The 57,671-nt window shown below is 69.2% G+C and carries 43 protein-coding genes and 4 tRNA genes (1 of these 47 running past the window's edge); 32 read left to right on the forward strand and 15 right to left on the reverse strand.

Features of this window, described 5'->3' with window-relative positions; translation table 11 throughout:
- The first annotated feature begins 11 nt into the window (after positions 1–11).
- Together HV824_RS05045 and rsmI are read left to right on the forward strand one after the other, a co-directional pair.
- Positions 12–350, forward strand: coding sequence for a YraN family protein (locus tag HV824_RS05045; protein ID WP_176422792.1), 339 nt, complete (start codon positions 12–14; stop codon positions 348–350).
- 12 nt (positions 351–362) lie between these two features.
- A complete protein-coding gene (gene rsmI / locus HV824_RS05050) occupies positions 363–1,193 on the forward strand; it encodes a 16S rRNA (cytidine(1402)-2'-O)-methyltransferase (protein WP_176420936.1) in 831 nt (276 codons plus the stop codon).
- 42 nt (positions 1,194–1,235) lie between these two features.
- On the opposite strand, the gene HV824_RS05055 is transcribed toward rsmI, so the two are convergent.
- From HV824_RS05055 to encB, 5 genes are all read right to left on the reverse strand, one after another.
- Positions 1,236–2,531, reverse strand: a complete 1,296-nt coding sequence (locus tag HV824_RS05055; protein WP_176422793.1) for a hypothetical protein — start codon at positions 2,529–2,531, stop codon at positions 1,236–1,238.
- A 96-nt stretch (positions 2,532–2,627) separates the two neighbouring features.
- Positions 2,628–3,794, reverse strand: a complete 1,167-nt coding sequence (locus HV824_RS05060; RefSeq protein ID WP_176422794.1) for a peptidoglycan DD-metalloendopeptidase family protein — start codon at positions 3,792–3,794, stop codon at positions 2,628–2,630.
- A complete protein-coding gene (locus tag HV824_RS05065; protein WP_176420933.1) occupies positions 3,742–5,166 on the reverse strand; it encodes a sigma-54 dependent transcriptional regulator in 1,425 nt (474 codons plus the stop codon). The genes HV824_RS05060 and HV824_RS05065 overlap by 53 nt, the downstream gene beginning before the upstream one ends.
- Positions 5,167–5,196: 30 nt before the next feature.
- Positions 5,197–6,060: an encapsulin nanocompartment shell protein EncA gene (gene encA / locus HV824_RS05070; protein WP_163785885.1), complete on the reverse strand. Its 864-nt coding sequence runs from the start codon at positions 6,058–6,060 to the stop codon at positions 5,197–5,199.
- Positions 6,061–6,105: 45 nt separating this feature from the next.
- Positions 6,106–6,582 (reverse strand): encapsulin nanocompartment cargo protein EncB, encoded by a 477-nt coding sequence (gene encB, locus HV824_RS05075; RefSeq protein WP_176420932.1) that lies wholly within the window; start codon positions 6,580–6,582, stop codon positions 6,106–6,108.
- A gap of 105 nt (positions 6,583–6,687) precedes the next feature.
- Between encB and murJ the strand changes: the two genes are divergently transcribed.
- From murJ to HV824_RS05115, 8 genes are all read left to right on the forward strand, one after another.
- A complete protein-coding gene (murJ, locus tag HV824_RS05080; RefSeq protein WP_176420931.1) occupies positions 6,688–8,385 on the forward strand; it encodes a murein biosynthesis integral membrane protein MurJ in 1,698 nt (565 codons plus the stop codon).
- A gap of 272 nt (positions 8,386–8,657) precedes the next feature.
- The gene (locus HV824_RS05085; protein ID WP_176420930.1) at positions 8,658–10,598 is read left to right on the forward strand and encodes a S1 RNA-binding domain-containing protein; all 1,941 of its coding nucleotides are present in this window, start codon (positions 8,658–8,660) and stop codon (positions 10,596–10,598) included.
- A 101-nt stretch (positions 10,599–10,699) separates the two neighbouring features.
- Positions 10,700–10,773: transfer RNA gene (locus HV824_RS05090), tRNA-Met, on the forward strand.
- A 67-nt stretch (positions 10,774–10,840) separates the two neighbouring features.
- Positions 10,841–10,914 (forward strand) — tRNA-Met (locus tag HV824_RS05095).
- A 36-nt stretch (positions 10,915–10,950) separates the two neighbouring features.
- Positions 10,951–11,024 (forward strand) — tRNA-Met (locus HV824_RS05100).
- A gap of 218 nt (positions 11,025–11,242) precedes the next feature.
- Positions 11,243–12,190 (forward strand): aromatic alcohol reductase, encoded by a 948-nt coding sequence (locus tag HV824_RS05105; protein WP_176422795.1) that lies wholly within the window; start codon positions 11,243–11,245, stop codon positions 12,188–12,190.
- A 372-nt stretch (positions 12,191–12,562) separates the two neighbouring features.
- Complete coding sequence (locus HV824_RS05110) at positions 12,563–17,923, forward strand: myxosortase-dependent M36 family metallopeptidase (protein ID WP_176422796.1); 5,361 nt, start codon at positions 12,563–12,565, stop codon at positions 17,921–17,923.
- Between the two features lie 242 nt (positions 17,924–18,165).
- Positions 18,166–19,845, forward strand: a complete 1,680-nt coding sequence (locus HV824_RS05115) for an amidase (RefSeq protein WP_176422797.1) — start codon at positions 18,166–18,168, stop codon at positions 19,843–19,845.
- A 1-nt stretch (position 19,846) separates the two neighbouring features.
- On the opposite strand, the gene HV824_RS05120 is transcribed toward HV824_RS05115, so the two are convergent.
- Positions 19,847–20,224: a DUF1330 domain-containing protein gene (locus tag HV824_RS05120; RefSeq protein ID WP_176420926.1), complete on the reverse strand. Its 378-nt coding sequence runs from the start codon at positions 20,222–20,224 to the stop codon at positions 19,847–19,849.
- 26 nt (positions 20,225–20,250) lie between these two features.
- The gene (locus HV824_RS05125; protein ID WP_176420925.1) at positions 20,251–20,976 is read right to left on the reverse strand and encodes a 2OG-Fe(II) oxygenase; all 726 of its coding nucleotides are present in this window, start codon (positions 20,974–20,976) and stop codon (positions 20,251–20,253) included.
- A gap of 166 nt (positions 20,977–21,142) precedes the next feature.
- Between HV824_RS05125 and HV824_RS05130 the strand changes: the two genes are divergently transcribed.
- From HV824_RS05130 to HV824_RS05145, 4 genes are all read left to right on the forward strand, one after another.
- A complete protein-coding gene (locus tag HV824_RS05130) occupies positions 21,143–22,123 on the forward strand; it encodes a methyltransferase (protein WP_176420938.1) in 981 nt (326 codons plus the stop codon).
- 243 nt (positions 22,124–22,366) lie between these two features.
- Positions 22,367–23,143 carry a hypothetical protein gene (locus tag HV824_RS05135; RefSeq protein WP_176422798.1) on the forward strand — a complete coding sequence of 259 codons (777 nt, stop codon included), beginning with the start codon at positions 22,367–22,369 and terminating at the stop codon, positions 23,141–23,143.
- A 114-nt stretch (positions 23,144–23,257) separates the two neighbouring features.
- Positions 23,258–25,420: a hypothetical protein gene (locus HV824_RS05140; protein ID WP_176417592.1), complete on the forward strand. Its 2,163-nt coding sequence runs from the start codon at positions 23,258–23,260 to the stop codon at positions 25,418–25,420.
- 142 nt (positions 25,421–25,562) lie between these two features.
- Positions 25,563–31,121, forward strand: a complete 5,559-nt coding sequence (locus HV824_RS05145; RefSeq protein WP_176422799.1) for a DNA repair ATPase — start codon at positions 25,563–25,565, stop codon at positions 31,119–31,121.
- A 10-nt stretch (positions 31,122–31,131) separates the two neighbouring features.
- On the opposite strand, the gene HV824_RS05150 is transcribed toward HV824_RS05145, so the two are convergent.
- Positions 31,132–31,827: an expansin EXLX1 family cellulose-binding protein gene (locus HV824_RS05150; protein WP_176417590.1), complete on the reverse strand. Its 696-nt coding sequence runs from the start codon at positions 31,825–31,827 to the stop codon at positions 31,132–31,134.
- Between the two features lie 92 nt (positions 31,828–31,919).
- Positions 31,920–33,674: a von Willebrand factor type A domain-containing protein gene (locus tag HV824_RS05155; protein ID WP_176422800.1), complete on the reverse strand. Its 1,755-nt coding sequence runs from the start codon at positions 33,672–33,674 to the stop codon at positions 31,920–31,922.
- Positions 33,675–33,817: 143 nt separating this feature from the next.
- Here HV824_RS05155 and HV824_RS05160 point away from each other — a divergent pair, with 143 nt between their 5' ends.
- Positions 33,818–34,306 carry a VOC family protein gene (locus HV824_RS05160; protein ID WP_176417588.1) on the forward strand — a complete coding sequence of 163 codons (489 nt, stop codon included), beginning with the start codon at positions 33,818–33,820 and terminating at the stop codon, positions 34,304–34,306.
- Position 34,307: 1 nt separating this feature from the next.
- On the opposite strand, the gene HV824_RS05165 is transcribed toward HV824_RS05160, so the two are convergent.
- The 3 genes from HV824_RS05165 to HV824_RS05175 form a co-directional block, all read right to left on the reverse strand.
- Positions 34,308–35,429, reverse strand: a complete 1,122-nt coding sequence (locus tag HV824_RS05165; RefSeq protein ID WP_176422801.1) for a heparan-alpha-glucosaminide N-acetyltransferase domain-containing protein — start codon at positions 35,427–35,429, stop codon at positions 34,308–34,310.
- A 20-nt stretch (positions 35,430–35,449) separates the two neighbouring features.
- Positions 35,450–36,901, reverse strand: a complete 1,452-nt coding sequence (locus HV824_RS05170) for a metallophosphoesterase (protein ID WP_176422802.1) — start codon at positions 36,899–36,901, stop codon at positions 35,450–35,452.
- A 113-nt stretch (positions 36,902–37,014) separates the two neighbouring features.
- The gene (locus HV824_RS05175; RefSeq protein ID WP_176417598.1) at positions 37,015–37,929 is read right to left on the reverse strand and encodes an SDR family oxidoreductase; all 915 of its coding nucleotides are present in this window, start codon (positions 37,927–37,929) and stop codon (positions 37,015–37,017) included.
- A gap of 163 nt (positions 37,930–38,092) precedes the next feature.
- Here HV824_RS05175 and HV824_RS05180 point away from each other — a divergent pair, with 163 nt between their 5' ends.
- From HV824_RS05180 to HV824_RS05190, 3 genes are read left to right on the forward strand one after another with little or no spacing between them, the layout of a single operon-like run.
- Positions 38,093–39,499, forward strand: coding sequence for a hypothetical protein (locus HV824_RS05180; RefSeq protein WP_176417585.1), 1,407 nt, complete (start codon positions 38,093–38,095; stop codon positions 39,497–39,499).
- Positions 39,489–40,166, forward strand: coding sequence for a hypothetical protein (locus tag HV824_RS05185; RefSeq protein WP_368670921.1), 678 nt, complete (start codon positions 39,489–39,491; stop codon positions 40,164–40,166). The genes HV824_RS05180 and HV824_RS05185 overlap by 11 nt, the downstream gene beginning before the upstream one ends.
- Positions 40,167–40,177: 11 nt before the next feature.
- On the forward strand, positions 40,178–41,728 hold the full coding sequence (locus HV824_RS05190) for a hypothetical protein (RefSeq protein WP_176417584.1): 1,551 nt from the start codon (positions 40,178–40,180) through the stop codon (positions 41,726–41,728).
- A 13-nt stretch (positions 41,729–41,741) separates the two neighbouring features.
- Here the strand turns inward: HV824_RS05190 and HV824_RS05195 are convergent, their stop codons facing one another.
- Positions 41,742–42,299, reverse strand: a complete 558-nt coding sequence (locus HV824_RS05195; RefSeq protein ID WP_176417583.1) for a DUF3105 domain-containing protein — start codon at positions 42,297–42,299, stop codon at positions 41,742–41,744.
- The gene (locus tag HV824_RS05200; RefSeq protein WP_255207776.1) at positions 42,299–43,357 is read right to left on the reverse strand and encodes a hypothetical protein; all 1,059 of its coding nucleotides are present in this window, start codon (positions 43,355–43,357) and stop codon (positions 42,299–42,301) included. The genes HV824_RS05195 and HV824_RS05200 overlap by 1 nt, the downstream gene beginning before the upstream one ends.
- 233 nt (positions 43,358–43,590) lie before the next feature.
- On the opposite strand from HV824_RS05200, the gene HV824_RS05205 reads away from it, so the two are divergent.
- The 3 genes from HV824_RS05205 to HV824_RS05215 all read left to right on the forward strand — a co-directional run bounded on the left by HV824_RS05205 (position 43,591) and on the right by HV824_RS05215 (position 48,009).
- On the forward strand, positions 43,591–45,465 hold the full coding sequence (locus HV824_RS05205; protein WP_176422803.1) for a M2 family metallopeptidase: 1,875 nt from the start codon (positions 43,591–43,593) through the stop codon (positions 45,463–45,465).
- A gap of 115 nt (positions 45,466–45,580) precedes the next feature.
- Positions 45,581–45,784, forward strand: a complete 204-nt coding sequence (locus HV824_RS05210; RefSeq protein WP_163781045.1) for a cold-shock protein — start codon at positions 45,581–45,583, stop codon at positions 45,782–45,784.
- A gap of 242 nt (positions 45,785–46,026) precedes the next feature.
- Complete coding sequence (locus HV824_RS05215; protein WP_176422814.1) at positions 46,027–48,009, forward strand: hypothetical protein; 1,983 nt, start codon at positions 46,027–46,029, stop codon at positions 48,007–48,009.
- 1 nt (position 48,010) lies between these two features.
- On the opposite strand, the gene HV824_RS05220 is transcribed toward HV824_RS05215, so the two are convergent.
- Positions 48,011–48,733 (reverse strand): FKBP-type peptidyl-prolyl cis-trans isomerase, encoded by a 723-nt coding sequence (locus HV824_RS05220; protein WP_255207777.1) that lies wholly within the window; start codon positions 48,731–48,733, stop codon positions 48,011–48,013.
- Positions 48,734–48,951: 218 nt separating this feature from the next.
- Here HV824_RS05220 and HV824_RS05225 point away from each other — a divergent pair, with 218 nt between their 5' ends.
- The 11 genes from HV824_RS05225 to pheT all read left to right on the forward strand — a co-directional run.
- On the forward strand, positions 48,952–49,287 hold the full coding sequence (locus HV824_RS05225; RefSeq protein ID WP_163781047.1) for a PilZ domain-containing protein: 336 nt from the start codon (positions 48,952–48,954) through the stop codon (positions 49,285–49,287).
- A gap of 12 nt (positions 49,288–49,299) precedes the next feature.
- Positions 49,300–50,223 carry a hypothetical protein gene (locus tag HV824_RS05230; RefSeq protein ID WP_176422804.1) on the forward strand — a complete coding sequence of 308 codons (924 nt, stop codon included), beginning with the start codon at positions 49,300–49,302 and terminating at the stop codon, positions 50,221–50,223.
- Between the two features lie 22 nt (positions 50,224–50,245).
- Entirely contained in the window at positions 50,246–50,608 is a 363-nt protein-coding gene (locus HV824_RS05235) for a PEGA domain-containing protein (protein WP_176417579.1), read from the forward strand.
- A 257-nt stretch (positions 50,609–50,865) separates the two neighbouring features.
- The gene (locus HV824_RS05240) at positions 50,866–51,993 is read left to right on the forward strand and encodes an AI-2E family transporter (protein ID WP_368670920.1); all 1,128 of its coding nucleotides are present in this window, start codon (positions 50,866–50,868) and stop codon (positions 51,991–51,993) included.
- Positions 51,990–52,697, forward strand: coding sequence for a uracil-DNA glycosylase (locus HV824_RS05245; RefSeq protein ID WP_176422805.1), 708 nt, complete (start codon positions 51,990–51,992; stop codon positions 52,695–52,697). The genes HV824_RS05240 and HV824_RS05245 overlap by 4 nt, the downstream gene beginning before the upstream one ends.
- 78 nt (positions 52,698–52,775) lie before the next feature.
- Positions 52,776–52,847 (forward strand) — tRNA-Val (locus tag HV824_RS05250).
- 74 nt (positions 52,848–52,921) lie between these two features.
- The gene (thrS, locus tag HV824_RS05255; RefSeq protein ID WP_176422806.1) at positions 52,922–54,850 is read left to right on the forward strand and encodes a threonine--tRNA ligase; all 1,929 of its coding nucleotides are present in this window, start codon (positions 52,922–52,924) and stop codon (positions 54,848–54,850) included.
- 167 nt (positions 54,851–55,017) lie between these two features.
- Positions 55,018–55,224 (forward strand): 50S ribosomal protein L35, encoded by a 207-nt coding sequence (gene rpmI / locus HV824_RS05260; protein ID WP_163784424.1) that lies wholly within the window; start codon positions 55,018–55,020, stop codon positions 55,222–55,224.
- A 99-nt stretch (positions 55,225–55,323) separates the two neighbouring features.
- Positions 55,324–55,671 carry a 50S ribosomal protein L20 gene (gene rplT, locus HV824_RS05265; protein ID WP_163784423.1) on the forward strand — a complete coding sequence of 116 codons (348 nt, stop codon included), beginning with the start codon at positions 55,324–55,326 and terminating at the stop codon, positions 55,669–55,671.
- Between the two features lie 160 nt (positions 55,672–55,831).
- A complete protein-coding gene (gene pheS, locus HV824_RS05270) occupies positions 55,832–56,881 on the forward strand; it encodes a phenylalanine--tRNA ligase subunit alpha (protein WP_176422807.1) in 1,050 nt (349 codons plus the stop codon).
- 61 nt (positions 56,882–56,942) lie between these two features.
- On the forward strand, positions 56,943–57,671 hold the 5' portion of the coding sequence (pheT, locus tag HV824_RS05275; protein WP_176422808.1) for a phenylalanine--tRNA ligase subunit beta. The gene runs 1,686 nt beyond the window's last position; 729 of the gene's 2,415 nt are visible here — the first part of the coding sequence; the start codon lies at positions 56,943–56,945; its stop codon lies off the right edge, out of view.

Raw genomic sequence — 57,671 nt, forward strand, 5'->3', positions numbered from 1 at the left:
GTCCAGTTGCGATGCCGCACCCGCCACCCCTGCGCTTCCTGGAAGCGCAGGGGTGGCGGGTGCGGCATCGCAACTGGACCTGCCGCTTCGGAGAGCTGGACGTCGTCGCCGAACGTGACGACCTGGTGTGCTTCGTGGAAGTGCGGATGCGCTCCACGGCCACCTGGGGCGACCCCTCCCACAGCGTGTCTTTCGCCAAGCAGCGCCGGGTGGTGAAGGCGGCGCTGCGTTACCTGTTCGCGCATGACCTGCGCGGACGGATGCTCCGTTTCGACGTGATTTCAGTGGTGGGGCGCGGGGAGCGCGCCACCGTGGAGCACATCCCTGGCGCCTTCGACGCGGGGATGTGAGAGGACGACGCCATGGCTGGAACGCTCTATCTGGTGGCGACGCCCATCGGGAACCTGGGGGACGTCACGTCGCGCGCGTTGGAAACGCTGCGCGCGGTGCGCTTCATCGCGTGTGAAGACACGCGGCACTCGCGGGTGCTGCTCGACCACTTCGGCATTGGCGGGAAGGACCTGGTGAGCCTGCCCGCCTTCGCGGAAGGGCAGCGCGCCGGGCGCATCCTGGACCGGATTGGGGAAGGGGAGGACTGCGCGCTCGTGACGGACGCGGGCAGCCCCGCCATCAGCGACCCGGGCGAGAAGCTGGTGTCCGAGGCGCTGGAGCGCGGCTTGACGGTGGTGCCGGTGCCAGGCCCCACGGCCCTGGTCGCGGCGCTGAGCGCCTCTGGGCTGCCCACGGGGCGCTTCCACTTCCTGGGCTTCGTCCCGCGCAAGGGCGCCGAGCGCCGGGCCATGCTGGAGGAGGTGGCGCAGCTGTCCGCCACCCTGGTGCTCTATGAGTCCCCACGCCGCCTGTCGGAGACGCTGCCGGACCTGCTCGACGCCTGGGGCGACCGGCGCGCGTGTGTGGCGCGGGAGCTGACGAAGCTGCACGAGGAGTTCGCCCGGGGCACCTTGTCCGAGCTGGCCGCGCGCTACGCGGTGGAGGAGCCCCGGGGCGAGGTGGTGGTGTTGGTGGAAGGCCGCACCGGCGAGACGCGCTGGTCCGAAGAGGAGCTGCGCCGGGCCCTGGAGGAGGGGCTGTCTCGCGGCGAGAAGCTCAAGGCGCTGAGCACCGAGCTGGCCCGCCGCGCGGGCTGGGCCGGTCAGGACGTCTACCGGCTGGGGCTTTCGCTGAAGCGCTGAGTCCAGAGGTGGGCGCCGTCACCGGCGCCCACCCGGGCCCCGCTAGAAGCTGAACGTGGCGCTCAGGTCGAAGCGGAACGTGGTGCTCTCCACCGCGAGGAAGCGGCGAGACACCAGGTCATAGCGCCAGTCGAAGTTGGGGTTGAGCTCGGGGGAGCCGGGCTGCAGGTCCACGGCGCCGTCGTTGTTCACGTCACGCCCCGGCTCCTCGGCGGTGAGGGCGTGGTTGGTGTTGTAGAGGAACATGCCGGACGCGCGAATCTGGAAGGCCTTCGACGGGTTCGCGGTGACGCCCAGCATCCCACCCACCTGGAAGTAGTCCTCGGAGGTGAGCAGCTTGCGCAGGGCGGCGCTCAGCTCGTTGTAGTAGCGGCCGCTGCCCACGTAGTTGCCGATGCCCCGGACGTCCAGGGCGAAGCGCTGCGACTTCGCCGGCCGGTTGAAGGGCACCAGCTCCACGCCGAAGAGCATGCCCGCGGTGTGAGGGGCGTTGATGCCCGTCTCCTTGCGGTTCCACGGCCCCTGGAAGCAGTTGCCCGGGGCGCCCAGGTTGTCCGGGTTGGACTCGGCCTGGGCACAGTTCGAGTAGGCACCCGGGCCGCGCACGGGGATGGTGTAGTGCGCCTTGAAGTACGGCTCGGCCGCGCCGATGCGGCGCGAGAAGGCCGTGTAGAGCTGGTACTTGTGGACGCGGTCGCCAATGTTGCCGCGGCTGTCCGAATTCGTCGTGTCCGCGGCCGCGTCACGCAGCTTCGCGGTGGGGGCCTCGTACTCCAGGCCGACAATCCAGGTGGGCTTCGTCTCGTCCTTCTCCTGGTTGAAGAAGGCGTAGGCCAGGCCGAAGCGCATGTTGCCCAGGCCGCCGCGGAAGCTCTCCTGCGGCACGTCGAACAGGGCGTTGGGCGGTGCCGAGCCATCCAGACAGCCCGGAATGACGGAGCCGTTGGCGTTCAGGCAGTTGTTGGTGATGGTGGACGTCTCGGGCGACGAGTTGGACGTGAAGTCCCAGCGCTCGTTCTGCGAGAAGACGACGGGCAGGGCGAAGGAGAACTCCAGGTCCCTGTAGAGGCCGACGGACAGCTCCAGGTTGAGCCGGGCGTCCACGCCCTTGTACCAGAGCTCCGTTGCATCCACGCGGCCCCCCGGTTGCCCGGCGGGGGCCAGCTGCTCGCGGACAATCTTCGCGCGGTTCTGCGTGCGCTCGAAGCCGACGTCGATGAAGAGGTCGAACGGGTCGTCCTCCTCGAGCGACGACGCAATCCGGGTGATGTCCGCCGCGCTGGCGGCGAACGGCGCGCCCAGCGTCAGCGCGGCAAGTACGACGCGAAGCCTGTGCATCCGACCTCCGACGGCAAATCTCCCCGGCCTTCCGGCAAGCCCGGGGGGCTTCCAGCTAGCCGTGCCGTCGAAGGAGTGTCAAGAAACGGGTGGCTTTTACTTGCCGGCCACCACGGACGCGCTCAGCAATCCGTCCATCCGGCGCATCTCCGCCTCGAAACCCGGCCGGTGCTGCGCGGCCAACGCGCGGCGGAAGGTCTTGTGCTGGTCGTAGGGGTCCAGCACCCGGTCATCCTGCGTCATGAGCTGGTAGTGCAGGTGGGGGGCGAAGCTGCGCCCCGTGTTGCCGCTCTTGGCGATGACCTGGCCCACGGAGAACCGGGCGCCGGGCTTGACGCTCTTGTCCACCTCGTCCAGGTGGAGGAACAGCGCGCGGCGACCCTTGCCGCCCGACTCCACCAGCTCGATGCAGTTGCCGTTGCTGCGGAAGTTCCAGTTCTTCCGCTTCACCACGCCGTTGAAGGGGGCCTTGATGGGCGTGCCCACCGGGGTGCGGAAGTCAACGCCCTTGTGACGGCGGCCGTCGCGGAGCAGGGACGTCACCTGCTCGTAGTCGTCGATGGGGGAGCGCTCCAGCCGCAGCTCCAGCTCGTCGCCGCCGGACAGGTAGTACCGGGCGTTGGGCTCGCCGTCGGCCTGATAGCGATACGCGCTCATCGTCTTGCCCAGCTTGGCGCTGGTGAAGCGCACCGCATGCACCAGGGGCTCCTCGTTGGCGCGGCGCTGGAAGAGCACCTCCAGCGTGTCACCGCGCAGGATTTCCCCGGGCACGGCGACCCACCACACCAGGGTGCGCGTCACCACCTGCGCCAGCGCCGGGCCCACGTCGGAGCCCGCGGCGTTGACGAGCGCCGTCTCCAGGGGGCCGTTGATGCTCACCGACACGCGCTCCAGGCCCGCGGCCTTCACCGGGTCCGTGGGCACGGGCGCCGGCGTGGGCGCCGCGGCGACGGTGCCCGCGTCGGGGACGGCGTTGGGCATCTGGGCCGCGGCCTCTTCCGTCGCCTGAACCATCCGCTGCTTCCACCACCACACGCCGCCGGCGGCACCGCCGAGGATGAGTGACACGGCGACCACCGTGCCGAAGGGACTGCGCTTCGGAGGGGCACCGAGGGTGGGAAGGTTCGGCCGCATACAAGCTCCCTGAGTTGAAGTGGGTGGGCGGGCCCGGAACCGACGCGCGCGAAGCGGAATTCCGCCTCGTCGCGGTCTATTCGTCCGGGCCGTCTTCCAGCCCGTCGGGTGTGGTGTCGCGCAAGCCAAACTCCTTCATCTTCGTCTGGAGTGACTTGCGGCTGATTTGAAGCAGGCGAGCGGCCCGGGTGACGTTGCCACCCGTCTCCTCGAGCTTCTTCACGATGAGGTCCCGCTCGAGCTCGGCGGCCTTCATCCGGACGATGTCCTTCAGGCCGACCTCCCCCGTGGGAACGTCGATGGAGGCCACCGCGCTGGCCAGGTTGGCGCCCGCCTGGACGCTCGTTCCCTGGCGAACCGGCTCCGGCAGGTCTCGGGCGGTGATGAGGGGCCCGTCCGCGAACAAGAGCACGCGCTCGATGAGGTTCTCCAACTCGCGGATGTTGCCCGGCCACGCATAGCCCTGGAGCAGGGCCATGGCGTCGTCGGCGATGCCCTCAATCTTCTTGTTGAGGCGCCGGTTGTACTTCTCCACGAAGTGCCGGGCGAGCATGGGGATGTCGCTGCGGCGCTCGCGCAGGGCGGGCAGGGAGATGGGGACCACCGCCAGGCGGTAGTAGAGGTCCTTGCGGAAGCGGCCGGCTTCAATCTCCGCCTGGAGGTCGCGGTTGGTGGCGGCCACCAGCCGCACGTCCACGCGCGTCGTCTTGATGCCGCCCACGCGCTCGAACTCGCCCTCTTGTAGCGCGCGCAGCAGCTTCACCTGCATCTCCACCGGAATCTCGCCAATCTCGTCCAGGAAGAGGGTGCCCTCGTCGGCCAGCTCGAAGCGGCCGGGCTTGGACGTGACGGCGCCGGTGAAGGCCCCGCGCTCGTAGCCGAAGAGCTCGCTCTCCAGCAGCGTGTTGGGGATGGCGGCGCAGTTGATCTTGATGAACGGCTTGTCGCGGCGGCTGGAGGCCCCGTGCAGCGCGGTGGCGATGAGCTCCTTGCCGGTGCCGCTCTCCCCGGTGATGAGCACCGTGGACGGCGTGTCCGCCACCTTGTCGATGATCTTGTAGACCTCTTGGATGGTCGACGAGTCGCCGATGATGGCCGCGCGCGCCTTCACGTCCGGGCGCACGGAGCGGCGGGCGCTCTCGTTCGTCTTCGCGGCCTTGGCGACGACGGAGGACAGCTCCGCCTGGTCGAAGGGCTTGGTGATGTAGTCGAACGCGCCCGCCTTGATGGCGTCCACGGCGGAGTCCACCGTGCCGTGCGCGGTGATGATGATGACGGGGACGTCCGGGTTGGCGGCGCGGATGGTGCCGAGCACCTCCATGCCGCCCACCTTGGGCATCACCAGGTCCGTCACCACGATGTCCGCGCCGTTCTTGTGGAACTCGGCGAGCCCTTGCTCGCCGTTCTCCGCCACGGTGACGTCGAAGCCGTCCCGGCGCAGCATCGCGGCGAGCACCTTGCGGAGGTTCGCCTCGTCGTCGATGACCAGGACCTTGGCCATGGTGGGAGTCGTGACCGCGGGCGGCCGGAACTAACGACGTTCCGTGGCGCCAGCGCCCTCCAGGGTGCAGATGGCGTCCGGGTGCTTGATGCGCAGCAGCAGGGCCTCCAGCACGCGGAACGGGTGGTTCATCCGCGAGGCGCCCAGGTACGCCGCCACCATGTCCATGGACACCGCGAGGTCCATGTTCTCCCGGCCGGTGGACACCACCACGCCGGAGTCCCCGCGCAGGCGGTTGGACTGGTAGACGCCGTCCGACGCGAGCTGGCGGATGGTCTCAATCTCCAGCACGCCCGTCTTCTCGTAGATGCGGTGCAGTTGCGAGTACAGCCGCGGCGACAGGACGACGGCGTAGGGGCCGAAGTGGCCCTGCTCGTTGAGCTTGCGCGTGGCCTCGACGATGGCCTGGAACCCACCACCCGACGACGTCCAGTCACCCAGCGGCACCGTGAGCCGGCCGTTGGCCGTCATCAGGCCTTCGTAGCCCAGGCGCGCGTCACCGTAGAAGATGAGCTCGTCTTCCTGCTGCGCACACAGCGCGGCGGCGCCGGCGGCGGCCGACACGTCCAGTGGCATGTTGTGCGTGCGCGCGGCCTCGATGTCGCGCCAGTGCAGCAGGAAGTCCTTGTAGATGATGGGGATGGTCTTGAACTTGCGCGCGTCGGTGAAGACCATCGCGGTCTCCTGCTCGCCGACGATGTCCACGGCGCCGGGCGACACGCCCTGGAACTCGTCGTAGGGCACCGTCTGCACCCCGGCGCCCAGCGGCCCGTAGATGTCCAGGATGCGCCGGCCCACCAGCGAGCGCCGGGCGACCTGGATGACAGTCTCGTTCAGACGCGCCCACTCCTCTTCGCGGAGCGGGTTCTCGGCATGTCCAAGGAAGTCAGGCATGAAATGGGGCTCCAGAGGCATCGACTTGAAAGGGGGAAGAAAGCTTCAGCGACCGCTGCCGGAACCACCGCCACCCCGGCGCAGCGAACCCACGGTGAGCGGGTGCGACTCCACGGCGGGCGGCGGCGCGGGCAGGCCGTACAGCAGCCGCTGGGGCGGCAGGGACGTTGGCGGCTCGGAGGGGAGCCGGCCATGGCGGCCGTTGACGGAGAACGCCGGGCCGTCCGGGGCGGGCACCTGGACGGTGGCGGGGGCGGGCGCCTCGGCGGCCTGGAAATGACCGGGGACGAAGGGCTTGGCGAAGTGGTCGTTCTGACCACTGTCCAACATGCGGAGCATGTGAACGGCTTCGGAGACGTGCTCCTTCTCCTCGGCGGCCAGGTGCTGGAAGAACGCGCGGACCTCCGGGAGAGAGGCGGCACGAGCGTAGGCTTCGTACTCGTTGATCGTCTCCAGCTCACGTGCCAGCACGAGGCGGATGCGCGCCACGTCGTCCAAGTCACTGTCGGGAGGGCCGGCCATTGAAGCGGACCCTTGCAATCCAGGGGGTTCGGCGTCAAGCGAAACAGGGGGACGGGGTTTCAGGCTTCATGCCACCGAACGGCCCGCGTAGAGTCCGCCGCTCTCGTGACCACGTCCTCGCCCGAGTCTTCGCCACCGCCGGTCGCGCCGGTCGTGCCTCCTCGTCCCGAGCGCTCAGGCGGCGGCGCCGCGCTGGTGGCCGCCGGCATCCTTGCCTCCCGGCTGATGGGCCTGGTGCGCGAGCGCGTCTTCGCCCACTACCTGGGCAACGCGGAGGCCGCGGCTGTCTTCAAGGCGGCGCTGCGCATTCCCAACTTCCTGCAGAACCTGTTCGGCGAGGGCGTCCTCTCCGGCTCATTCATTCCCGTCTACGCGCAGCTTCTGGGCCGCAAGGACACGGAGACGGCGGACCGGGTCGCGGGCGCCGTCTTTGGCATCCTGTCCCTGGCCACGGCGGTGGTGGTGGCGCTGGGCATGGTGTTCACCCCAGTCCTGGTGGATGCCATCGCGCCCGGCTTCCAGGGACAGGAGCGGGAGCTGGCCGTCCACCTGGTGCGTATCCTCTTCCCTGGCACGGGCATGCTGGTGCTGAGCGCCTGGTGCCTGGGCATCCTCAACAGCCACCGGCGCTTCCTCCTCTCTTACCTGGCGCCCGTCGTCTGGAACCTGGTCATCATCGCCGCGTTGGTGGCCGCGGGAGGCCGCTACGAGGAAGCGGCGTTGGTCTCGGTGCTGGCCTACGCCGTGGTGCTGGGCAGCTTCCTCCAGTTCGCGGTGCAGGTGCCCTCCGTCCTCAAGTTGCTGGGCCGCTTCCGCCCGACGCTGTCGCTGGCGGCGGAGCCCGTGCGACAGGTGCTGAAGAACTTCGGGCCGGTGGTGCTGGGGCGCGGCGTGGTCCAGGTCAGCGCCTGGGTGGACACGGCCTTCGCGTCGCTCATCTCCAACCGCGCGCTGTCCTCGCTGCTCTACGCGCAGACCCTCTACCTCATCCCCGTGAGCCTCTTTGGGATGGCGGTGTCCGCGGCGGAGCTGCCGGAGATGTCGCGGGCCACGGGTGAGGGCGCGGACGTGGCCGCGAAGCTGCGCCAGCGCATCGACGGAGGCGCACGCCGCATCTGCTTCTGGGTCGTCCCCTCCGCGGCGGCCTTCCTCTTCCTGGGCGACATGGTGGCGGCGGCGCTGCTGCAGACGGGGCGCTTCGACGCGGCGGACTCGCGTTACCTCTGGTACCTGCTCATGGGTGCGGCGCTGGGGTTGGTGGCCTCCACGGTGGGCCGCCTCTATTCCTCCGCCTTCTACGCGCTGAAGGATCCGAAGACGCCGCTGCGCTTCGCGGTGGTGCGCGTGGTGGTGGGCACCCTGGGCGCATGGGTGCTGGGCCTGCGGCTGCCGGGATGGCTCGGCGTGCCGCAGCACCTGGGCGCGGTGGGCCTGACCCTGGCGAGTGGCCTGGTGGCCTGGTTGGAGGCGGGGCTGCTGCGCCGCAAGCTGGTGAAGCAGCTGGGGCCGGTCGGCGTGCCGTCGGGGCTGCTGCCTCGCTTGTGGGGCGCCGCGGTGGTGGCCGGATTGGTGGCGGTGGGCATCAAGGTGGGCCTCACCTCGCTGCTCGGGCCGATGCCCGGCGTGACGGCGGAGTGGGGGGGAGACTTCCTCATGCCGCCGCGCCTGCACCCCGTCCTGGGCTTCGCCGCGGTGGCGCTCCCGTTCGGTGCCGTCTATTTCGGCATGTCGGCGGCCCTGGGCATCCCGGAGGCGGGGACGGTGTTGCGCAAGGTGGGGCAAAAGCTGCGTGTGGTGCGCTAATCTACTGGAATTGCTTGGTTCCCTGCCTGGCGAGCGGCCATTGTTTGGCGTTGCAATCATCAGGTCGGGGATGCTCTGACGCGGTGCCTCCGTTATGGACGGAGCGTTGGTGTCAACGACATGTGCGTCATCCGGCTTCCTCCGGACATGGCGCGCGTGTAGAGTGCGCCGCCATTTTCACCGGGGCCCGGCTTCTCGGGAAGCCAGGGTCGAATTCGCTTCAGGAAGGTCTCGCAGTGAGCGACGAGAAGAACGGTTCCAATTCTGGCGGGATGGGTCCCAAGAAGCCGAAGGCCACCTTCGGTGACGTGATGCTCGGCATCCCTTCCGGGGGAGCTCGCAGCGAGGGCGGTCGGGGCGAACAACGTGGCGGTGGCCGTGGAGGCGAGCGCGGCGGCAGCGGCCGTGGCGAGCGCGAGGCCCAGCCGCGTCCGGCGGGTGGTGCGCCGCGCGACGAGCGGGGTCCCCGTGGCGGGGGCGAGCGCCGTGGCGGAGGCGAGCGTCGTCCGTCGGGTCCCATGGTCGTCGTGAAGCGGGCGTCGGGTGCCATCGAGACGCGCGGTCCGGCAGGGGATGCTCCCGCCGAGGCGACCGCGACGGCCGAGGAGACGACCGCCGCCGCCGAGTCCTCCGCCGCGACGCCGGTCCCCACGCCGCGTCCGGTGACGCCGACGCCGGCGCCGACCCCCGCGCTGTATGAGGAAGTGCCCGAAACCCAGTCCTTCGCCGAGATGTTCGAGGCGCAGGCCAAGGAGGGTGGAACGCCGAGCCGCAAGGGCCTGCGCGTGGGCGAGAAGGTCCGTGGCGCCATCTTCCAGCTCGGCGCGGACACCGCGTTCGTGTCGGTGGAAGGCGCGGCCAAGAGCGAGGCGATGATCGAGCTTCGCGAGCTGAAGGACGATGAGGGCATCCTGCGCTTCGGCGTGGGTGACACCATCGACGCGCACGTGGTGGAGGTGGGCGCCAAGGGCATCCTCCTCAGCCGCGCGCTGGCCAAGGGCAGCGCGAACCTGGCCTTGCTGGCCGAGGCCCGCGCGTCCGGCATGCCCGTCGAGGGGCTGGTGCTGAGCGTGAACAAGGGCGGTGTGGAGGTCGCCATCGGTGACATCCGCGCGTTCTGCCCCATCAGCCAGCTGGACCTGCGCTACGTGGAGAAGCCGGACCAGTACATCGGCGAGAAGCTCCAGTTCCGCGTGAGCGAGGTCCGCGAGCGCAACGTGGTGCTGTCGCGCCGCGCGCTGCTGGAGGACGAGCAGCGGCAGCTGGCCGCGGAGACGCGCAAGCACCTGGCCCAGGGCAAGATCGTCAAGGGCAAGGTCACCGGCGTGCGCGACTTCGGTGTGTTCGTGGACCTGGGCGGCGTGGAGGGCATGATTCCCGTCTCCGAGCTCTCGTACACCCGCGTCGGTCACCCGAGCGACGTGGTGAAGGTCGGTGACGACGTCGAGGTCGAGATCCTCCGCATGGAGGCCGGCCAGCCGAACTCGCCGGACAAGTCCAAGCAGAAGGAGCGCATCACGCTGTCCATGCGCTCGCGCCAGGAGGATCCGTTCCAGAAGGCGCTGTCCGAAATCAAGGAAGGCGACCGGCTCCAGGGCAAGGTCGTCCGCCTGCAGCAGTTCGGCGCCTTCGTGGAGCTGCGTCCAGGCGTGGACGGGCTGATCCACATCTCCGCGCTCAGCGACCGCCGCATCGCGCACCCTCGCGACGTGGTGAAGGAGGGGGAGACCCTCTGGGTGGCGGTGGAGAAGATCGACGCGCAGGAGAAGCGCATCGGCCTGCGCCGCATCTCCGAGGAAGAGGCGCAGCGTCCTCCCGAGGAGCGCTCGGCGGCCGCCGCGGAGGCCGCCACGTCGGCGCAGGCCGCAGCGCCCCGTCCCAAGGTGGGCCAGGTCGTCGTGGGCAAGGTGGATCGCATCGAGCCGTACGGCGTGTTCCTCGCGTTCCCGGGCGGCAAGGGCTTGCTGCCCGCGAGCGAGACGGGCACCGAGCGTGGCACCGACCTGCGCAAGCACTACTCGCTGGGCCAGGAGGTGAAGGTGGCCATCCTGGACATCGACGCGTCTGGGAAGATCCGCTTGTCCGTCACCGCCGCCATCCGCGCGGAGGAGCGGGCCGAAGTGGAGGCCTGGCAGAAGACGCAGCAGCCGCAGGGCGCGGGCAAGAAGGGCTTCGGCACCTTCGCGGATCTGCTCAGCAAGGCGCGCAAGTAATTCCCTGTCTCCAGCGCTGATTTCGTGGATGTGGTCAGCGCTGGAGAAAGGTGTTGACGGTACAGGCGAGGGACGGTACTTACCGCCTCGCCTCTCTCTGCCGCGGGGTGGAGCAGCCTGGTAGCTCGTCGGGCTCATAACCCGAAGGTCGCAGGTTCAAATCCTGCCCCCGCAATTCGTTGTGCTTCGAAGGTTGACTGGAATCACAGTCGGGTGTCGATTAGTTGAGTCTCAAGACATGACGCGGGGTGGAGCAGCCTGGTAGCTCGTCGGGCTCATAACCCGAAGGTCGCAGGTTCAAATCCTGCCCCCGCAATTTCTTGAGCTTCGAAGCGTTGAACCCAAAACATGTCGCGGGGTGGAGCAGCCTGGTAGCTCGTCGGGCTCATAACCCGAAGGTCGCAGGTTCAAATCCTGCCCCCGCAACTCAAGTCGGCCCGGTCATTCTTCTGGAATGGCCGGGCCGATTTCTTTTTCGCGACTCGCCACGGCCACCGCCTGCCATCACTGTTGCTCAGCATCCAGCCGAGCGCATTGTGTCCGCTGGTGAAGGCGTACCCAGCACCACGGTCCATCTTCCTCGTAGGGGCTTGCCCCACCGGTGATGTGCGGCTCACGCCGCCGACAACGACGAGGAGGAGGCCATGGACACCGACCTCACGCATGTCCTGCTGGTCGGAGGGACGGGGCGTTTTGGCGGCAGGTTGGCGTCGGCGCTGCTGGCGCGTCCCGGTATCCACCTGCACGTGTTGGTGCGTCCAGGCACACGCGGCGAGGCGCTGAGGGGCCTGGCTGAACATGGGGTGACGTTGGTGGGCGGGACGCTGGATGACATGCGCTCGCTCGATTCGGCGTTGGAGGGCGTGGACGCGGTGGTCTCCGCCGTGAGCGGACCACCCGAGGTGCGGGTGGAGGGGCAGCTCCGCTTGCTGGACTCCGCGCGGCGTCACGGCGTCGTGCGCTTCATCCCTTCGGACTACTCGCTGGACTACACCGACGCCGACGCGGGTGACGCCTTCATGGCTGCGCACCGCCGTGTCGCCGACGCCGTGGTGAAGAGCGGCGTGCCGCACACGTTCGTTCTGTGCGGCGCGTTCATGGAGACGGCGCTGTCACCGCGAGCGCAGGTGTTCGACTTCGCGCGCGGCGTTGTCTCGTACTGGGGGACGGGAGACGAGCCCTTCGACGTCACCGCGATGGCGGATGCGGCGCGATGGGTGGCGGAGGTGGTGGTGGATCCTCACGCCGCCGGCCAGCGGCTGGAGTTCGTGGGGGACGTGGCGACGGTGAATGGCGTGGCCGCCCTGTACGAAGCGCTGACCGGTCAGCGCCTGCGCCGCGTGTGCAGGGGCAGCGTGGAGGACCTTCGCCGGCAGCTCGTGCGCGCGCGGCCCGAAGGCGCGTTCGTCCAGGCGTCCTCCGCGCAGCTGAGCGTGCTCTCGCAGCTCGCGGGGAAGGGGAGGCTGCGTGAGCCGGCCACTGCCGAGGACACGCGGCTCCGGCCCATGACGTTGCGCGACTTCGTTGAGGCTCGGTGGCGGATGGTGCCTGCGTCCGCGCGAGTGACGTCGCCACTCGCATCACAGCCGTAGCCCGCGTGCGTCGGAGCCGGAGTCGTGTCAGCGCGTCTCTGTGGTGTGAACGGGCGTTCCGCGGTGCCCGGACACCCAGTCGCGCCAGGCTCCCGTGTCCAGAAAACAACCCCCGAAGCCCCTGCACGGCCATAATCGGTGCTCATGGCTCCGCCATCTTCTACGCAACCTGCCGTAACTACGGAATTCTGCGCTCCATTGGAAAAAATGCGCGTGTCGCCTTTCAACTTACATCTGCTGGGGCACTAATCTCTCGACCAGGTGACAATCTGTCACTCGGTCGCCTTCTGACCGTGACTGGGTGTTTCGGCGATGGGGCCGGAACCTTCGGCCCAGGCTGTAATGAAGGCGACTACCCCCGCCGTCGTAAAAATGGAGTCTCCCCACGTGAGAAGGTTGGTCGCCACGCTGTCCGGGCTTGCCCTGGTACTGTCCGGTACCAGTTCCGTCGCCCGGACGTTGCCGAACTACGATGCACTCCAGGACGCGAAGCCCGCGGGCCGTGCCGCCGCGGGGTTCAAGCCGGTCAACAGCAGCCTCAAGGGGGCGCGGGTCGCCCACAAGGACTCGCTGACCGGTTCCCCGACGTTCATCTGGACGAACCCGACCGCGGAGCAGAAGAAGCTCAGCGCCGGGTACGCGAAGATGTCTCCCGCCAAGGCGGCGCTGGCGCAGCTTGCTGCCCACGCCCCGCTCTATGGCCTGGCTTCCTTTGAGGCCGCGGGCGCGAAGGTCACGAACGTCAGCACCAACACGCAGGGTGTGAAGGTCGTGACGCTGGCTCAGGAGTCCTCGGGTATCGAGGTCTTCCGTCAGTCGCTGAAGGTCCTGCTGAACAAGCACAACGAGGTGGTTGCCATCTCCGGCAGCCTCTCCAAGCACGCCGCCGCGCAGATGCCCAAGTCCAAGGCGCGCTTCACGCTGCCGGCGACCGAGGCCATCGCCGCCGCGTACAAGGACCTCACGGGCGCCGCGCTGGACCGCAGCCTGCTCACCCGCGTGAGCGACGCCAAGAAGGGCGACAAGTACTCGCACTTCACGCTGGCCAGCTACGCGCGTCCGCTCGAGGAGGGGTTTGTCATCCCCGCCCGCGCGAAGCAGGTCTACTTCCCGCTGCCTGGCAAGCTGGTCCCCGCGTACTACGTGGAGATCAACACGGGCCGCGCGGACAGCGTGAACTCCGACTACTTCGCGTACGTCATCTCCGCCGCCGACGGTCAGTTGCTGATGCGCAACGACCTGAAGGCGCACGCGGAGTTCAGCTACCGCGTGTTCTCGGACACGACGCCGCCGTACACGCCGCATGACGGTCCGATCGGCAGCGGCGGTACGCCGCACCCCACCGGCTTCCCGGACGGCTATCAGTCGCCGTACGTGCCGGCGAACCTGATCACGCTCGAGAGCCTCCCCTTCAGCCGGAACGATCCCTGGCTGCCGGACGGCGCGACGGAGACCACGGGTAACAACGTCGACGCGTACGCGGACCTCACCGCGCCGGACTACTACAACACCGGCGACCTCCGCGCTTCCGTCACGGCTCCGGGCGTGTTCGACCGGGCCATCGACTTCAACATCCAGCCGGACGCCAACGCGGAGCAGATCGCCGCGGCGACGACCAGCCTGTTCTTCCTGAACAACTGGCTCCACGACTGGTACTACGACGCCGGCTTCGACGAGGCCTCCGGCAACGCCCAGCAGGACAACTTCGGGCGTGGCGGCGTGGCGGGTGACCGTCTGCAGGCGCAGGCGCAGGACTACAGCGGCACCGACAACGCCAACATGCTCACGCCGGCGGACGGTGCGTCGCCGCGCATGCAGATGTACCTGTTCGCCGGCCCGCGCGACTCGCGCCTGACGGCGAACGCGCCCGCGGAGGTCGCGGGTGACTACGAGGGTGGCGTGTCCTCCACCTTCGGTCCGCAGACGTTCGACCTCACCGGTAACGTGGTGTCGGCGCAGGACGAGGCCAACACCGCGGGGCCGACCGACCGTGACGGCTGCACCGCGCTGACCAACGCGGCCGAGGTCGCTGGCAACATCGCCATCATCGACCGCGGTAGCTGCGACTTCACCGCCAAGGTGCAGAACGCTCAGAACGCGGGCGCCATCGGCGTCATCATCCACGACAACGTCGCGGGTCCGACGATCGATCTGGGCGGCACGTCCACCACCATCACCATCCCCACGCTTCGCGTGAACCTGGATGATGGCAACCTGCTCCGGGGCTCCATCGCGGGTCTCAACGTCACGATGTACCGGGGTCCGACCCGGTGGATCGACGGCACCATCGACAACGCCATCGTGGCGCACGAGTGGGGTCACTACATCAGCAACCGCCTCATCGGGAACGCGTCCGGTCTGGGGAACAACCAGGGCCGCTCGATGGGCGAGGGCTGGGGTGACTTCACCGCCCTGCTGATGATGGTTCGCGCCGAGGACATCAACGTCCCGTCCAACGCGAACTGGAACGGCGCCTACGCCGCCGCGGGCTACGCCACGCGCGCGGACGCGAACTCCGAGTTCTACGGCATCCGCCGTGGCACGTACTCCTCGGACCAGACCAAGAACGCGCTGTCGTTCCGTCACATCATGGACGGCGTGGCGCTGCCCACGGACGTGCCGTTCAACGGCAACACGGGTCTGCCGAACTCGCAGGTCCACAACTCCGGCGAGATCTGGGCCACGATGCTGTGGGAGTGCTACACGGCGCTGCTCCGCGCGCATCCGTTCCAGGAGGCGCAGGACCGGATGAAGAGCTACCTGGTCAACGGGTACAAGCTCACGCCGGCGAGCCCCACGTACCTGGAGGCGCGTGACGCCGTCATCGCGTCGGCCTACGCCAACGACCCGGCGGACGCCGAGCGGTTCTGGAATGCCTTCGCCAAGCGCGGCGCGGGCGTCGGTGCCCAGGCTCCGGACCGCTTCTCCACGAACCACGCCGGTGTGGTGGAGAGCTTCGTCGTGGGCTCGGCCATCCAGTTCGTGTCGGCCGAGTTCATCGACGACGTGGAAGGCGGCAACTGCGACTACGACGGCATCCTCGACAACGGCGAGACGGGCCGCATCGAGGTCACCGTGCGCAACGTGGGTGCCAGCACGGCGTCCGCCTCCAGCGCCACGCTGACGTCCGCCTTCGCGGGCGTCGCGTTTGGCAACGGTGGCGAGGCGAACTTCCCGGCCATCCCCGTGTTCAGCGAGGCCACCATCTCCATCCCGGTCACGCTCAGCGGCGCGACCGACCAGCAGGTGGTGACCATCGACGTCGCCGTGCGCGACGAGGGCCAGGCGACTCCGGGTGATGTCACCGGGAGCGTCGAGCTCACGACGCACTACGACGAGCGGCGTGCGACCTCCAACATCGAGGACGTGCAGACCAGCCCGGAAAGCCTGCCGTGGGTGACCGAGTACGACGAGGACCTGACCCCGGCCGTCTTCAGCGTGGTCACCTTCGAGGACGGCAACCGCACGTTCTACGCGGAGAACACCGCCTCGTTCGCCGACGTCCGTCTCATCACCCCGGAGCTGCACGTCAGCGCGACCGAGCCCTTCGTGCTCAACTTCATGCACGCGTGGGACTTCGAGGATGACTACGACGGCGCCACGGTCGAAATCTCCGACGACGGTGGCAACACCTGGGTGGACATCGGCGAGCCGATCCACAACTCGGTGCTCGAGGACTACGAGGGCAACGAGAACCCGCTGGCCGGCAAGCCCGCGCTGTCGAGCTACAACCCGGAGTTCCCGGGCATGCTGCCCGCGACCATCGACCTGGGCATGGCCTACGCTGGCAGGACGGTGCAGGTCCGCTTCCGCGTCGGTACGGACATGAGCTTCGGCTACACGGGCTGGCTGCTGGATGACCTCGCGTTCACCGGCATCACCAACACCCCGTTCACCACCATCGCGACGGAGGACGGCGTGTGCGGTCTCCCGAACGCGGCGCCCACCGCCAACGCCGGTGCGGACGCTGCGGTCCTGGTGGGCGATCAGGTGACCCTCTCCGGTTCGGCCACCGACCCGGAAGGTGACACGCTGACCTACGCCTGGACGCAGACGGCGGGCCCGTCGGTCACCCTGTCGGGTGCCGACACCCTGACGGCGTCGTTCACGGCGCCCGCGGTCTCCGCGGCCACCACGCTGGTGTTCCACCTGACCGTCTCTGATGGCACGAACTCGACCATTGACTCGGTGAACGTGAGGGTGACGCCGCCCAACCGCGCGCCCACCGTGAACGCGGGCCTCGACGGCACGGTCGAGGAGCGCGCTGAGCACACGCTGAGCGGCTCCGCCAGCGACGAGGACGGCGACGCCCTCACGTACCTGTGGACCCAGGTCTCCGGTACGCCGGTCGCGGTTCGTGGCTACACCACGCCGACGGCGACGTTCATCGCGCCCGAGGTCACGCTGGATGAGACGCTGGTCTTCCGTCTGACGGTCAGCGACGGCATCCTCAGCACGAACGACACGGTGTCCGTGACGGTCACCCACGTGAACCTCGCGCCCATCGTCTCCGACACGTCCATGAGCTTCGACGCGGGCACTGTCACCGTGACGGCCTCCGCGGTCGACCCGGACGGTGATGCGCTCAGCTACAGCTGGGAGCAGACGGGTGGTTCGACGGTCGCCATCAATGGCGCCGACACGTCCGCCATCTCCTTCGCCACGCCGCTGCCGGGCTCGTACGAGTTCACCGTGACGGCGACGGACGGCTCGGCCACTGCCACCAAGGCGGTGCCGGTGACCATCATCGATGGTTCTCTGCCGGTGAACGCGCCGCCGACGGTGAATGCGGGCCTCGATGCCACGGCGGAAGCCGGCGACATCGTGACGCTCAGCGGCTCCGCGAGCGACGCCGAGGGTGACACGCTGACGTACCACTGGGAGCAGATTGGTGGCACGCAGGTGACCCTGACGGGTGGCGACACCCTGACGCCTTCGTTCACCGCGCCCAGCACGGCCAACGGTGACACGCTGGGCTTCATCCTGACGGTCAACGATGGCACCTCGACCACCAGCGATGTCGTGCGCGTCGTCGTGGCGGCGGATCCGGTTGTCATCCCGGAGAACACCGCTCCGGACGCTGACGCGGGTGAGACGGCCACTGTCGACGCGGGCGCCACCGTGACGCTCAACGGCACGGCGACCGACGCCGACGGCGACACGCTCACCACCGTCTGGACGCAGATCGGCGGCCCGGACGTGGTGCTGTCCGACGCCAACGCCCTGACGCCGACGTTCACCGCGCCGGCCGCGGGTGAGCTGGCCTTCCTGCTCACGGTCTCCGACGGTATCGCGACGTCGACCGACGTGACGATCGTCCGCGTCACCGCCGCGCCCGAGGAGAACGTCGCGCCGGAGGCCTCCGCTCGCGCGGTGGTCTCTAGCAACCAGACGTCGGCCACGCTCGACGGCTCGGCTTCCAGCGACGCGAACGGCGATGCGCTGACGTACGCCTGGACGCAGGTCTCCGGTCCGACCGCGACCATCTCCGGCGCGGACCAGGCGGTTGCGGTCGTCAACCTGCCTGACACCAACGACCAGACGGCGTCGTTCTCGTTCCGCCTCACGGTGACGGACGAGGCCGGCCTCGAGAACAGCACCACCGTGCAGTTCTCCGTCCGCAACGGCGGTGGTGATGACGGTGGTGGCTGCTCCGCGACGGGCGCGGGCGCTCCGGTCGGCATGATCGGCCTGGCGCTGCTCGGCCTGCTGCGCCGCCGTCGTCAGAGCTGAGACGCGCGGGTCCTCCTCCTGCCTCCGGGCGGGAGGAGGCCTTTCGCGGGGCCCGGATGAAGTGAGTGTCCGGGCGTCGCGGAACGCCGACTGAAAAGGAAGTTCCTGGCGGCCGGCTCCCGGATTCAAGGGGCCGGCCGTCGCCTTTTTCAGGCGGGGCCAACTCGACCCGCTCACCAGTCGAAGTCCTACGGAGGGGTGCGACCCTTCCTGTGGGCGCGGCGTGCGGTAGCCTCTTCACTATGAAGAAGACCGCTGCCTCTCCCGGCGCCTCCGTGGGTCTCAGCCGCCGTGTGCTCCTGGGCGGAACCGCCGCCGCCACGGCGCTCGCCTCCCTGGAGGTCTCCGCCTCCGCGGCCCCGACGCCCGCGCGGCCCTTCGAGCTCGCCGAGGCCACCGTGGCGGACCTCCAGGCCGCGATGAAGACAGGGGCGCTCACCGCGCAAGGCCTCGCGGAGCGCTACCTCGCACGCATCGCCGACTGGGACGCGCGCGGGCGCCTACCGCTGCGCTCCGTCATCGAGCTGAACCCGGACGCGCTCGCCACGGCCGCCGCGCTCGACCAGGAGCGCCGCGAGAAGGGCCCCCGGGGCCCGCTGCACGGCATCCCGGTGCTGCTCAAGGACAACATCGCCACCGCGGACCGGATGCAGACGACGGCGGGCTCCCTGGCGTTGGTGGGCGCGCGGCCGCCTCGGGACGCGTTCATCGTGGAGCGCCTGCGGGCCGCGGGCGCGGTCATCCTGGGCAAGACGAACTTGAGCGAGTGGGCCAACTTCCGCTCCACGCGCTCGGCCAGCGGCTGGAGCGCGCGGGGTGGCCAGACGCGCAACCCGTATGCGCTCGACCGGACGCCCTCGGGCTCCAGCTCGGGCTCGGGCTCGGCCACGGCCGCCAACTTCTGCGCCGTGTCCGTGGGCACGGAGACGGATGGCTCCATCGTGTCGCCTTCAGCGGCCAGCGCGTTGGTGGGGCTCAAGCCGACAGTGGGACTGGTGAGCCGCGCCGGCATCATCCCCATCTCCCACAGCCAGGACACCGCCGGCCCCATGACGCGCACCGTGGCGGATGCCGCGGCGCTGCTCAGCGTGCTCGTGGGCGTGGACCCGGCGGACGCGGCGACGGCGGCGAGCCGGGGCAAGGCCCACGCGGACTACACCCGGTTCCTCGACGTGGACGGGCTGAAGGGCGCCCGCATCGGCGTGCCCCGGGAGCGCTTCTTCGGCTACCACCCGGCCACCGACGCGCTCGTGGAGGAGGCCCTGGCGTTGATGAAGTCCCGCGGCGCCATCCTCGTGGACCCGGCGCCGATTCCCACGGCGGCACAGCTCGACGCCCCCGAGCTGGACGTTCTGCTCTACGAGTTCAAGGCGGGGCTGGAGGCCTACCTCGCGACGCTGGAGGAGGGGACGGCCCCGCGCACGCTCGCGGAGCTCATCCGCTACAACGAAGCACACGCGTCGTCGGAGCTGCCGTACTTCGGCCAGGAAATCTTCCACATGGCGCAGGCCAAGGGGCCCCTGACGGACAAGGCCTACCTCAAGGCCCTCCAGGCCTGCCGCCGTCTGTCGCGTGCGCAGGGGCTGGAGGCGGTGATGAAGAAGCACAGGCTGGATGCGCTGGTCGCGCCGACGCAGGCGCCCGTGGGGCTCATCGACCCCATCAACGGCGACCACTGGCTGGGCAGCAGCTCCACGCCCGCGGCCGTGTCGGGCTACGCCTCCATCACCGTGCCCGCGGGGTTCGTGTATGGCCTGCCCGTGGGACTGTCCTTCATCGGCGGGGCCTGGAGCGAGCCCCTCCTGCTGAAGCTGGCCTATGCCTACGAGCAGGCGTCGAAGCACCGCCGCCCGCCCACCTTCGCGGAGACGGCGGACCTGCGGGTGCCGGCGGGCGCGGGGGGCCCGCCCGCCAGGCCCTGACTCAGGGCTCCGGCGAGGTCGCCCAGGGCGTGGTGGCCTGGAGCACGGCTTCCTGGAGCGCCTCCGTGCGCAGGTGCGCGATGTGCTGGTACTCCGGGTCCGCCACCATCTGCAGGAAGGCCGCGCGGCTGGGATAGCGGACCAGGAGCACCGCGTCCCACGTCTGCCCGGGCTCGGCCACCAGCGCCGTGGAGCCGTCTCCCGCGTAGAGGGGCTGGGCGCCCACCTTCTGGATGAAGGGCATCACCGCGCTCGCGTAGGCCTCATAGGACGCGCGTCCGCCTTCCTTGAAGCGCACCAGGTTCAGGATGACCACGGGGCCTCCTGGATCCTCCTGCATGAAGCGTTCAACGTCGGTGCGCTGGGGATCGACGGCCACGATGCCTCCTCGGTTCGGGATGAAAGTTATTCCAATGTGCCAACGGAGCCGCCACCGGGCTGCTCACGCTGGTGGTCGAGATATGCGGCGAAGCCTGCCTTGGATTGGATGCGGAAGGCGGGGATTCTGGCGAGCGCCTCGGGCGGGAAGGCGTATTGCTCACACACGAGGCTGGCGCGGCTCGCGCCCTCCTGGCTTCCGGTGAAGGGCCGCACCTCGTGCTGGAGGTCGCCGCGGAAGTGTACCAGCAGGCCCTCGCGGGGGCGGATTTCACCCACGGGGGTGTCGTGGTGGAGCAGGCGCAGCTCGCCGCCCCGGGCGCGCTCGGGGACCTGGAGGTAGAGCACGCTCACGTGCCGGGGCGTCGCATCGGGGACGCCGCTGGGCTCCTGGAGTGTCGCGTCGATGTGTCGCCCCACGCCGCGCCCCGCCTCGAGGAGCAGGAGGTTGAGATAGAACGCATTGGGGACGGGCCGCTCCCACCGCGAGCCCCAGAGCCGCTCGTGCCAGGGCAACAGTCCCTTCGCGCTGGCCGGGTCCAGCACGCGGGCCAGGTACCGCGCCAGGAACGGGAAGCGGGCCTCCAATGTGGCACGGCCCTCGTGCGTGAAGATGAATGCAAACCCGCGGCTGGCCTGGAACGTCCCCATCAACGGACTGCGGGCCACGAAACGCGAGCCGAGCAGGGCGGTCCGCAGGTCATGAAGCGCGGTGCGGGGCAAGGCCTCTCGGCGGGTGATGTAAGCGCGCACGCGGGGACTCGGACTTCAGGGTGAATAAGAGAACCGTAGCAGTTTTACAGCCTACCTTATAGGTTGCAGCCTTGCCGATGCTTCTCAACTCCTTGGAGACGGACACATGAGCCAGCAACCTCGAGCCTCTCACGCGCCTCCGCCCGCCGCTCTGCAGATGACGCAAATGGTCTATGGCTTCTGGGTTTCCCGAAGCCTTCAAATCATGGCGGAACTCGAGCTCGCGGATACCATCGGTGATACGCCCAAGACGGTGGAGGAGCTCGCCGAGGCCAGCGGGACGCATGCGCCCACGCTGCGCCGGTTGCTGCGGCTGCTCAGCGGCCTGGGCGTGCTCGTGAAGGATGAGTCCACGCAGCGCTGGGCCCTCACGGAGCTGGGCGGAATGCTTCGCAAGGACAACCCCGGCTCCGTGTATGGCTCGCTCCGGGCGCATGGCCACATCCTGTCGTGGCAGGCGTGGGGAGACCTGGCCACCGCCTTGAAGACGGGCAAGCCCACGGTCGAGAAGTTCATGGGCGACTCGTTCTTCAACTACATGACGACACATCCCGACGTCGCCGCCATCTTCAATGGCAGCATGGCCGCGTACCAGACGCTGAACGCGCCCGCGGTGGTGAACGGGTATGACTTCTCCTCCGCGCGCAGCATCGTCGACGTGGGCGGTGGCACGGGCATGTTGCTGACGCACATCCTCAAGGCCAACCCCGGCGTCCGCGGCACTGTCTTCGAAATGCCTCACGTCGCAGTGGAGGCCCGCGAGCGGATCGCCGAGCAGGGGCTGACGCCGCGGTGTGACGTTGTCGCCGGTGACTTCTTCCAGCGCATCGTCCCCGAAGGCCAGGACGTCTACATCCTGTCGCAGATCCTCCATGACTGGGATGACGAGCAGAGCCTGGGCATCCTCAAGTGCATCCGCGCGGCGATGCGCCCCGACTCGCGGCTGCTCATCGTGGAGACGGTGCTGCCCGGCGACAACGTGCAGCACTTCGGCAACCTCTACGATTTGGCCATGCTCGTGCTCGTGGGCGGCCGGGAGCGCACGGGCCCGGAGTACACGGCGCTCTTGGAGAAGGCGGGCCTGAGACTGTCCAACGTCTTCCCGACGACGATGCCGCCCAGCGTCGTCGAAGCCGTGGTGGCCTGAGCCTCCGCCGGTCGCCGTGAGGCGGGGGCTCCGCTTCCGCCCGCCTCCAGCGCCGCCCGGACGTGTCGAGCATGGCCAGGGGGGAAGTCCGCCCACCCCAGGTGAGCCGTCCTCCCGTGGTGCGCAGGGTGGGCCGCGCGGCAACGCAGGTGCCGCCCGGCCGCCCGCTCAGGGGTGGGGCAGAAAAGCGCAAGGTACGTTTTCGACTGGAATGACCTTCGTTTAGAGTGGGGCGCAAGCCGTATGAGCGCCTTCCTCGACACCATTCTGGCCTTCCCGACCGCCCTCTTCACCATCGTCCTCGGCGTGGTGATGACGTACTGGCTGTTCGTCATCGCGGGCGCGGTCGGCATCGACCTGTTCGATGGGGACGTCACGCTGGAGTCGGGCGGCAAGGCGCTGAGCGGGGCCATCGAGGGCGGTGGCAAGGCATTGGGCGGCGCGAAGGCGCTGGGTGCCCATGATGCGGATTTCGACGTCGACGGTGGCGGAGTCCTGGCGGCCATGGGCTTCGCGGGCATCCCCATCACCGTGTCCGTGAGCTTCGTGGCGTTCATTGCCTGGTTCCTGTCGGTGATGAGCGCGCAGCCACTGCACGCGGCGCTGGGCGGGGTGGTGCCGTCGTGGCTGCTGAGCAGCGGCCTGGGGCTGGGGTGCTTCGCGGCGGGAATGGTGACGGCGGGCTTCGCGGTCCGGCCCTTGCGGCCGGTGTTCGTGACCAAACGCGCCCCGGGGCGCGACGCGCTGATGGGGCGGGTGTGCACCATCTCCAGCGGCAGCGTGACGGCCAGGACGGGCCACGCGACCTTCGAGGACGGCGGGGCGGGCGTCATCCTCAACGTCGTCTGCGCGAAGCCCAATGAGCTCAAGCGAGGCCAGCCGGCGCTGATCCTCGCGTACGACGCGGAACGGCGCGTCTACGAAGTGGAGCCGGTCGACTGGTTGCTGCCGGAGGAGCAGGAACAGCTCCAGGACCCGGCCCGCGCCGCGGCCTTGGCTCGCGTGAAGGCACGAGGCTGAGTTTTACCGGTCGCGCCGAGGGGGCGACCGTCAGATTCGACGCCGGAGGGCTTTTGCGGGGGACCTCCGGCGCCTGATACAAGGCCCGCTGTCATCATCAATCAGGAAATGGCCATGGACCCCATTACCGCGGTCGCTGCCGGCATCGGTGGCATCATCCTCCTCGGAGGCATCCTCCTCACCATCGTCCGGCTCTATCGGCAGGTGGACCAGGGCAAGGTGCTCATCGTCAACACGCTGAAGAACGAGCCGGTCGTCACCTTCACCGGCGCGGTGGTGTTCCCCATCATCAACCGGGCCGAGGTGATGGACATCTCCTTGAAGACGGTGGAGATCGACCGCCGCGGCAAGGAAGGCCTCATCTGCCGGGACAACATCCGGGGTGACATCAAGGTCACCTTCTTCGTCCGCGTGAACAAGACGCGCGAGGACGTGCTGAAGGTGGCGCAGACCATTGGCTGCGCGCGCGCCTCCGACCAGGAGACGCTGGAGAACCTCTTCGAGGCCAAGTTCTCCGAGGCCCTCAAGACGGTGGGCAAGAGCTTCGACTTCGAGGAGCTCTACACCAAGCGCGAGGAGATCAAGGACCAGGTCGTCAACGTCATCGGCCGTGACCTCAGCGGGTACATGCTGGAGGACTGCGCCATCGACTTCCTGGAGCAGACCCCGGTCGAGATGCTGGACAAGGACAACATCCTCGACGCGCAGGGCATCCGGAAGATCACCGAGCTGACGACGAAGCAGAACGTCTTCACCAACGAGCTGCGCCAGGACGAGCGCATGGCCGTCACCAAGCGCAACGTGGAGGCGGATGAGGCCATCTTCGCCCTCGAGCGTCAGCGTGAAGAGGCCGCCGCGAAGCAGAAGCGCGAAATCGACAGCATCCAGGCCCGCGAGACGGCCGAGGCCGAGCGCGTGAAGCAGGAGGAGTACGCCAAGGCCCAGCTGGCGCGCATCAAGGCCGAGGAAGAAATCAACATCAACGAGCAGAACAAGTCGCGGCAGATCGAGGTCGCGCAGAAGAACCGCGAGCGCGTGGTGGCCGTGGAGACCGAGCGCGTGGAGAAGGACCGCGCCCTGGAAGCCATCAACCGCGAGCGTGAGACGGAGCTGCAGCGCATCGCCAAGGAGAAGGCGCTCGAGGTCGAGAAGAAGCTCATCGCCGACGTGGTGCGCGCCCGCATCGTCGTGGACAAGACGGTGGCGGAGGAGGAGGAGCGCATCAAGGACCTGCGCGTGAAGGCCGAGGCCACCCGCCGCAAGGACGCGCTGCTCATCACCGCCGAGGCGCAGGCGCAGGAGAAGCTGGTCAAGGACATCAAGGCCGCCGAGGCCTCCAACGAGGTGGCCAAGTTCACCGCCAAGGAGAAGCTGACGCTGGCCGAGGCCGAGCTGGAGGCCGCGGACAAGACGGCGAAGGCGAAGGTCCGTCTGGCCGAGGGCGTCCAGGCCGAGGCCGCCGCCCAGGGGCTGGCCGAGGTCCGCGTGAAGGAGGCCGACGCGCAGGCGCAGGAGAAGCTCGGCATGGTCAACGTCCGCGTGAAGGAAGCCGAGGCGGGCGCCATCGAGAAGCAGGGCCACGCTCAGGCGAACGTCGTCCGCGAGAAGCTGCTGGCGGAGGCGGCGGGTGAGCAGGAGAAGGGTCTGGCCAACGCGCGCGTCCTGGAGGCGGAAGCCGGCGCCATCCAGAAGCGCGGCGAGGCGGAGGCCATTGCCACGCGCGAGAAGCAGCTGGCCGAGGCCGCTGCCATCCAGGAGAAGCTGCTGGCCGAGGCCCGCGGCCTGGCCGAGAAGGCCGCGTCCATGAAGCTGATGGACGGCGTCGGCCGCGAGCACGAGGAGTTCCGCCTCAAGCTCAACAAGGAGCGCGACGTGGAGCTGGAGTCCATCCGCGCGAAGAAGGACATCGCGCACGCGCAGGCCGAGGTGCTGTCCAAGGCGTTCGCCAACGCGAAGTTCAACATCGTCGGCGGCGACGGCCAGTTCTTCGAGCGCTTCGTCAAGGCGGTGTCGTTCGGCACCGCGGTGGACGGTGCGCTGGACCACGGCGAGGCGCTGAAGACGGCGCTGGGCGGCTACCTCAACGGCGAGAAGGACCTGCCGGCCGACCTGAAGGAGATCCTCTCCAAGCCGGGCCTGAGCAACGACGCGCAGAACCTGGCCGTGGCCGCGCTGCTGCACAAGATGGCGGCCAGCCCCGTCGCCGCGACCTCCGCCGGCCTCAAGGCGCTGGTGGAAGACGTGGCGCGGCCGGGCACGGTCGACAAGCAGGGCTGACAGTCCCAATGGGCCACCGCCGTGAACAGGCGGCGGTGGCACGGCCGTAAGACGACCCTCACTCCGGCCTCCCCTCCGGGGTGGCGCCCCTCCGCTCGGGAGGGTGCGGGGGTGGGGGTCTTCGCTTTTCCGGTGAACATTCATGGCAACTGACGGTGGCAAGGGCGCGGCGCCCGCGGGCGAAGCGGCGCTGGAAGGCGGCAGCTACGAGGTCATCCGTTCGCGGCTTCTGTCGCAGGCGGACGCGCTGGGCGCGAAGGCGACGGACCTCAACGGGCGGCGCAAGGCGCTCTTCGGTGGGACGGAGCTGGCCGTCATCGGCAACGAGCGGGTGCGCACCGAGCACAACTGCGTCCCGTGCGACATCGCCAGCGTCGGCAAGTACCTGCTCTTCGGCTACAACGTCTTCATCGGCCTGAAGCGGGAGACGTCGGTGTCCGACGTGTTCTCCCTGCACAAGTTCGAGAAGACGGCCGACGGGTACGATTTCTCCACCGTGCCTGACTCCGAGGCCGGCGGGTTCCTGGCGGACCCGCGCTTCGTGAAGGACTTCGGCGAGCTCTACAAGTACTACAAGGACGCGAAGCTCCTCCAGATTCGCAAGCTGGACTCGCGCCTGCTGGCCATCTTCCAGACGGGCCAGTCGCTGCGCGACATCAAGGTCTTCCGCTTCAGCCTGGACGTGGAGGGCCGCGCCACCTACCTGGATAACCAGGGCGAGCGCGACCACGTCTTCCCGCCGTCGCACGACTTCGAGTGGACGGTGGCCACGCGCGACAACTACGTCACCGGCCAGCACCCGCACGTCAACGTGCTGGACCAGGTGTTCGTGGAGACGGTGAAGGGCGACCTCACCATCAAGGTGGAGGACAACACCTCCACCGGCATGGGCATCTACAACGAGCCCGTGGATGACCCGGACCAGTCGCTGGACGACGCCGAGTTCGCCTGGGCCAAGGTGGGCACGCTCATCCTGCTGCGCGTGCTGCCGTTCCGGGAGAAGGCGCACCGCTACCTCGTCTTCAACGCGCGCACGCAGCACGTGGTGCGCATCGACGCCATTGGTCAGGCGTGCGTGCGGCTGCCGGAGGACCAGGGCATCGTCTTCCCGGGCGGCTATTACCTCCAGACGGGAGACTTCAAGGTCTTCGACGGCGCCGCGGCGTCGGAGGGCATGGAGTTCAAGCGCGCCATCCGCTCGCCCAACGGCGAGGACGTGCTCTACATCTTCCACCGGCGGACGGACGGCTGCTACGTCCTCTTCCCGTACAACCTGGTGCGCAAGGAGGTGCAGAACCCCCTGGTCGCGCACGGCATGAGCCTGTTCGCCGACGGGCAGCTCGTCATCTTCCGCTCCACGTCGGACGAGCCCACGCGCGTCCACCCGATGCAGGTGTGGCAGACCCCGTTCGTGTCCGCGGAGCACGCCGCGGCGGCGCCGCCGGCCCCGGGCTACCTGGGCAAGGTGGGCAACGCGGAGCTGGTGCGCGGCATCTCCGACGCGCTGACGCTCCAGCGCGTCGCGAAGTCGGAGAAGCCCACCCGGCGCACGTATGAGGACCTGGTGTCCTCGGCCACCCGCGCGCTGGATGCGTACTACTGGCTGGGCCATGAGGAGACGGGCCTCCAGGAGCCGGTGGAGACCCTGCGGCGCACCTCCGAGCTCATCATCGATGAGTTCGAGAAGGTGGTCGCGATGCGGAAGCGCGCCACCGAGGCGCTGTCGGCCGCGGAGGTCGAGCAGCAGACGCTGCTCGTGCGTGTCCAGCCGGAGAACCTCACGAACGCGGAAGCCTTCATGCAGGCGCTGGCGGACCTGCGCAAGCAGCGCGGGCACCTGATTACGCTGAAGGACATCCGCTACATGGACCTGGGACGCGTGGACGTCCTGGAGACCGCGGTGGTGGAGGCGTCCGACCGGGTCAGCACGGCCTGCGTGGAGTTCCTCCAGACAGGCGAGGCGCTGGCGCCGCTGGCCGAACGGCTGGATGTGCTGCTGGCGCAGCTGGAGCCGGTGCAGACGTCCGTGGAGCTGGCGCCCCTGGGCGAGGACGTGGACCGGACGGCTCATGGCCTGGAGGTCTTGGGCGAGGTCGTCGGCGGGCTCCAGGTGGGGGACCCGCTGGCCCGCGCTCGCATCCTGGAGGGCATCTCCGAGCTGTTCAGCCGCCTCAACCGCGTGCGCGCCAGCCTCGCGGCCAAGCGCAAGGAGCTGTCCGGCCGGGAGAAGCGCGCGGAGTTCGGCGCGCAGTTCAAGCTGCTGGGGCAGAGCATTGAAAGCGCGCTGTCGCAGGCGGACAGCCCGGAGCGCTGCGACGAGGCGATGTCCCGCCTCACCGTGCAGTTGGAGGAGCTGGAGGGCCGCTTCGGCGAGTTCGACGAGTTCCTGGAGCAGATCACCCAGAAGCGCGAGGAGCTGCTGGAGGCCTTCGGCGCGCGCAAGCAGTCGCTGTTGGACGAACGGCAGCGCCGCGCGCAGAGCCTCTTCGGCGCCGCGGAGCGCATCCTCCAGGGCGTGCAGCGCCGGGCCAGGTCCTTCAAGACGGACGACGAGCTCAACGGCTACTACGCCTCCGACGCGATGATCCTCAAGCTGCGCCAGCTGGCCGACCAGCTGATGGAGCTTCAGGACAGCGTCCGCGCGGACGAGGTGCTGTCGCGCGTGAAGTCCGCCAGGCAGGACGCCCTGCGCGCCTTGCGGGACAGGCAGGATCTGTTCGCGGACGGCGACAACGTCATCAAGCTGGGGACGCACCGCTTCAACGTCAACACGCAGCCGCTGGACCTGACGCTGCTGCCGCGCGACGGCGAGCTGTACCTCCAGCTCACCGGCACGGACTACGCGCAGAAGGTGGAGGACGCGGAGCTGCTGAAGTACCGCGAGCTCTGGGATCAGCACCTGGTCTCCGAGTCGCCGGGCGTGTACCGCTCCGAGTACCTCGCGGGCTGCCTGCTGGCGGACGCGGAGGACGGGAAGCGCGGCCAGTCGCTGGACGCGCTACACGAGGCGCTCATCAGCGGCACGCTGCTGGAGAAGGTGCGCGCGTACGCGGCCGACCGCTTCGACGAGGGCTACGAGCGCGGCGTCCATGACGCGGACGCGGTCTCCATCCTGGAGAAGCTGCTGGGGCTGCACCAGGGGGCTGGATTGCTGCGCTTCGCGCCGGCGCCGCGCGCCTGGGCGGCGCTGTACTGGGCCTTCGACGCGGACGAGGCGGCCCGCGCCCTGTTCCAGCGGCGCGCGCGCAGCCTGGCGCGGCTGCGCACCACCTTCGCGTCCGGCGGCAGCCTGGCCGAGGTGGGCGAGGCCCTGGGTGAGCGCATCGCCGCGTTCCTCACCGCGAACGGCCTGGCGCACTCGCCGGCCGAGCCGCGGCAGGCGGGCCGTTACCTCGTCGAGGAGCTGGGCGCGGAGCACCCGCGCTTCACCACCAGCGGCGAGGCGGTGGCGCTGCGGGACGCGTTCCTCCATGAGCTCGATCGGCACGGGACGCGGTCCTCGTTCGAGGACGACCTGCGCGGCCTGGAGAAGGACCTGGGCGCCCGGCTGGAGCTCGCCCGGGTGTGGCTGGACGGCTACCTCGCGCAGCGCGAGGGCGGTCCGGGTGACTCCGTCCACGTGGCGCTGGAGACGGCGGTGCTGCTGCTCACCGGCGCCAAGCTGGACCGTGAGACGGCGGGCGCGCTGACGGCCACCGAGGTCTCCGCGCTGCTGGGCAACCATTCGCGCATCCAGGACCGGAAGCTGCCGCTGCGCCTGGACGAGTTCCTGGCGCGCCTGGGCGAGTTCCGGCAGGTGCGCGTGCCCCAGTACCAGGCCTACCGCGCGCTGCTCAGGGACTTGCTGGAGCGCGAGCGCCGCAAGCTGCGCCTGGAGGAGCTGACGCCGAAGGTGCTGTCGTCCTTCGTGCGCAACCGGCTCATCGACGAGGTGTACCTGCCGCTCATCGGCGCCAACCTGGCGAAGCAGCTGGGCGCGGCGGGCGAGGGCAAGCGCACGGACCGCATGGGCATGCTGCTGCTCATGTCGCCGCCGGGCTACGGCAAGACGACGCTGATGGAGTACGTCGCCAGCCGCCTGGGGCTCACCTTCGTGAAGGTGAACGGCCCGGCGCTGGGGCACTCCGTGAAGTCGCTGGATCCGGCCGAGGCGCCCAACGCCACGTCCCGGCAGGAGGTGGAGCGCATCAACCTGTCCTTCGAGATGGGCAACAACGTGATGCTCTACCTCGACGACATCCAGCACACGGACCCGGAGCTGCTCCAGAAGTTCATCTCCCTGTGCGACGGCCAGCGCCGCGTGGAGGGCGTGTGGAACGGCCGGACGCGCACCTACGACTTGCGCGGCAAGAAGTTCTGCGTGGTCATGGCCGGCAACCCGTACACGGAGACGGGTGAGCGCTTTCGTATCCCGGACATGCTCGCCAACCGCGCGGACACCTACAACCTGGGTGACATCCTCGACGGCAAGGAGCACCTGTTCGCGCTCAGCTACATCGAGAACGCGCTCACGTCGAACACGGTGACTGCGCCGCTGGCCACGCGCGATCCGGCGGACACGCACCGCCTCATTCGCATGGCGCAGGGCGAGGAGGTCCAGACGGGCGAGCTGAAGCACGGCTACGCGGCGGCGGAGCTCCAGGAAATCGTCGCGGTGTTCCAGCGCATGTTCCGGGCCCAGTCGGTGCTGCTGAAGGTGAACCTGCAGTACATCGCCTCGGCGGCGCAGGACGAGCGCTTCCGCGCCGAGCCCGCGTTCAAGTTGCAGGGCAGCTACCGCAACATGAACAAGCTGACGGAGAAGATTGTCTCCGCGATGACCGACGACGAGCTCGAGCGGCTCATCGACGACCACTACCAGGGCGAGTCCCAGACGCTGACGACGGCGGCGGAGCAGAACCTGCTCAAGCTGGCGGAGATGCGCGGGCGCCTGACGCCGGAGAAGGCGAAGCGCTGGGAGGACATCAAGCAGGGCTTCGCGCGCGTCAAGCGCATGGGCGGCAAGGAAGACGACCCGGTGGCCCGCGTCACCGGCCAGCTCAGCGGCATCGAGGAGCAGCTGGGCGCGGTGCGGGACGCGGTGGTGCAGGCGGCCAACCACGTCTCCGCCAGCCAGGCCCGCGACGCGCAGCCGGGGCCGGTGGTGGAGGTGCTGCCTCGCCTGGAGTCCCTGCGAGAGGCCGTGCTGGAGGTGGCGAAGGTGGGCCGCGAGTCCGTGAGCGTCGCGAAGGCCGTGCCCGCACCCCTGGCCCCCGTGGCCGCGGGGCCGGACCTGACGCCGTACCTCAAGCACATGGCGCACCTGCTCAAGGCGCTGACGGAGCGGGTGGCGGCGCAAGCCGAGCGGCCCGCGGAGCCGCCGGAGTCCGCGCCCACCGTGCGCATGGCGGCGCCGGTGCCCGCGCCCGACTTCGGCCCGTACATGGAGCAGCTCTCCCGCGCCATCACCGCGCTGGCGGAGCGGCCCGTGAATGTGTCCGCCAACGTGCCCGCGGAAGCCCTGCAGCGCACCGCGCTCAGCGGGCCGTCACCCGCCGAGCTCAGCCGTCAAATCGAGCTGGTGGAGGGCGTGCTGCTGCCGCTGGAGCGCGCCTCGCGCCGCGCCATCCAGGGCGAGGGCGAGGGCGTCATGAAGTCGCTCCAGGTCTGGCAGAACGTCACCGAGGCCCTGGAGTTGCTGCGCTCCATGCTGCGGCGCTGAGGCGCGCGCGCTAGCGGAACTGGCCAGAGCCCTCGGCACTGCGGTTGTCGAGGACTCTGTCCAGCGTGTCTTCCAGTTGCTGGCCGTCCGCCGCGGTGACGCGGACGGAGAAGGGGCCGTCGCCCATGCCGCTGGAGTTGACGAAGTAGTTGTAGCTCTCGCGCGGGACGTCCTGCCAGCCGCCGGTGCCGCGCCGCCACTCCAGCTTCTGGATGGGCAGGCGGTGGTTGCGGACCTGGATGGCGGTCCACCAGGGGTTGCTGCCGTCCTTGAAGTGGTACTCGAGGTTCCCCGCCACGTCGCAGGACACCGGCGTCCAGGTGATGTTGACCCGGCCTTGTTGCATCTCCGCGATGCGGGCGAAGGCCTCCCGGCTCAGGTCCAGGTGGCCGGATTCACACTCCGGGCACCGGTCCACGATGCGCACGCGGACCGAGCCCTTGGGTCCGGTGATGTCCACGCACTGTCCACAGGCCGCGCTGTTGGCGTACTGGGGCGTGTTCATGGCGGCCACCATCAAGTCACCCGTCGGCTCGTAGCTGCAGTTGCCGGAGCCGTTGGCGTCGTAGAAGGTGGCGATGCCCTGTTGCTCCTCGCCCAGCGGCGCGCCGCCGCCAGACGGGTCGTCACTGCAACCGCCACAGGCGAGGAACGCCGTGGCGACAGGGAAGAGGAAGCGTCGGGACTGCGAGCGAAGGAGGTGCATGGCCGCTCAGCATACCCCTTCGAAACGGCATCGGGGTGGAGGGGCCCCAGGCACCCTCCACCCCAGCGAGCATGCGGGCTTGTGCCCCGGTGTCAGCGGCCCTGGACGGAGGCGCCCTTGAGGGCGCGGGCTTGCGTCACCAACCGCACGAACTCCTGGCGGTCGGCGTCACCCTCGGTGGCGCCCGCAGCCAGCTTCTCGGCCGTGGCCAGGCTCCAGCCCTCCGCGGAGGGGCTGTCGCGGAGGACGTCCGCGGTGGCGGCCACGGCGACGGCGAAGCGGAAGTCCGGCGACGCCTGCGCCAGCGTGTCACGCAGCTTGCTGCGCTCGAAGGGGAACTCGCGCTCGGAGGCCTCGGTGCCATTGGGCGCCTTGGCGCGGACGCGGACGGTGGCCAGCGCTTCGGTGGCCTCACCGGTCAGCTCCACCTCGTACACGGCGGTGACGTTGTGGCCGGCGCCAATCTCGCCCGCGTCCACCTTGTCGTTGCGGAAGTCGTGGTCGGCGACGTCGCGGTTCTCATAGCCCACCAGCCGGTAGCGGCGGACGGCGGCGGGGTTGAACTCCACCTGGAACTTCACGTCCTTGGCGATGACCTCCAGCGTGCCGGTGAGCTGCGTCTCGAACACCTTCTTCGCCTCGCGCAGGCTGTCCACGTAGTAGCAGTTGCCATTGCCCTTGTCCGCGAGCTTCTCCATCAGGTCGTCGCGGTAGTTGCCCATGCCGAGGCCCACGGTGGTGAGGGTGACGCCCTCCGCCGTGTACTTGTGGATGCTGTCCAGCATGGCGTTGGCGCTGACATTCCGGCCGATGTTGGCGTCACCGTCGGTGAGGACGACGACGCGGGACACCACGCTGCCGGAGGCCTTCTTCACCGCGTGGCGGTAGGCCATCTCCATGCCGGAGCCCATCGCCGTGCCGCCACCGGCCGTGAGCGAGTCGAGCGCGGCGTGGATGCGCTTCACGTCGGTGGCGGGCGTCGGCGGCAGCACGTCCCGGGTGTTGCCCGCGTAGGTGACGATGGCGACGGTGTCGTTCTCATTGAGGTTCTTCACGGCGACCTTGATGGCCTGCACGGCGAGAGGCAGCTTGTCCTCCGAGTGCATGGAGCCGCTGGTGTCCACGAGGAACACGAGGTGCGCGGGCTTGCGCTGCGAGCGCGAGACGACCTTGCCCTGCACGCCCACGCGCAGGAAGTGGCGCTGGGCATTGAAGGGGGAGGGCGCGCCCTCCAGGTGCACCGCGAAGGCGCCCGTCTCCGGGGGCGCGTAGCGGAACTTGAAGTAGTTGACGAACTCCTCCACGCGGACGGCGGACGCGGGCGGGAGCTGGCCGTTGACGAGGTAGCGGCGCGACACCGTGTACGACGCGGTGTCCACGTCCGCGGCGAACGTGGAGAGCGGGTCCTTGACCGTCTCGATGAACGCGTTGGCCTTCCAGGCCTCGAAGGTGTTGCCGCCCGCGGGGGCGGCGTCGTCCCGGGGCTGGCCTTTGAAGGGCGCGCCCGCCAAGGCATCGGCTTCCGACTTCATGGGGCGCGCTTCGCGCCGCTTGGCAGCCTCCGGCGCCGGTGAGCGCGGCATGGGCCTGGCGACCGCGTTCGGCGGCGGGGCACCCGCGGGGGTCGCCGTTCCCACGGCGGGCTCGGCCATGTCCCTGTCACGGGTGGACTCCTCGTACTCCTGGACGCGCGCGGTGCCGTCCTTCGGGGCCGCGGGAGCGGGCCGCTCGACGGTGACGCGCTCGTCGGCGGCGGGGCTGCGGCTGTGGCATGCGGGCAGGGTGCCGGCGACGAGCAGGGCACTTCCCCAGACAGTCAGTTGGCGCTTCAGCGAGAAGGGGGACATCGAGGCTCCAAGGTCGGTGAGTAGGTCGCCTCCCGAAAACGCATGGCCCGAGAAAATGGGTCTACGGCCTGATGAATTTTCCGGCGAACACCCGCGCCGGGCGTCCTTGTCTGGAGCACCCCCGTCTGACAGGGTGCCGCGCCATGCAGACCGCCAGGCCATTTCGAATTCTGGGTGTCCAGCAGATCGCCATTGGAGGCGCGGACAAGGCGCCGCTCCGCAAGCTCTGGGTCGACCTGCTGGGCTTGACGCCTCACGGCACCTACCGCAGCGAGCGCGAGAACGTGGACGAGGACATCGTCACCGCGGGCGCGGGCCCCTTCAAGGTGGAGGTGGACCTGATGCAGCCCGTGGACCCGGAGAAGAAGCCCCGCGTCCATGAGACGCCGCTCAACCACGTGGGCCTCTGGGTGGACGACCTGCCCGTGGCCGTGCGGTGGCTGGAGTCCCAGGGCCTGCGCTTCGCCCCCGGCGGCATCCGCAAGGGCGCCGCGGGCTTCGACATCTGCTTCATCCACCCCAAGGGCAGCGAGCAGTTCCCCTTCGGCGGAGAGGGCGTGCTCATCGAGCTGGTGCAGGCGCCGAAGGAGGTCATCGCCGCCTTCGAGTCGCTCTCCGCCGCGGGCCCCTGAGTCAGCGTCCGGCGGAGGCGTGCGGGCCCTGCCTGAACAGCCGCCACGAGAGGGTCCGGAGCGCGGGCCGCAGCACGCGCTCCAGCCGATCCGTGGCGACGCACAGGACGAAGGTGAGGCCGATGATGACGGCCGTCAGCACCCAGTACTGGCCCCAGCCGCTGCGGTCTCCCCAGAAGCGCTGGAAGGAGAAGACGCCGCCCAGTTGGTAGAAGAGCAGCATCTCGTGGAAGAAGTACGCGGACAGCGACGACGTGCCGAACACCTCCACGAAGCGCCGCAGCCGGGACGGCGCCGCGTCCGTGGGGATTCGAGCCTCCAGCCACGTCAACACGAGCAGCGCCGTGCTCACCCAGCCGAAGCGCGCCGCCGCGTTGGACGGATTGGCGACGAAGAAGCGGTGGGGCGGGTAGAGGTCGTAGAGGGAGTCACCGAGCACCGCGCCGGTGAAGCCCAGGCCCATCAGCACCAGCAGTGCTTTGATGAGCCCGGCGCGGCCCCAGGCGCCCGCCACCGTTCCCGCGAAGACGCCCAGCCACGCGTAGCCCAGCCAGGGCAGGAGGGGGAAGGGCGCGAAGGAGGACTTCTCCGTCAGCGTGGCCCAGGGGCCATCCACCTGTTCGCCCAGGGGTGACACGGCGAAGGTGGTCATGGCCAGCACGAAGGCGCCGGTGCTCAGCACCCTGGGGCGCGCGGAGAGCAGCGCGGCCACCGGCAGGACGATGAGCAGGCACAGGCCCACGCACTGGAGGATGTCCATGCGGAAGAGCCACCGCGGCTCGCGCAGCAGGGGGAACCACGCCCAGTTGACCAGGGTGGCCACGGCGAGCACCTCGCCAGCGCGGCGGAGGTTGCGGTGGACGCGCTCGCGGAGCACGCCGCTGGCGGCGCTGCGGACCATCATCAGCGCGGTGGCGAAGCCGGCGGAGAAGATGAACGCGGGGGCCACCAGCCCGTCGACGCGCAGCAGCCGCGCGACCCATTCGCTCTGCCGCAGCTCGGGCGTGAGCAGGGCCAGGGTGTGCGTCTGGACCATGAAGAGCACCGCGATGCCCCGGAGCCAGTCGATGGCTCGGATGCGATCACGTGAGACGAGGGCAGGGGAGGCGGGCGTAGACGTCACGGACCGCCTACCCTAAAGCATCAGCGGACCCAGCTCACGTTACTGATGGTGAATTTGGAGCCGTCCTGCTTCTCCGCGTTCGTCATCGGCGAGTACACCCGCGTGGCGAACGTGTTGGCCGCGGTGTCCACCTCCACCAGCCGCGTCAGGTTCGAGGTGTTCTCGTGATACGCCGTCAGGATTTGATGGATGACGTTGCCGTGAGCCCCCGTGCTGGCAAGGTACGCGGCGTTGCCCGTGTGCCCTGAGAAGACGAACCGCACGTTGGCGTACTGCTTGATGAGCTGGTCGAACACGTACTGCGGGCTGTTGTTGCCATAGCCGCCGTTGCGCTGCTCGATGGCGCCGCCGCCATTCAGGTGGGAGTGGGTGTTGATGATGACGTTGTGGCGCGGATGTTGCGCCAGCACCGTCTTCGCCCAGTCGACGGCGCCGGTGCGCGCCCACAGCTCCAGGTTGAGCACCAGCCAGTCCAGGCCGCCCGCGGAGAACGTGTGGAAGGAGTTGTCAACCTTCCCCGGCTCGTAGACGCCCTGCAGCGCGGTGAAGCGCGTGAGCGGGAAGTGCGCGTTGAAGGTGGAGGTGTCGCGCAGGTTGGCGTTGACGTTGCCGGGGCAGGCGCTCCCGCCGGGGCACACGGCCGCCGTGTCGTGGTTGCCGATGGCGTAGACGTAGGGGAGGCCGGCGGCGTCCAGGAGCTCGGTGGCCTCGCTGGCGCGCACGTACTGGATGTGGTCCGGCGTGTCCCAGTTCACGACGTCGCCCGTGTGCAGCACGAAGCGCAGGTCGAGCGAGGCCTGGTTGGCCACCAGCCACTGGTACCGGTGGACGAGCCGCGTGGGGGGCGTGGTGAGGACCTCGTTCTGCGTGTCGGGGATGACGGCGAAGGTGAACTTCGTGTCGACCGGCGGCGCGGACTCGGGTGCGGCGTAGAACTTGATGCCCTGGTTGACCCAGCCGGCGGAGGCGAGCGCGTCGCGCTGGGCCTCGGTGATGGCGAAGCGGTGCTTGCGCAGCGTGGTGTTGGAGAAGCGGTACACGGGAACGAGGCACGCCGCGGCCGTCTTCGACGCGTAGAAGCCGACGTTCTCGTTCGTCGTGTAGCCCCCGTTCTGCATGAGGTCGTTCCGCTCGGCCTCATCGATGGTCCAGAAGTGCTCCTGCCGGCTGGGGCTGTAGATGCGGTAGACGGGGGACAGCCCCGTCCCCGTGGAGGCCGCGGCGAGGAACGCCACGCCCCGGTCTTCCGTGTAGCCCCAGGTGGTGGCGGCGTTGGCGGCCTCGTTCGCGTTGAGCGTGTAGAGGCTGTCTCCGGTGGCCGGCTTGATGCGGTGATGGACGGCCCGGCTCAGTGAGGCGCAGTTCAGCGCGGACTCGGCGCTGGCGACCTCGGGCCGCGACTCCACCGGGCCGCCGCACGCCGCCAGCAGGCCCAGCAGTGCCACGGGGACCGCGGTTTTCAGGTGTCTCAAAGGTGTCTCCTCGCAAGAGGTGTGTCGCGGACAGGGATGTCCGCAAAACGAGCATTGCGAGGAAATCAATAGCACCTGGGTTGCGGTCGTGGAAGACCCACCTTGGGCAGTGTCTACCTGTAACCCGTGGCGTCGGCGGGCTTGCCCGCGTCCTGGACCTCGACGACGTAGCGCCAGGCATCGGGCTGGCTGCCATCCAGGTCCGTGAAGCCGTAGACCCGCGCGAGCTGGCCACTGGACAGGGACTGACCGTTCCACCGGGCCTTGTCCGCGTCAGAGGCCAGCGCGGCCACGGCGCGGCCGACATAGGCCGGCGACTCCGAGATGACGAAGTGGGGCTCCTTCACCGTGGCGTCGCGCCAGTTCTGCTCGGTGACGCCGAAGTGCTCCAGCATGCCTTCGGAGCGCATCCAGCCCGGCGTCAGCGCGACGGCGGTGGCGCCATGGGGCTTCAGCTCCCGCGCCTGGCTCCAAGCCAGCCGGAGGACAGAGGCCTTCGCGAGGTCATAGAACGTGGAGATGCGGTAGTTCGTCGCGTTGTAGTCGGCGGTGCCGTCGGTGACCTCGACGACGAGCCCTCCCGGGCGGCGGATGAGCAGCGGCAGGGCGAAGTGGCTGGTGATGAGGTGCGTCTCCACACCCAGCCGGAGCAGCCGCAGCCCCTTGTCGAGCGAGTGCTCCCACACGCTCTTGTTCCACTCGAAGATGTGCTCGCCGCCCCAGATGTCGTTCACGAGCACGTCGAGCCGGCCCTGCTCCCGGTCGATGCGCTCCACCAATGACTGGACCTGTTCGGGCTCCAGGTGGTCCGTCCGCACGGCGATGCCCAGCCCGCCCGCCGCCGTCACCTGCTCGGCGGTGTCCTCGATGGTCTCCGGCCGGTTCTGCTCCGAGCGCTGCGCTCGAGTCGTCCGGCCCGTGACATAGACGGTGGCGCCCTCCGCGCCGAGCTGCACCGCGATGCCCCGTCCCGCCCCACGCGTGCCGCCCGCGACCAGCGCCACGCGTCCCTTCAGCGAATCCTTCATGTCCCGCATGCCTGCCTCCTCCTGGAATGTGCGCACTACGGGGAGAGCCTACGGAGGGTTGTTGACACCTCCTGTCATGATTGGGCGAGTTGGCGCGGTTCGCGCAAGAACGCACCGCAACCTTTTCACGGCTCACCTGTTCAACGTCTCGCGAGGAGGTTGCGTGATTCGACGACTCATCCTGGGCGCCGCCCTCTGTCCGCCGTGGGCCGCGCTCGCCAAACCGCCAGCGGGAGGCGTGGTCTGTGCCACCTATCCCTCGGCTCCGGCCTGCACCGGACAGCAGCCGGCCTGCACGCTCTGCCATACGGCCCCTCCGCAGCGGAACGTCTTCGGCGCCGCGCTGGAGCCCCACCTGGCGCCCGGTGCGCCCAGGCCGCTCTCGGATGGCGATTTCTCCCTGTCCCTGCCTGCCGCGCTGCGCGCCGTCGAGCCCGAGGACACGGATGGCGACGGCGTGACGAACGTGGAGGAGCTGCTGCGCGGCACGCTGCCCGCGGACCCGGCCAGTGTGCCCGCCTCGGAGCCCGGGGACTGCGTGGCGGGGCAGAACCCCGGCTACGACATCTGCCGCTATGACTTGCGCTTCGCCTACCGGCGGGTGCTGCTCGACTTCTGCGGACGGTCGCCAACCTACGCGGAGCTCCAGGACTTCGCCGCGCGCGGGGACGACAGCAAGCGCGAGTTCATCGACGCGGAGCTGGAGCGCTGCACGGGCAGCGAGTTCTGGCGGGGCAAGGACGGGCAGCTCTGGAAGCTGGCCCACCCGAAGATTCGTCCGGTGGGCTCCATCAAGTCGGGCGAGGACGCGGGCCCGATTCCGCTCGCGGACTACTACGACGACTACGCGCTCTACGCCTACGCCCAGCTCGACCACCACGATGCGCGCGAGGTGATGACGGCGACGTACTTCGTGAGCCGTCAGACGGAGCCCACGCGCTACACCGCGACGCTGGCGTTGCCCTCTCAGTTCGTGGAGGAGGGCCGCCGCGCCGGCAACCTCACCTCGGCGTGGAGCCTCACGTCCTTCGTGATGTTCACCGCGCTGCCCCGGAACGCCGCGTCGCAGAGCTACCGCGCCTACCTGGGGCTCGACATCGCGCTCCAGGAGGGGCTCTACAGCATCCCCGGTGAGCCTCGGGACTACGACGCCAAGGGCGTCCAGGCGCCGGCCTGCGCCGCCTGCCATGCGACGCTGGACCCGCTGAGCTATCCCTTCCGCAACTACAACGGCATCGCCGGCGCCGCCTCGGCGCGCTACGTGCCCGACCGAATCGAGCGGTACTTCAGCGCCGAGGCGCCCGACATCACCCAGATACCGGAGGCTGGCTTCCTGCTGGGCCAGCCCGTGAGGGACCTGGTCGAGTGGGCCCAGGTCGGCGCCAACAGCGACGCCTTCGCCAGCTCCGCCGTCACCGACTACTGGAAGCTGCTCGTGGGGCACCCGCCGACGGCCGAGGAGCAGGCCGAGTTCGTCACCCTGTGGCAGCGCTTCAAGGGCACGCATCAGTACAGCGTGCAGCGCATGCTTCATGACCTGATTCGCACGGAGGCCTACGGTGCGCCCTGAAACGCTGGTTGTCATGGCGGTGCTCGCGCTCGCGGGCTGCACGCGGCAGCCGATCGCCACGGTGCTGGACGTGGATGCCGGAGTCCCCCCGGTGGGGAACGAGTCGGACGCGGGCACGCCCGTGGCTGTCGCCAGGTCGACCCGGAACAACCTTCGCTTCAAGGGGCCCGAACGGCTGACGACGGACTTCGCGGCGGCGCTCGACCTGCCTCCGGCGGGGCTGTGCAACGAGCTGGGGCAGTACCCCTGCGCGGCGTTCGTCCACACCGTCACGCTGGGCGGCGTGGAGCCGTACCAGAGCGGCTTCTATGAGCCACTGCCCGTCACGGGGGTGACGACGCCCATCGCCGTGGAGCGAATGGCCCTGGCGGGCTGCACCCAGCGCGTCGCGCTCGATGTGAGCGCGCCGGCGGCGGCCGTCATCTTCAAGGGCGTCGGTCTGGATGCCCAGGGCCGGCTAGAGGACCGGGCCGGGCCGCCGGTCCGAGCCGCCATCCACGCGCTCTACCAACGCGGCCTCCAGCGTGACGCCGAGGCGGAGGAGGTGGACGCCTGGATTCAGCTCGCCGCGGACATCGACGCCGCGGGCAGCACGCGTCCTGGCCGCGACTGGATGACCGCGGTCTGCTTCGCCGTCCTCTCCTCCGCCGAGTCCGTCTTCTTCTGAAGGAGCCTTCCATGTCACTTCGCAAAGATGGCCGGCTCTCGCGCCGGGAGTTGGTGCGGGCGCTGTCGCTGTGCGCCGCGGGCTCGACGGTGTTGGGGCCGCTGCTGACCGGATGCCGCGAGGCGCTCGATACGCCCGGTTCGCTGGGGCAGCGTGGCGGAGTCCGTCAGGCGCGGCTCGACGGCAAGCCCCGCTTCCTCATCGTCGTGGGGGCGGCGGGCGGCGCCTCCATCATCGACAGCTTCCTCGCGGTCCGGGCGTCGGAGGCGGGGCCAAATGCGGCCCGGCTCAACACGTTCGCGGAGGGGCAGGTGCAGAGCGTGCTGGGCTCGCCTTTCAGGGCGGTGCAGGTGAGCAGTCCGCGGCTTGGAAACATCCCCGTGCCGGTGAGGACGGACCAGCTGCCCTTCGTGACGAAGCACAAGGCGTCGATGCTGGTGGCGACGTCGGTGGGGACCTCGGTCAACCACGTCATCGCGCAGAAGCGGAGCCTGACGGGGAGCTCGGCGTGGCGGGGAAGGACGCTGCAGGAGTGCGTGGCCTTGCAGTACGGCGCGGGCTTTCCCCTCCCCAACGTGAACATGGGCATGGGCGGGTACGCGGAGCGGGGGACGGACGCCTCCCTGCCCGCGCACTGCTACGGCGAGGTGGTGACGAACCCGTCGCTGTGGCCCCTGGGGCTCGACGGGCGCAAGGGGCTCAAGGACGTGCCGCCAGAAGACGTGGTGGCCCTGGCGCGTGAGGCGCGAAACACGCTCGATGCGCGCTCCGTCTTCGGCCAGACGTTCGAGAACGCGCCCGCGCTCCGGCGGTGGAATGAGCAGCGCGGCGTCGGGCAGCCGGCGCTGGAGCAGAAGGACCTCATCAACCGCCTCAACGTGCTGCCGGACGCGCCGCCGCGGCTTCCCCTGTCCGAGTACGGACTGTCCAGCTCCCCGGACGGAGCGCGCCTTCGCGCGGCCTTCCCGGATTACTTCACGGACCCCGTGGAGGGCCAGGCGGCGCTGGCCTTCCTGCTGCTCAAGCACCGGGTGTCGGTGACGGTGACGCTGGGGCCTTCGTTCAACGTCGCGGTGGGCGGGGAGACGGGCATCGCCAACCCGCCGCTGGCCTTCGACTTCAGCCACAACGACCACCGGACCGGGCAGGCCTTCATGTGGGCGCGCGTGCTGGGCGTGGTCGACCGGCTCATCGATTTGCTCAAGGCGGAGCCATTCGATGCGGAGTCCGGCGAGAGTCTCTGGGACCGCACGCTCATCTACGTCGCCACCGAGTTCGGCCGCACGCGGCCCCGCGCCTTGAATGCCACCGAGTTCGGCACCGGGCATGACCTCAACAATGGCTTCCTGTTGCTCTCACCCATGCTCCGGGGCAACACCGTGCTGGGCGGAGTCGATCCGCACACGACGTTGACCTACGGCTTCGACCCACGCACGGGAGCGCCCGCGCCGGGGAAGCTGGAGTCGAACGAGGCGGACATCTTCTCCGGCATCCTGACGGCCATGGGCGTCGACACCTCCGGCAGCGGGCTGCCCGATGCGAGCGGCTTCCTGCCCACGTGACAGCGCGTGCGGCTCAGCGCGCGGGGCACGTCAGCCCTGGCTCCGGCGCCCCGCGGTCCTGGAGCTGCATCAGGCAATGAAGGGCGTCGGGGTCCGCGGAGTCAGCCAGGTACGTCCGGCGCCACAGCATCGCGGCCACTCGCCGGGGAAGCTGGGGATCCGGCGCCACCAGGGCCCTGCGGACGCCGTTGCCACCGCGAGGCGCCGCCGCTGCCGCGGCTTCGAGCTTCGCCACTTCGTCCGGACAGCCGTCCGGGCAGTTGTAGAGGAACACCGCGTGCCCGTGCTCCAGGTTGTGGACATAGAGGCAGGAGGCCACGGGCTCGGAGGAGACCCCGCACGGCGCCACGTTGCCGCAGTGGAGGCCGGAGTTGGGCGGATTCTCCCCGTTGCCGCACCCTTCGCTCGAACAGGTGTCGAGGTGGTGTGAAGGGCTCGGCTCCGACAGTGGAAAGCTGAAGCGCTCACACGCGTCGCCATCGTCGGAAGGGGAGTCGCCGCAGCCGGTGAGCGCGAGGACCGTGAGGAGGGGGAGGAGCGGACGGGGCATCACGGCCGCGTCATACCGCATCAGCCGGGGAATGCGCCCCGTCGCTCCACGTCGATGTCGCGCAGGCCCTTGAAGCCCAGGCGGGCGGCGAAGCGGAGGAAGTCCTCCCGGGACAGGCTGCCCGCACGCGTGTTCGGCGGAAGCACGGCCAGGTCCATCGGCACGCGGCTGCGCACGGCGAAGTCCACGCGGCCCGGCAGGTAGCCCGCATTGGCGGCGATGATGAGGTGCTCGGGGAGCCGCTGGACCCAGCGCACCGCGACCTGCGGATGGACCTGGGCCTCCGAGCTGAACAGCAGCAATGCCACGGGACTGGCGATGCGCGGCGGTGTCTTCGAGCACCGCAGCACCTCTCGCTGCACCTCCAGCCGGCAGTCATGCAGCGTGTCGACGCCGGGGACATTGCCCCGGGTGATGTCGGTGGCGCTCCCCGCCCGGAGGAGGACCTCCAGCGCCACCGGTGCCGCGAACCGCGAGGACCGCCGGGCCGCGTTCAGCAGGGCCACGGATTCCGTCACGGCGGTGCGTCCGGCTCGGCGGAGCGCGTCCTTGAGGGACGGGATGGGGGCATCCACGCCCTGATCCGCCACGGTCCCCAGGACGGCCAGCCATTCCAGCGGGCCCGGAACGACCTGGGGCGACACGAGCGCATAGGTCAGCAGGCTGCAGCTGACCGCGGGCTCCAGGTCCCTCGCGGAGAGCACCATGGCGCCAGGCGCCCTGGCCGCCTCTGCCCGCGGCGCCACGACGAGCGTGGGAACAGCCGAAGGGACGCTCGAGTCGCCCCACGGCGCCAGCATCTCGAGCACCACCAACGCATCGGGCGGCGCCGCACGCAGGCGCTCCTGAAACACCGGCGAGAACGCATGTTCGCCCTTGCCCGGTACTCGCGCCGTCACATGCGCACCCACGGCCTGGAGCGCGCGGCTGACCAGTGCCGCCGCGGCGAGCCCATCCACACCGGGGTGGGGCGCCACCACCACGCGGCGGCCCTTCAGCTCCGTCAGGAAGTGGCGGGCGTGCGCCAGCGCTTCTTCGGACGCGGGCCAGCGCGGGTCCTTCATGTGTCCGAGCAACATGGCCGAAGGTGTAACGCCTCCGGGTGACACGGACGGCGGGGGCGCGCCGCCCGCAAGGTCTCCGGCCGGGCGGAGGCGAGGCGAGCGAGGCACCCGTGAGCGCGAGCCCATCCCCGGCGTGTCGCGCCGCGTCGGTGGAGTGCGCGTTTCGCGACAGTGTGGTGCCTCCCGGGGCGGGGGAGCGCCCAGTTTCGGGGTGTCATCAGGCGCGGGTTCTTCTACGGTCCGCGGCCATGAACCGGAAACGTCCCCTGAATTCCCTCCTGCGTGCGGCCGCGGCCATGGCGCTGCCCGCCTTCCTGGGGTGTGCCCAGGATTCGCAAGTGACGCGCGAGGCGCCTGCGCCCGCCGAGTCTCCCGCCATCGCGGCGCAGCCCACGCCGGAAGAGGCGAAGGCCTTCGCGGAGAAGGTGAACGCGGACCTCAAGCGCCTGTGGACGAAGCAGGCCACCGCGGAGTGGATCAAGTCCACGCACATCACCGACGACACCGAGCAGAACGCCGCCTTCGTCAACGAAGAGGTGCTGGCCTACGTCAACGGCGCCATCAAGGAGGCGCGGCGCTTCGATGGCCTGACGCTGGACGCGGACACCGCGCGCATGCTGCGCCTGCTCAAGGTGTCCCAGGCGCTGCCGGCGCCGTCGGATGCGGAGAAGCGGTCGGAGCTGGCCGCCACGGCGGCGAAGCTGGAGGGCCTCTACGGCAAGGGCAAGTACTGCGGGCCGGACGGGAAGGGAAAGTGCCGCGACCTGGAGGTGCTGTCCGACGTCATCGCGGAGAGCCGCGACTACGACGAGCTGCTGGACGCGTGGCAGGGCTGGCACTCCGTGGCCCGTCCCATGCGGCCGCTGTACGAGCGCCTGGTGTCCATCTCCAACGAGGGCGCGAAGGACATCGGCTTCAACGACCTGGGCACGCTGTGGCGCTCCGCGTATGACATGTCGCCGGCCGAGTTCGAGGTCGAGGCCCAGCGGCTGTGGGGCCAGGTGAAGCCGCTCTACGACGACCTGCACTGCTACGTGCGCGGCCGGCTGGCGAAGCAGTACGGCGCCGACAAGGTGCCCGACGGCGAGCCCATCCCCGCGCATCTGCTGGGCAACATGTGGGCGCAGGAGTGGAACAACATCTACCCACTGGTGGAGCCCTTCCCCGGACAGGCCAGCCTGGACGTGGACGCGGCGCTGAAGCAGCAGAAGTATGACGCGCTGCGCATGGTGAAGCTGGGTGAGAAGTTCTTCACCTCGCTGGGCCTCAAGCCGCTGCCGAAGAGCTTCTTCGAGCGCTCGCAGTTCACCAAGCCGGAGGGCCGCGACGTCGTCTGCCACGCCAGCGCCTGGGACGTGAACTACAGCAACGACCTGCGCATCAAGATGTGCATCAAGCCCACGGAGGAGGACCTCGTCACCATCCACCACGAACTGGGCCACAACTACTACTACACGTACTACTACCAGCTCCCGGTCCTCTATCAGGCTGGCGCGAACGACGGCTTCCACGAGGCCATTGGTGACGCGCTCACGCTGTCCATCACCCCGGGCTACCTGCAGCAGGCGGGGCTGCTGCAAGCCGTTCCAAAGAACGAGAAGAACCTCATCAACCTGCAGATGAAGGACGCGCTGGAGAAGATTGCCTTCCTGCCGTTCGGTCTGCTCGTGGACCAGTGGCGCTGGGAGGTGTTCTCCGGCCGCGTGCAGCCGGCGGACTACAACAAGTCCTGGTGGACGCTGCGGGAGAAGTACCAGGGCGTCGCCGCGCCGGTGGCCCGTTCGGAGCAGGACTTCGACCCGGGGGCGAAGTACCATGTGCCCGCAAACGTTCCGTATACGCGGTATTTCCTGGCGCGCATCCTCCAGTTCCAGTTCCACAAGGCGCTGTGCGAGGCGTCTGGCTACAAGGGCGCCCTCCACGAGTGCTCCATCTATGGGAACAAGGAGGCCGGCAAGCGGCTCCAGGCCATGTTGGAGCTGGGCGCGAGCAAGCCGTGGCCTGACGCGCTCCAGGCCATGACGGGGACCCGGCAGATGGATGCCGGTCCGCTGCTCGACTACTTCAGCCCGCTGCGCACCTGGCTCCAGGCGCAGAACCAGGGCCAGAAGTGCGGTTGGTGACGGTCGGGAGTAGACGCGCCGGGCGACCCCGCTTAAATTGATGCCGTCTAGGCGAGTTCGCTCGTAGGACCGGACGGCGGATATTCGCGTCCGTGACGAAAGAAGAAGAGCGCAAATGGCTACTGGTTCCGTGAAGTGGTTCAACGATGCGAAGGGTTTCGGTTTCCTCACTCAGGACGGTGGTGGTGAGGACGTGTTCTGCCACCACACCGCCATCAACATGGATGGCTTCCGTACCCTTCAGGAGGGCCAGAAGGTGGAGTTCGAAGTGACCCGCGGCCCCAAGGGCCTGCAGGCCCAGAACGTCCGGTCGGCCTGAGCCGAGCGTCGTTCGAACTGCTTCTGATGCATCATGAGGGTCCGGCCCCACGGGGTCGGGCCCTTCGTGCTTTTGGAGAGCGCTCCGTGCCTTTGTCGACGAAGTTCCGCCGCTCACGCGCCTGGCTGCTGCCCGTCCTCGCCGCGCTGGGGTGCTCCACCACGCCCGCCGTGCCGTCGAGCACGGGCGCCTCGTCCGAGGCACCGCCCGCTGTCAACGTCCCGGAGAAGGAGTCCGCCGCCATGCCGTCCACGTTCGACGCCGCGGCCTTGAAGGCGGAGCTCGTGGCGCGGCACGGTGAGGCGCAGCGGGCCCGCATCGAGCGGGGCGTGGCGCAGGTGGCGATGATGTGGCGGCCGGAGGACGGAGACCTCGCGGCCTTCGCGCGTGAACAGTTCCTGTCGGACCCGAAGGCGCTCGACGCGACCTTCCAGCGGCTGGAGCGGCTGTTCGAGCAGCTCGACGGGCACCTGTACGAAATCGGGCGCGAGCTCCAGTGGTACACCGACCTGGACCTGGGGCCGCTGCTGCCGGTGGAGCCCCTGGTGGCGGCTTATAATCCGGCGGCCCACGTCACCATGGACCTGTTCCGCGCGCGCGTGGGGTTCGTGGTGTTGCTCAACTTCCCGCTCACCACGCTGGCGGAGCGCGTGGAGCAGGGGCCGTCGTGGACGCGGCGGCAGTGGGCCGAGACGCGGCTGGCCGGGCGCTTCAACCAGCGCGTCCCCGCGGAGATTGAACAGGCGTCCTCGCGCGCCAGCGCCGCGGCCAACCTGTACATCGCTGAATACAACATCTGGATGCATCACCTGGTGGATGGGCAGGGGCGGCGGCCCTTCCCCAAGGGGCTGCGGCTCATCAGCCACTGGAACCTGCGTGACGAGCTGAAGGGTGACTACTCCGATGCGGCGACGGGCGCGCTGAAGCAGCGGATGATCGTCCAGGTGATGGAGCGCATCGTCACCCAGACGATTCCCGCGGCCGTCATCGACAACCCGCGGCTGGACTGGAACCCGTTCACCAACACCGTCGCGGTGGCCCCGCCGGAGACGGTGGAGGCGGATGCGCCCGCGCGCACGACGACGCCGGACGCGTCACCGGAGCCGGACACGCGCTACGCGCACCTGCTGGCCACGTTCCAGGCGGCGCGTCAGGCGGACCCCTACGTGCCGGTGGCGCCCACGCGAATCGCCCGGAGCTTCGAGCTGGGCCGCGAGCTGCCGGAGGCGCGCGTCCGGGCGCTGCTGACGCAGGTGCTGGAGTCACCGCTGGTGCCGCGCGTGGCGAAGGAGATTGAAGCGCGCCTGGGCCGGAAGCTGGAGCCGCAGGACCTCTGGTACTCGGGCTTCAATCCGGGCGGCAAGCGGCCGGAGTCCGAACTGGATGCGCTGACGCGCGAGCGCTACCCCACGGCGGACGCGTTCGCGAAGGACCTGCCGCGCATCCTCCAGGGCATGGGCTTCACGAAGGCGAAGGCCGTGTGGCTGGCGGAGCGCATCCGCGTGGACGCGTCGCGCGGAGCGGGGCACGCGCAGCCGGCGCTGCGGCGAGGCGACTTCCCCCGGCTGCGCACGCGCGTGGAGAAGGGGGGCATGGACTACAAGGGCTACAACATCGCGGTGCACGAGCTGGGGCACAACGTGGAGCAGGTGTTCAGCCTCTACGGCGTGGACCACACGCTGCTCGCGGGGGTGCCCAACAACGCCTTCACGGAGGCGCTGGCCTTCGTGTTCCAGTCACGCGACCTGGAGCTGCTCGGGCTGGGCACGCCGGACGCGGCGAGCGAGCGGGAGCGGGTGCTCGGCGAGCTGTGGCAGACGTGGGAGCGCGCGGGCATCGCGTTGGTGGACATGGCGGTGTGGCACTGGCTGTACGCGCACCCGGAGGCCACGCCGGCCCAGCTTCGCGAGGCGGTGGTGGGAATCGCCCGCGACGTGTGGAACCAATCCTTCGCGCCGGTGCTGGGCGGGGAGGGGAGCACGCTGCTGGCCGTCTACAGCCACATGATCAGCTACCCGCTCTACCTGCCCGACTATCCGCTGGGCCACCTCATCGCGTTCCAGATTGAGGAGCACCTGAAGCGCAAGGGGCCGCTGGGCGCCGAGTTCGAACGCATGGCCACCTACGGCTCAGTGACGCCGGACCTGTGGATGGTTCATGCGACCGGGGCCCCGGTGAGCGCGGAGCCGTTGCTCCGCGCCGCCGAGGCCGCCTTGAGTCGCTGACCTACGGCTGCCGGGACGTGTCGCCGGGGATGTCGATGAGCTCGACGTCGAAGGTGAGGACGGCGTTGGGCGGGATGCGAGAGCCGGAGGGCGGCCGCTCGCCGTAGGCGGTGTTGCCGGGGCAGGTGAGCTTCGCCTTTCCGCCCACCTTCATCTTCGCCACGCCCTGCGTCCAGCAGGGGATGACGCCGTTGAGCGGGAACTCGACGGGGATGCCGCGACGGGCGGAGGTGTCGAAGATGGTGCCGTCCACCAGCCGGCCCTCGTAGTGGACCTTGACGGTGTCGACGGCGCGCGGGCTGCGGCCGGCGCCCGCCTGGACCTGCTTGTAGACGACGCCGGAGGGGAGCACCTCCGCGCCGGGCTCCTTCGCGGCGCGCTCCAGCGCGGCCTTGCCCGCGAGCGCCTGCCGGCTCTTGGCGAAGGCTTGAATCCGCTGCGCCTGGTCCTTCGGGTCGATGTCGGACGTCTTTCCACCGAGCCCGTCGCCCAGGCCCTGCTGCAGCACCTTCAGCTCCTCGGGCGACAACGCGAAGAGGGACAAGTCACGGCCAATGGAGAGGCCGAGCGTATAGAGCGTCTCCCGGTCTTCCTCGGACAGCGCGGCGGCCGGAGTCGCCGGCGCGGCCTTGGCCGCGGGCTTCTTCGCCGACTTCGAGTCCTGCGCCTGGGCGCCCGTCGCGCCGAGCGCGAACACCAGGGCGGCCGTCCACATCGAGTGCATGCATCCACCTTTCATGAAATCCGGCGCACTATAGAGCGTGGCCGCGCGCTCGGTAGACACAAGCCCGCGCGAAGAATTCACCGAGGAAGCACAGCGAGCGCGCGAGGCCTCCGCGCGCCGTCCGTTTTCTTGCGACTTCAGCGCGCGCCTCTACCCTGCATCCAGGTTGCTTCACCCCCGGAGCAACCTGTTGCACCACTGACGGAGGCGAAGAAGCCATGAGCGACAAGCGGAAGAACAAGCGGGCGCCCCTCGACATCTACCTGAACAAGTACATGGGTGGCGTGCCGTACATGTCGCGAGCCGCGGACATCAGCCAGGAAGGGCTGAGCCTCGCCCGGCTGCTCGAGCCTCAGCACGAGGCCAAGCGCATCGGTCTCCAGTTCCAGCTCCCGGGCTCGGAGGAGATCATCTACGCCGAGGGTGAAGTGGTGCGTGAGTGGGCGGAGCTGGGCGTCAAGCGCGAGCGCTCGGGTGTGCGCTTCACGCTGCTCACCGACCGCCACCGCAAGATGATCGACGCCTACGTCGACCGTCACGGCAACGAGAACTGACGCCTACCCGCCGTGCCGCAGGGGCCTGCCTTGACTTCCCCGGAAGCAGGCCCGTTGAATGGGAAGCCATTCTGCCCTGACACGCTCCGCGACGTCGGACGAGGGGCTGGAGGATTTCCCGTGAGACACTCGCTGTGGGGGATGCTGCTGGCCGTGCCACTGACGGCGTTCGGCCAGGGCAAGGAAGCGAAGGCCCCGAAGCCCGCCGCCGCCGCCGTGAAAACGGTACCAGGGGCACCGGGCGTCAATTGGGAAGGGCAGGTCCTGCGGGCCACGGGAGCGGGTGCTCCCGACCTGAAGGCCTCCAACCCCGGACAGGCCCGGCTGGGCGCCGAGCGGACCGCCAGGCAGTCCGCCGTCCAGAACCTCATGGACCAGGCCGGGCGCCTCCACATCAGCGCGGGCCGCACCGTGGCGGACGAGCTGGCCCGCGAAGAGGTGCGCAAGCGGGTGGAGGCCGCGATGGGCGGCTACAAGGTCGTCGCCCGGCGGTTCTTCTCCGACAGTGGCGTGGAGCTTGACGTGGAGGTGCCGCTGTCGGTCCTCACCGCGTCGCTGTTCTCGCCCCCCGCGGCGGACACCGTCATCCCCATCAACGGCGCGGGCGCGAAGAAGTACACGGGCCTGGTGGTGGATGCGCGCGGGCTCGGCGTGCAGCCCGTGCTGGCGCCCCGCCTGCTGGATGACAGCGGCAAGGCGCTCTACGGCGCGGCGGCGCTGGCCAACGAACGCCGGGCCGTGGCCGCCGTGGCCGCGTGGTTCCAGAGCCTGGATGCGGCGAAGAAGGCCTCGCTGGTGGGGGACAAGCCCCTGGTGGTGAAGGCCAAGGGTTCCAAGGGCTCCGACCTGGTGCTCGCCTCGGAGGACGCGAAGGCGCTCGCCGAGGCCAACACGCGCTTCCTGGCCGAGGGCCGGGTCGTGATTGTCACGCAGTGACTGCGAGGTCCTCGGCGAGCTGATGCGGAAGCTTCTGCTGTTGGTGGTGGTGTCCACGTTCGCTGGGTGTGCGAAGCGTCAGGAGCCCGAGTCCCTGCTCAAGGCCCGCGAGCTGATGGCGGAAGCCCAGAACCCCAGCGGCAACCTGGCCCTGCTGTGCGAGCCCGTGGACGCGGAGGTGTACCTGGATGGCGTCTGGCAGGGGCTCTGCAGTGACTTCTCGGGTTCCCCCAAGTCGCTGCGAGTGGGCAGCGGCCTGCACGAGATTGAAGTGAAGAAGCAGGGGTACTGGCCCTATACGACGTACTTCGAGCCCAGCCGGGCGCGCGCGCGGCTGACCATCCAGCTCCGGGCTTCGGGGTCGAAGGGCGCGGGTTCGGAGTGAAGCCGGGCCGGTTGTAGAGCGAACGGGCTTCCACGAAAGCCCGCTTCCTGTGCTTTCGTGAAGTGCAATCAGGACATGCCGCCGCCGTAGCTGGGACTGAAGAGGAGAGCGCCATCGGACGCCGCAGGAAAGGTCATCCCCCCGCCGCCGTGAAACCCGCCGCCGCGGCCGTGTCGCCGTCGGCCCGGTCCGCCCCCGTGCTTCACGAGGTGCCGCCGCCGCGAGCGCAGGATAAGGCCCCAACCGAGCCGGCCCGTGTGCAAGCCGCCGAGCCCGTGGCGGTGGCCGAGAGCGCCCTGTCTGAGTTCGACGCCCGGCGCATCGACCTGTGGTGGTCGGCGGTGATGGTGGGCTCGCTGGGGCTGGTGTTCGCGCTGCTGTCTGTCTTTGGCGGCGTGGCGGTGCCGGTGCTGCTCGCGCTGTCGGGCGCGTACATCTTCAATCCCATCGTCACCGAGTTGGAGAAGCGGCGGGTGGACCGCACGTGGGGGACGACGCTCGTCTTCGCGGCGGGGACGCTGATGCTGGTGGGCGCGGTGCTGTACCTCATCCCGGTGTTCCGGGAGGAGGCGTCGAAGCTGCCGGACTTCTTCAACCGCGCGAGCACCCAGGTGGTGCCGAGGGTGGAAGGGCTGCTGGGGCGTTCATTGCCGGACCTGGTGCGTCAGCGCACCGCCGAGCTGGGAAAGCAGGCGTCGGAGCTGGTCCAGAGCGCGGGACCGGCGGCGGCGCGCATCCTGGCGAGCTTCGCGGGCAACACGGCGCGGCTGGTGGTGACGTTGCTGGGCCTGTCTGTGGTGCCGGTGCTGGCCTTCTTCTTCCTGCAGGACTACCCCCGGCTGATGGGCATGGTGAAGGATTTGCTGCCCCGGCGCGCGGTGGGGCTGGTGAGCCGGCGCTTCGCGGAGGTGGACGAAGTGCTCTCCGCGTTCGTGCGAGGCCAGCTCATCGTGGGCGGCGTGCTGTCGGTCATCTACGCGGCGGGTCTGTCCGCGGCGCGCATCGACATGGCCATCGTCATTGGCGTCATCGCCGGCTTCGGCAACATGGTGCCGTACCTGGGCACGGGCGTGGGCATCGTGCTGTCGCTGGTGGGGCTCATGCTGTCGTGGCAGGGGCCGTGGCAGCTCGCGGCGGTGGCGGCCACCTTCGTCATCGGGCAGATGCTGGAGGGCTTCGTCATCACCCCGCGAATCGTGGGGGAGAAGGTCGGGCTGGCGCCGGTGGCGATCATCCTGGCCATCCTCGCCTTCGGTGAGCTGTTCGGCTTCGTGGGCATCCTGCTGGCGGTGCCGGTGGCGGCCATCCTCAAGGTGGTCCTGAGCGTGGTGGTGGAGCGCTACCGCCGGACGCGGCTCTACACCGGGGAGCCCAAGGCGCCGTGACGAAGCTGGAGGCGCTGCACCAGGAGATTACCGGCTGCCGGGCCTGTCCCCGGCTGGTGGCGTGGCGGGAGGAGGTGGCGCGGGTGAAGCGCCGCGCCTACCGCGACTGGAGCTACTGGGGCCTGCCCGTCCCCGGCTTTGGAGACCCCAGGGCCCGGCTCATCATCGTCGGGCTGGCGCCGGCGGCCCACGGGGCGAACCGGACGGGGCGGATGTTCACCGGGGACCGCTCGGGTGACTTCCTCTACGCCGGGCTGCACCGCGCGGGCTTCGCGAACCAGGCCCTCAGCGAGCGCCGGGACGACGGCCTCCGGCTGAAGGACGCCTTCATCGTGTCGGCGGCGCGCTGTGCTCCGCCCGACAACAAGCCCCTCCCGGAGGAATTGGCCCGCTGCGCGCCGTTCCTGGATCGCGAGCTGGCGCTGCTGCCGGGCCGGGTGTTGCTCGCGCTGGGGGCCATCGGCTGGAACGCCGCGCTGGTGGCCCTGGCGCGGCAGGGGATGGCGCTGCCATCGCCCAAGCCCGCGTTCGGCCATGGAGCGGAACTGCCCCTGCCGGGCGGCAGGACGCTGCTGGGCTGCTACCACGTCAGCCAGCAGAACACGCAGACGGGGCGGCTGACCCCGGCGATGTTCGATGCCGTCATGTCGCGGATCCACGCGCTGCTGGAAACGGCGGATCCGAAGGTGCGCGGGAAGAGTTGATGAAGGCTTCTGTGTTTCCTTGACAGCTGGGGGAGCCCGCTGTTATTCCCCGCGCCACCAAAGCGGCTGCAACGCCAAGGGTCGTTAGCTCAGCGGTAGAGCACTACCTTGACACGGTAGGGGTCAGTGGTTCGATCCCACTACGACCCATCATCAGTGAGTGACTTTCAGCGGGCGGCATGGCTTCCAAAGAGCCTGCCGCCCGCTGTTTTTCCGAGGTTCGTATGTCCGACATCATCACGGTGACGCTCCCCGACGGCTCGCAGAAGCAGACGGCCCGGGGCACCACCATCGCGGACTTCGTGCGGGAGAGCATCGGCCCTGGCCTGGCGAAGGCCGCCCTCTTCGCGCGCGTGAATGGCCAGGACATGGACCTGGCGCGCAAGCTGGACGAGGACGTGAAGCTGCAGATCTTCACGCCCAAGAGCCCCGAGTCGCTGGAGCTGATCCGCCACGACGCCGCCCACGTGGTGGCCAGCGCGGTGCAGACGCTCTTCCCGGGCACGCAGGTGACCATCGGTCCCGCGACGGAGGAGGGCTTCTACTACGACTTCTTCCGCGAGAAGCCCTTCACGCCCGAGGACCTGGAGAAGATCGAGGCCGAGGCGAACGCCGAGCTGAAGCGGGACATGGCCTTCGTCCGCACTGAAATCTCCATGGACGAGGCCGTGCGCCTGTTCGAGGAGAAGGGCGAGAAGTTCAAGGTCGAGATCGTCAAGGACATCGCGGCCAAGGGCGCCAAGACGCTGACGCTCTATACGCACGGCGACTGGGTGGACTTCTGCCTGGGGCCCCACGCGCCCAGCACGGGGAAGATCGGCATCATCAAGATCCTCTCCTCCAGCGGCGCGTACTGGCGCGGTGACCACCGCAACCCGATGCTCCAGCGCATCTACGGCACGGCCTTCTTCGACAAGAAGCAGCTGGCGGAGTACCTGAACCGCATCGAGGAGTCGAAGAAGCGCGACCACCGCAAGCTGGGCAAGGAGCTGGACCTCTTCCACTTCCACCCGTACTCGCCGGGCTCCGCCTTCTGGACCCCGAAGGGCACCACGCTCTACACCACGCTGTCGAACTGGATGCGTCAGCTGACGCAGAACGACGGCTACGTGGAGATCAAGACGCCCCTGATGTTCAACAAGGGGCTGTGGGAGACCAGCGGCCACTGGGGCAAGTACAAGGAGAACATGTTCCTCGTGCTCGACAGCGAGTCGGGGGAGCATGACTTCTCGCTCAAGCCGATGAACTGCCCGTCGCACCACCTGTTCTACGGCTTCAAGAAGCACAGCTACCGCGACCTGCCGCTGCGCTACCACACGCAGGACGTGCTGCACCGCAACGAGGCGGCGGGCTCGCTGGGCGGCCTCACGCGCGTGCGTCAGTTCGCGCAGGACGACGCGCACATCTACTGCACGGAGGCGCAGATCACCGACGAGGTGCGGCGCTTCGTGAAGCTGCTGGACCACGTCTACAAGGCGGTGGGCCTCACCTACGCGGTGAAGCTGTCCACGCGGCCCGTGGAGCGCCTGGGGGATGACTCCCTGTGGGACCGCGCCGAGGGCGGCCTCACGGCGGCGCTGGAGTCGCTGGGCCTGCAGTATGAGCTGGCCCCGGGTGACGGCGCGTTCTACGGCCCGAAGATCGACTTCGCGGTGTCGGACAGCATCGGCCGCCGGTGGCAGCTGGGTACCATGCAGCTGGACTACCTGGCCCCCGAGCGCTTCGACCTGTCCTACGTGGGCGAGGACAACGCCGAGCACCGGCCCGTGGTGCTCCACCGCGCCATCTTCGGCTCGTTCGAGCGCTTCACGGCCATCCTCATCGAGCACTTCGCCGGCGCCTTCCCGACCTGGCTGGCGCCCATCCAGGCGGTGCTGGTGACGGTGGCGGACCGGCAGAACGACTACGCCCGGAAGGTGCGGGACACCCTGCGGGCGAAGGGCTACCGGGTGGAGTTCGACGAGCGCGGCCTGTCGATGAACGCGAAGATCCGCGAGGCCCAACTCCAGAAGGTGCCGTTCACCCTGGTGGTGGGCGACAACGAGGTGTCGGGCGAGGGCGTTTCGCCGCGGCGGTACGGCGGCGAGGACCTGAAGACGATGAAGCTGACGGACTTCGAGGCCCTGCTGGCGAAGGAAGCGGCCCTGCCGTGATCGGGAGGTCAGGACGCCTGTCGGCTTGCTGACGGGCCTTGACTCCCTGTTGCACCTAAGTATCTTGGCGCACTTTCGAGGGGAGCCCGCCCAAGTTCCCCATCTTTCGAGGGTTCTCGCACCTGCCGCGCAAGTCCAACGGCACGGGGCATGGAAGGATCAGGACGATGCCGAAGTTGAAGACCCGCAGCAGCGCGAAGAAGCGCTTTGAAGTGAAGAAGAGCGGCAAGGTCAAGCACGGCAAGGCCTTCGCGAAGCACCTCTTCACGTTCTCGAAGACGCCGAAGTCCAAGCGCACCGGCCGCGGCACCGGCCATCTTCGCGACATGGACGCGAAGAAGGTCATCAAGGAGATGTTCCCCTACGGGGGCTGATTTCGCGGTTCTGGAGTCAGGGATTACGTGGCCTCGTCGGAGCGGCAGTAAGCCTGCGCCGAGGGGCTTCCAAACTACGCAGTCCGAAGTGAGGCAGTCATGCGCGTAAAGAAGGGCGTCAAGGCCCGTCGTCGTCGTAATCGGATTTTGAAGCTGGCCAAGGGTTTCCGCGGCCGTCGGAAGAACTGCTACAAGCGCGCCAACCAGGCGGTTGAGCGGGCGCTGGACTACGCCAGCCGCGACCGCATGCAGCGCAAGCGGGACTTCCGTCGCCTGTGGATCGTCCGCATCAACGCGGCCGCCCGCACGGTGGGCCTCTCCTATTCGAAGCTGATCGCGGGCCTCGCGAAGGCGAAGATCGGCCTGGACCGCAAGGTCCTGTCCGACATGGCCATCGTGGATCCGTCGGGTTTTGCGGCCGTCGCCAACATCGCGAAGGCGGCCTGAGACACCTCCAGCCCCCAAGGCTGGAGACAGAACGGGTGGGGTGGTGGGCTGATGCTGACCACCCTGTCCGGATGAGTGAACGGGCTGCCTCTTCGGGGCGGCCCTTTTTTTTGCCTCGGCGCCCAGGGCGCGCGGGGACCTGGAACGGAGGCGGAAGTCCATGCGGGATCGGTTGCTGGCGCTCGCGGAGTCCGCGAGGCGGGAGATTGGCGGCGCGTCGGAGCTGTCCGCGGTGGAGGCACTGCGGGTCCGCTACCTGGGCAAGAAGGGTGAGCTGTCCGGCGTGCTGGGCGGCATGGGCAAGCTGCCCCCGGACGAGCGGCGCTCGCTGGGCGAGGTGGCCAACAGCGTGAAGGCGGAGCTGGAGAAGCTGCTCGCCCAGGCCGTGGAGCGCGCCGAGGCGGCCGCGCTGGAGGCCCAGCTCCAGGGCCCGGGCCTGGACGTGACGCTGCCAGGGCGCGGCGTGGCGCTGGGCAGCCGGCACCCCGTGTCGCGGACAATGGAGGAGATTGTCCGGACCTTCTCGCGGCTCGGCTTCGACGTGGCCAGCGGCCCCGAGATTGAGCTGGACTACTTCAACTTCGAGGCGCTGAACCTGCCGAAGGACCACCCCGCGCGGGACATGCAGGACACCTTCTACGTGGACGAGGCCACCCTGGGCCACGCGAAGAAGGCGGACAGCTCCGCGCTGCTGCGCACGCACACGTCCCCGGTGCAGGTGCGGTACATGCTCAACCGCAAGCCGCCCATCCGCGCGGTGATGCCGGGCCGGGTGTACCGGCGCGACTCGGACCTGACGCACACGCCGATGTTCCACCAGGTGGAGGGCCTGCTGGTGGACAAGGGTGTGACGTTCGCCGAGCTGAAGGGCTCGCTGGCGGCGTTCGTGACGGCGTTCTTCGGCTCCGACACGCGCACGCGCTTCCGCCCGTCCTTCTTCCCCTTCACGGAGCCCTCCGCGGAGGTGGACATCACCTGCACGAACTGCGGCGGCAAGGGCTGCCGCATCTGCAAGCAGACGGGGTGGTTGGAGGTGCTGGGCAGCGGCATGGTGCACCCCAACGTCTTCACGTCGGCCGGGTATGACCCGAACGAGGTGACGGGCTACGCGTTCGGCATGGGCGTGGAGCGCATCGCCATGCTGCGCTACCGCATCGACGACCTGCGGATGATGTTCGAGAACGACGCGCGCTTCCTCGAGCAGTTCTGAGATTCCAGGGGGCCGCGGGTAGGCCCCCGTGTTCCAGCCGGTAGAAGAAGAGGGTGGACCTGTGAAGATTTCGGTGAAGTGGCTGGGCGATTACGTGGCGCTGCCGCCGTCCGTGGACGCGCTGGCGCGCAAGCTGACCGCCGCGGGCCTGGAGATTGAGGGAATGGAGCGCCCCGCGGAGGCCCTTCGCGGCGTCGTGGTGGCGCAAATCAAGGAGTCCGTGCAGCACCCCAACGCGGACAAGCTGTCCGTCACGCAGGTGGACATCGGCGGGACGGCGCTGTTCCAGGTGGTGTGCGGCGCGAAGAACTTCAAGGTGGGCGACAAGGTGCCGCTGGCCACCGTGGGCGCGAAGCTGCCCAACGGCATGGACATCAAGCAGGCGGCACTGCGCGGCGTGGACAGCTTCGGCATGCTCTGCTCGTCCAAAGAGCTGGGCCTGAGCGAGGAGTCCAGCGGCCTGCTCATCCTCCCGGCGGACACGCGCGTGGGCCTGCCCATCGCGGAGGCCGTGGGGCTGGATGACGTGGTGCTGGAGGTGAACGTCACGCCGAACCGGCCGGACGCGCTCAGCCACCTGGGCGTGGCGCGCGAGGTGAGCGTGGTGACGGGCTCCGCGCTGAAGGTGCCCCAGCCGAAGCCGGCCGAGTCGGGCACGCCCGCCGCCGAGCAGGTGAAGGTGCGTGTGGACGCCCCGGACCGCTGCCCGCGCTATGTGGCGCGCGTGGTGGAGAACGTGACGATTGGTCCGTCTCCGCAGTGGATGCAGGACCGGCTGAAGGCGGCCGGG

Source organism: Myxococcus sp. AM009 (genome assembly GCF_013372605.1).
In the GTDB taxonomy this organism is placed as follows: domain Bacteria; phylum Myxococcota; class Myxococcia; order Myxococcales; family Myxococcaceae; genus Myxococcus; species Myxococcus vastator.

Excerpts from the sequence above, each read along its gene's own strand:
- HV824_RS05045 (WP_176422792.1), top strand. The coding sequence starts at position 12 with ATGCCGCACCCGCCACCCCTGCGCTTCCTGGAAGCGCAGGGGTGGCGG.
- rsmI (WP_176420936.1), top strand. The coding sequence starts at position 363 with ATGGCTGGAACGCTCTATCTGGTGGCGACGCCCATCGGGAACCTGGGG.
- HV824_RS05055 (WP_176422793.1), bottom strand. The coding sequence starts at position 2,531 with ATGCACAGGCTTCGCGTCGTACTTGCCGCGCTGACGCTGGGCGCGCCG.
- HV824_RS05065 (WP_176420933.1), bottom strand. The coding sequence starts at position 5,166 with ATGGCCAAGGTCCTGGTCATCGACGACGAGGCGAACCTCCGCAAGGTG.
- encA (WP_163785885.1), bottom strand. The coding sequence starts at position 6,060 with ATGCCTGACTTCCTTGGACATGCCGAGAACCCGCTCCGCGAAGAGGAG.
- encB (WP_176420932.1), bottom strand. The coding sequence starts at position 6,582 with ATGGCCGGCCCTCCCGACAGTGACTTGGACGACGTGGCGCGCATCCGC.
- HV824_RS05085 (WP_176420930.1), top strand. The coding sequence starts at position 8,658 with ATGGGTCCCAAGAAGCCGAAGGCCACCTTCGGTGACGTGATGCTCGGC.
- HV824_RS05105 (WP_176422795.1), top strand. The coding sequence starts at position 11,243 with ATGGACACCGACCTCACGCATGTCCTGCTGGTCGGAGGGACGGGGCGT.
- HV824_RS05110 (WP_176422796.1), top strand. The coding sequence starts at position 12,563 with ATGGAGTCTCCCCACGTGAGAAGGTTGGTCGCCACGCTGTCCGGGCTT.
- HV824_RS05115 (WP_176422797.1), top strand. The coding sequence starts at position 18,166 with ATGAAGAAGACCGCTGCCTCTCCCGGCGCCTCCGTGGGTCTCAGCCGC.
- HV824_RS05130 (WP_176420938.1), top strand. The coding sequence starts at position 21,143 with ATGGTCTATGGCTTCTGGGTTTCCCGAAGCCTTCAAATCATGGCGGAA.
- HV824_RS05135 (WP_176422798.1), top strand. The coding sequence starts at position 22,367 with ATGAGCGCCTTCCTCGACACCATTCTGGCCTTCCCGACCGCCCTCTTC.
- HV824_RS05140 (WP_176417592.1), top strand. The coding sequence starts at position 23,258 with ATGGACCCCATTACCGCGGTCGCTGCCGGCATCGGTGGCATCATCCTC.
- HV824_RS05145 (WP_176422799.1), top strand. The coding sequence starts at position 25,563 with ATGGCAACTGACGGTGGCAAGGGCGCGGCGCCCGCGGGCGAAGCGGCG.
- HV824_RS05150 (WP_176417590.1), bottom strand. The coding sequence starts at position 31,827 with ATGCACCTCCTTCGCTCGCAGTCCCGACGCTTCCTCTTCCCTGTCGCC.
- HV824_RS05155 (WP_176422800.1), bottom strand. The coding sequence starts at position 33,674 with ATGTCCCCCTTCTCGCTGAAGCGCCAACTGACTGTCTGGGGAAGTGCC.
- HV824_RS05160 (WP_176417588.1), top strand. The coding sequence starts at position 33,818 with ATGCAGACCGCCAGGCCATTTCGAATTCTGGGTGTCCAGCAGATCGCC.
- HV824_RS05175 (WP_176417598.1), bottom strand. The coding sequence starts at position 37,929 with ATGAAGGATTCGCTGAAGGGACGCGTGGCGCTGGTCGCGGGCGGCACG.
- HV824_RS05190 (WP_176417584.1), top strand. The coding sequence starts at position 40,178 with ATGTCACTTCGCAAAGATGGCCGGCTCTCGCGCCGGGAGTTGGTGCGG.
- HV824_RS05195 (WP_176417583.1), bottom strand. The coding sequence starts at position 42,299 with ATGCGGTATGACGCGGCCGTGATGCCCCGTCCGCTCCTCCCCCTCCTC.
- HV824_RS05200 (WP_255207776.1), bottom strand. The coding sequence starts at position 43,357 with ATGTTGCTCGGACACATGAAGGACCCGCGCTGGCCCGCGTCCGAAGAA.
- HV824_RS05205 (WP_176422803.1), top strand. The coding sequence starts at position 43,591 with ATGAACCGGAAACGTCCCCTGAATTCCCTCCTGCGTGCGGCCGCGGCC.
- HV824_RS05210 (WP_163781045.1), top strand. The coding sequence starts at position 45,581 with ATGGCTACTGGTTCCGTGAAGTGGTTCAACGATGCGAAGGGTTTCGGT.
- HV824_RS05215 (WP_176422814.1), top strand. The coding sequence starts at position 46,027 with ATGCCGTCCACGTTCGACGCCGCGGCCTTGAAGGCGGAGCTCGTGGCG.
- HV824_RS05220 (WP_255207777.1), bottom strand. The coding sequence starts at position 48,733 with ATGCACTCGATGTGGACGGCCGCCCTGGTGTTCGCGCTCGGCGCGACG.
- HV824_RS05225 (WP_163781047.1), top strand. The coding sequence starts at position 48,952 with ATGAGCGACAAGCGGAAGAACAAGCGGGCGCCCCTCGACATCTACCTG.
- HV824_RS05235 (WP_176417579.1), top strand. The coding sequence starts at position 50,246 with ATGCGGAAGCTTCTGCTGTTGGTGGTGGTGTCCACGTTCGCTGGGTGT.
- thrS (WP_176422806.1), top strand. The coding sequence starts at position 52,922 with ATGTCCGACATCATCACGGTGACGCTCCCCGACGGCTCGCAGAAGCAG.
- rpmI (WP_163784424.1), top strand. The coding sequence starts at position 55,018 with ATGCCGAAGTTGAAGACCCGCAGCAGCGCGAAGAAGCGCTTTGAAGTG.
- rplT (WP_163784423.1), top strand. The coding sequence starts at position 55,324 with ATGCGCGTAAAGAAGGGCGTCAAGGCCCGTCGTCGTCGTAATCGGATT.
- pheS (WP_176422807.1), top strand. The coding sequence starts at position 55,832 with ATGCGGGATCGGTTGCTGGCGCTCGCGGAGTCCGCGAGGCGGGAGATT.